The organism is Enterobacter cloacae complex sp. P16RS2 (assembly GCF_014982155.1).
In the GTDB taxonomy this organism is placed as follows: Bacteria; Pseudomonadota; Gammaproteobacteria; order Enterobacterales; family Enterobacteriaceae; genus Enterobacter; species Enterobacter cloacae_M.
The window spans coordinates 1-55,944 of sequence record NZ_JADCKW010000013.1 but is presented as its reverse complement, the minus strand read 5'-3'; the positions used below and the strand labels follow the sequence as shown (position 1 = coordinate 55,944).

The 55,944-nt window shown below is 56.6% G+C and carries 54 protein-coding genes and 4 tRNA genes (1 of these 58 only partly in view); 29 read left to right on the top strand and 29 right to left on the bottom strand.

Annotation, left to right across the window (positions count from 1 at the left end):
• The 3 genes in view from INF68_RS09280 to celB are tightly spaced (at most 3 nt apart) and all read right to left on the bottom strand, a layout consistent with a single transcriptional unit that may run on beyond the window.
• Positions 1 to 707, bottom strand: partial view of a M17 family metallopeptidase gene (locus INF68_RS09280; protein ID WP_126787099.1) — the beginning only. It extends 715 nt beyond the left edge of the window; 707 of the gene's 1,422 nt are visible here — the first part of the coding sequence; the start codon lies at positions 705 to 707; its stop codon lies beyond the left edge, outside the window.
• Positions 707 to 1,663 carry a N(4)-(beta-N-acetylglucosaminyl)-L-asparaginase gene (locus tag INF68_RS09275; protein WP_193525311.1) on the bottom strand — a complete coding sequence of 319 codons (957 nt, stop codon included), beginning with the start codon at positions 1,661 to 1,663 and terminating at the stop codon, positions 707 to 709. The genes INF68_RS09280 and INF68_RS09275 overlap by 1 nt, the downstream gene beginning before the upstream one ends.
• A gap of 3 nt (positions 1,664 to 1,666) precedes the next feature.
• A complete protein-coding gene (gene celB / locus INF68_RS09270) occupies positions 1,667 to 2,986 on the bottom strand; it encodes a PTS cellobiose transporter subunit IIC (protein WP_024907562.1) in 1,320 nt (439 codons plus the stop codon).
• Positions 2,987 to 3,132: 146 nt separating this feature from the next.
• Between celB and INF68_RS09265 the strand changes: the two genes are divergently transcribed.
• On the top strand, positions 3,133 to 3,957 hold the full coding sequence (locus INF68_RS09265) for a helix-turn-helix domain-containing protein (protein ID WP_126787071.1): 825 nt from the start codon (positions 3,133 to 3,135) through the stop codon (positions 3,955 to 3,957).
• Here the strand turns inward: INF68_RS09265 and arsC are convergent.
• Positions 3,954 to 4,310: an arsenate reductase (glutaredoxin) gene (arsC, locus tag INF68_RS09260; RefSeq protein WP_126787072.1), complete on the bottom strand. Its 357-nt coding sequence runs from the start codon at positions 4,308 to 4,310 to the stop codon at positions 3,954 to 3,956. The genes INF68_RS09265 and arsC overlap by 4 nt on opposite strands.
• Positions 4,311 to 4,328: 18 nt before the next feature.
• On the bottom strand, positions 4,329 to 5,792 hold the full coding sequence (bepA, locus tag INF68_RS09255; protein WP_023308761.1) for a beta-barrel assembly-enhancing protease: 1,464 nt from the start codon (positions 5,790 to 5,792) through the stop codon (positions 4,329 to 4,331).
• 221 nt (positions 5,793 to 6,013) lie between these two features.
• Here bepA and INF68_RS09250 point away from each other — a divergent pair, with 221 nt between their 5' ends.
• Positions 6,014 to 7,078: an AI-2E family transporter gene (locus INF68_RS09250; RefSeq protein ID WP_023308760.1), complete on the top strand. Its 1,065-nt coding sequence runs from the start codon at positions 6,014 to 6,016 to the stop codon at positions 7,076 to 7,078.
• Positions 7,079 to 7,173: 95 nt separating this feature from the next.
• Here the strand turns inward: INF68_RS09250 and bcp are convergent, their stop codons facing one another.
• Together bcp and INF68_RS09240 are read right to left on the bottom strand one after the other, a co-directional pair.
• Positions 7,174 to 7,644 carry a thioredoxin-dependent thiol peroxidase gene (bcp, locus tag INF68_RS09245; protein ID WP_023308759.1) on the bottom strand — a complete coding sequence of 157 codons (471 nt, stop codon included), beginning with the start codon at positions 7,642 to 7,644 and terminating at the stop codon, positions 7,174 to 7,176.
• Complete coding sequence (locus INF68_RS09240) at positions 7,644 to 8,213, bottom strand: glycine cleavage system transcriptional repressor (RefSeq protein ID WP_029739969.1); 570 nt, start codon at positions 8,211 to 8,213, stop codon at positions 7,644 to 7,646. Before INF68_RS09240 ends, bcp begins: the two co-directional genes overlap by 1 nt.
• A 145-nt stretch (positions 8,214 to 8,358) precedes the next feature.
• Between INF68_RS09240 and dapA the strand changes: the two genes are divergently transcribed.
• The 6 genes from dapA to ypfH all read left to right on the top strand — a co-directional run bounded on the left by dapA (position 8,359) and on the right by ypfH (position 14,816).
• Positions 8,359 to 9,237 (top strand): 4-hydroxy-tetrahydrodipicolinate synthase, encoded by an 879-nt coding sequence (dapA, locus tag INF68_RS09235; RefSeq protein WP_023308757.1) that lies wholly within the window; start codon positions 8,359 to 8,361, stop codon positions 9,235 to 9,237.
• Between the two features lie 16 nt (positions 9,238 to 9,253).
• Entirely contained in the window at positions 9,254 to 10,288 is a 1,035-nt protein-coding gene (gene bamC / locus INF68_RS09230; protein ID WP_193525310.1) for an outer membrane protein assembly factor BamC, read from the top strand.
• A gap of 109 nt (positions 10,289 to 10,397) precedes the next feature.
• Entirely contained in the window at positions 10,398 to 11,111 is a 714-nt protein-coding gene (gene purC / locus INF68_RS09225; RefSeq protein WP_032659350.1) for a phosphoribosylaminoimidazolesuccinocarboxamide synthase, read from the top strand.
• 120 nt (positions 11,112 to 11,231) lie between these two features.
• The gene (locus INF68_RS09220; protein WP_029739971.1) at positions 11,232 to 12,101 is read left to right on the top strand and encodes a neutral zinc metallopeptidase; all 870 of its coding nucleotides are present in this window, start codon (positions 11,232 to 11,234) and stop codon (positions 12,099 to 12,101) included.
• Positions 12,101 to 14,047 (top strand): tRNA(Met) cytidine acetyltransferase TmcA, encoded by a 1,947-nt coding sequence (locus tag INF68_RS09215; RefSeq protein ID WP_126787074.1) that lies wholly within the window; start codon positions 12,101 to 12,103, stop codon positions 14,045 to 14,047. The genes INF68_RS09220 and INF68_RS09215 overlap by 1 nt, the downstream gene beginning before the upstream one ends.
• 73 nt (positions 14,048 to 14,120) lie before the next feature.
• Entirely contained in the window at positions 14,121 to 14,816 is a 696-nt protein-coding gene (ypfH, locus tag INF68_RS09210; protein WP_109845423.1) for an esterase, read from the top strand.
• 38 nt (positions 14,817 to 14,854) lie between these two features.
• On the opposite strand, the gene INF68_RS09205 is transcribed toward ypfH, so the two are convergent.
• The 3 genes from INF68_RS09205 to INF68_RS09195 are packed head-to-tail and all read right to left on the bottom strand — an operon-like array spanning position 14,855 to position 16,565.
• The gene (locus INF68_RS09205; protein WP_023308751.1) at positions 14,855 to 15,052 is read right to left on the bottom strand and encodes a hypothetical protein; all 198 of its coding nucleotides are present in this window, start codon (positions 15,050 to 15,052) and stop codon (positions 14,855 to 14,857) included.
• Positions 15,053 to 15,076: 24 nt separating this feature from the next.
• Complete coding sequence (gene dapE / locus INF68_RS09200; RefSeq protein ID WP_047060712.1) at positions 15,077 to 16,204, bottom strand: succinyl-diaminopimelate desuccinylase; 1,128 nt, start codon at positions 16,202 to 16,204, stop codon at positions 15,077 to 15,079.
• Positions 16,205 to 16,214: 10 nt separating this feature from the next.
• Positions 16,215 to 16,565 carry an ArsC family reductase gene (locus INF68_RS09195; RefSeq protein WP_109845422.1) on the bottom strand — a complete coding sequence of 117 codons (351 nt, stop codon included), beginning with the start codon at positions 16,563 to 16,565 and terminating at the stop codon, positions 16,215 to 16,217.
• 387 nt (positions 16,566 to 16,952) lie between these two features.
• On the opposite strand from INF68_RS09195, the gene ypfM reads away from it, so the two are divergent.
• Positions 16,953 to 17,012, top strand: coding sequence for a protein YpfM (gene ypfM / locus INF68_RS09190; RefSeq protein ID WP_015572204.1), 60 nt, complete (start codon positions 16,953 to 16,955; stop codon positions 17,010 to 17,012).
• A 109-nt stretch (positions 17,013 to 17,121) separates the two neighbouring features.
• Here ypfM and acrD read toward each other — a convergent pair whose 3' ends face one another.
• Together acrD and narQ are read right to left on the bottom strand one after the other, a co-directional pair.
• Positions 17,122 to 20,235, bottom strand: coding sequence for a multidrug efflux RND transporter permease AcrD (acrD, locus tag INF68_RS09185; protein ID WP_126787075.1), 3,114 nt, complete (start codon positions 20,233 to 20,235; stop codon positions 17,122 to 17,124).
• A gap of 142 nt (positions 20,236 to 20,377) precedes the next feature.
• Positions 20,378 to 22,072 (bottom strand): nitrate/nitrite two-component system sensor histidine kinase NarQ, encoded by a 1,695-nt coding sequence (gene narQ / locus INF68_RS09180; protein WP_126787100.1) that lies wholly within the window; start codon positions 22,070 to 22,072, stop codon positions 20,378 to 20,380.
• Positions 22,073 to 22,224: 152 nt separating this feature from the next.
• On the opposite strand from narQ, the gene aegA reads away from it, so the two are divergent.
• The 3 genes from aegA (at position 22,225) to INF68_RS09165 (ending at position 26,006) form a co-directional block, all read left to right on the top strand.
• Positions 22,225 to 24,201, top strand: coding sequence for a formate-dependent uric acid utilization protein AegA (aegA, locus tag INF68_RS09175; protein WP_193525309.1), 1,977 nt, complete (start codon positions 22,225 to 22,227; stop codon positions 24,199 to 24,201).
• A gap of 66 nt (positions 24,202 to 24,267) precedes the next feature.
• Complete coding sequence (gene nudK / locus INF68_RS09170) at positions 24,268 to 24,861, top strand: GDP-mannose pyrophosphatase NudK (protein ID WP_023308745.1); 594 nt, start codon at positions 24,268 to 24,270, stop codon at positions 24,859 to 24,861.
• Positions 24,862 to 24,962: 101 nt separating this feature from the next.
• The gene (locus INF68_RS09165) at positions 24,963 to 26,006 is read left to right on the top strand and encodes a DUF1176 domain-containing protein (RefSeq protein WP_126787077.1); all 1,044 of its coding nucleotides are present in this window, start codon (positions 24,963 to 24,965) and stop codon (positions 26,004 to 26,006) included.
• Between the two features lie 47 nt (positions 26,007 to 26,053).
• Here the strand turns inward: INF68_RS09165 and tkt are convergent, their stop codons facing one another.
• Positions 26,054 to 28,042 (bottom strand): transketolase, encoded by a 1,989-nt coding sequence (gene tkt, locus INF68_RS09160; protein ID WP_126787078.1) that lies wholly within the window; start codon positions 28,040 to 28,042, stop codon positions 26,054 to 26,056.
• Between the two features lie 19 nt (positions 28,043 to 28,061).
• Positions 28,062 to 29,012 (bottom strand): transaldolase, encoded by a 951-nt coding sequence (gene tal / locus INF68_RS09155; RefSeq protein WP_033146157.1) that lies wholly within the window; start codon positions 29,010 to 29,012, stop codon positions 28,062 to 28,064.
• Positions 29,013 to 29,301: 289 nt separating this feature from the next.
• Between tal and maeB the strand changes: the two genes are divergently transcribed.
• Complete coding sequence (gene maeB, locus INF68_RS09150) at positions 29,302 to 31,581, top strand: NADP-dependent oxaloacetate-decarboxylating malate dehydrogenase (RefSeq protein WP_126787079.1); 2,280 nt, start codon at positions 29,302 to 29,304, stop codon at positions 31,579 to 31,581.
• Positions 31,582 to 31,636: 55 nt separating this feature from the next.
• Here maeB and hemF read toward each other — a convergent pair whose 3' ends face one another.
• The gene (hemF, locus tag INF68_RS09145) at positions 31,637 to 32,536 is read right to left on the bottom strand and encodes an oxygen-dependent coproporphyrinogen oxidase (RefSeq protein ID WP_039263704.1); all 900 of its coding nucleotides are present in this window, start codon (positions 32,534 to 32,536) and stop codon (positions 31,637 to 31,639) included.
• Entirely contained in the window at positions 32,536 to 33,411 is an 876-nt protein-coding gene (amiA, locus tag INF68_RS09140) for an N-acetylmuramoyl-L-alanine amidase AmiA (protein WP_126787080.1), read from the bottom strand. Before amiA ends, hemF begins: the two co-directional genes overlap by 1 nt.
• Positions 33,412 to 33,623: 212 nt before the next feature.
• On the opposite strand from amiA, the gene INF68_RS09135 reads away from it, so the two are divergent.
• The 10 genes from INF68_RS09135 to pdxK all read left to right on the top strand — a co-directional run bounded on the left by INF68_RS09135 (position 33,624) and on the right by pdxK (position 41,966).
• On the top strand, positions 33,624 to 34,049 hold the full coding sequence (locus tag INF68_RS09135) for a GNAT family acetyltransferase (protein ID WP_023308738.1): 426 nt from the start codon (positions 33,624 to 33,626) through the stop codon (positions 34,047 to 34,049).
• The gene (locus tag INF68_RS09130; RefSeq protein WP_126787081.1) at positions 34,036 to 34,485 is read left to right on the top strand and encodes a DUF2919 domain-containing protein; all 450 of its coding nucleotides are present in this window, start codon (positions 34,036 to 34,038) and stop codon (positions 34,483 to 34,485) included. Before INF68_RS09135 ends, INF68_RS09130 begins: the two co-directional genes overlap by 14 nt.
• Before the next feature lie 63 nt (positions 34,486 to 34,548).
• Complete coding sequence (locus INF68_RS09125; RefSeq protein ID WP_109845414.1) at positions 34,549 to 35,124, top strand: RpoE-regulated lipoprotein; 576 nt, start codon at positions 34,549 to 34,551, stop codon at positions 35,122 to 35,124.
• A 92-nt stretch (positions 35,125 to 35,216) separates the two neighbouring features.
• A complete protein-coding gene (locus tag INF68_RS09120; protein ID WP_126787082.1) occupies positions 35,217 to 36,116 on the top strand; it encodes a Dyp-type peroxidase in 900 nt (299 codons plus the stop codon).
• A gap of 172 nt (positions 36,117 to 36,288) precedes the next feature.
• The gene (locus INF68_RS09115; RefSeq protein ID WP_023308734.1) at positions 36,289 to 37,302 is read left to right on the top strand and encodes a sulfate ABC transporter substrate-binding protein; all 1,014 of its coding nucleotides are present in this window, start codon (positions 36,289 to 36,291) and stop codon (positions 37,300 to 37,302) included.
• Complete coding sequence (gene cysT / locus INF68_RS09110; protein WP_004123378.1) at positions 37,302 to 38,135, top strand: sulfate/thiosulfate ABC transporter permease CysT; 834 nt, start codon at positions 37,302 to 37,304, stop codon at positions 38,133 to 38,135. The genes INF68_RS09115 and cysT overlap by 1 nt, the downstream gene beginning before the upstream one ends.
• Complete coding sequence (cysW, locus tag INF68_RS09105; protein ID WP_193525308.1) at positions 38,135 to 39,010, top strand: sulfate/thiosulfate ABC transporter permease CysW; 876 nt, start codon at positions 38,135 to 38,137, stop codon at positions 39,008 to 39,010. The genes cysT and cysW overlap by 1 nt, the downstream gene beginning before the upstream one ends.
• Entirely contained in the window at positions 39,000 to 40,094 is a 1,095-nt protein-coding gene (gene cysA, locus INF68_RS09100) for a sulfate/thiosulfate ABC transporter ATP-binding protein CysA (protein ID WP_008501607.1), read from the top strand. Before cysW ends, cysA begins: the two co-directional genes overlap by 11 nt.
• A 118-nt stretch (positions 40,095 to 40,212) precedes the next feature.
• Complete coding sequence (cysM, locus tag INF68_RS09095; protein WP_045355358.1) at positions 40,213 to 41,124, top strand: cysteine synthase CysM; 912 nt, start codon at positions 40,213 to 40,215, stop codon at positions 41,122 to 41,124.
• A 5-nt stretch (positions 41,125 to 41,129) separates the two neighbouring features.
• Positions 41,130 to 41,966: a pyridoxine/pyridoxal/pyridoxamine kinase gene (gene pdxK / locus INF68_RS09090; protein ID WP_193525307.1), complete on the top strand. Its 837-nt coding sequence runs from the start codon at positions 41,130 to 41,132 to the stop codon at positions 41,964 to 41,966.
• 44 nt (positions 41,967 to 42,010) lie between these two features.
• Here the strand turns inward: pdxK and crr are convergent, their stop codons facing one another.
• The 5 genes from crr to cysZ all read right to left on the bottom strand — a co-directional run bounded on the left by crr (position 42,011) and on the right by cysZ (position 46,804).
• Positions 42,011 to 42,520 carry a PTS glucose transporter subunit IIA gene (gene crr / locus INF68_RS09085; protein ID WP_003861316.1) on the bottom strand — a complete coding sequence of 170 codons (510 nt, stop codon included), beginning with the start codon at positions 42,518 to 42,520 and terminating at the stop codon, positions 42,011 to 42,013.
• A gap of 40 nt (positions 42,521 to 42,560) precedes the next feature.
• Complete coding sequence (gene ptsI, locus INF68_RS09080; protein WP_023332954.1) at positions 42,561 to 44,288, bottom strand: phosphoenolpyruvate-protein phosphotransferase PtsI; 1,728 nt, start codon at positions 44,286 to 44,288, stop codon at positions 42,561 to 42,563.
• A 44-nt stretch (positions 44,289 to 44,332) separates the two neighbouring features.
• Positions 44,333 to 44,590, bottom strand: a complete 258-nt coding sequence (ptsH, locus tag INF68_RS09075) for a phosphocarrier protein Hpr (RefSeq protein WP_000487600.1) — start codon at positions 44,588 to 44,590, stop codon at positions 44,333 to 44,335.
• Between the two features lie 317 nt (positions 44,591 to 44,907).
• Entirely contained in the window at positions 44,908 to 45,879 is a 972-nt protein-coding gene (gene cysK, locus INF68_RS09070; protein ID WP_014884739.1) for a cysteine synthase A, read from the bottom strand.
• Positions 45,880 to 46,042: 163 nt separating this feature from the next.
• Entirely contained in the window at positions 46,043 to 46,804 is a 762-nt protein-coding gene (cysZ, locus tag INF68_RS09065) for a sulfate transporter CysZ (protein ID WP_193525306.1), read from the bottom strand.
• Between the two features lie 230 nt (positions 46,805 to 47,034).
• Between cysZ and zipA the strand changes: the two genes are divergently transcribed.
• The 3 genes from zipA (at position 47,035) to INF68_RS09050 (ending at position 50,320) form a co-directional block, all read left to right on the top strand.
• A complete protein-coding gene (zipA, locus tag INF68_RS09060; RefSeq protein WP_023308727.1) occupies positions 47,035 to 48,018 on the top strand; it encodes a cell division protein ZipA in 984 nt (327 codons plus the stop codon).
• Between the two features lie 69 nt (positions 48,019 to 48,087).
• Positions 48,088 to 50,103, top strand: coding sequence for an NAD-dependent DNA ligase LigA (gene ligA, locus INF68_RS09055; RefSeq protein WP_193525305.1), 2,016 nt, complete (start codon positions 48,088 to 48,090; stop codon positions 50,101 to 50,103).
• A gap of 1 nt (position 50,104) precedes the next feature.
• Positions 50,105 to 50,320, top strand: coding sequence for a DUF3820 family protein (locus tag INF68_RS09050; protein ID WP_003861328.1), 216 nt, complete (start codon positions 50,105 to 50,107; stop codon positions 50,318 to 50,320).
• On the opposite strand, the gene INF68_RS09045 is transcribed toward INF68_RS09050, so the two are convergent.
• A complete protein-coding gene (locus tag INF68_RS09045; RefSeq protein WP_109845408.1) occupies positions 50,317 to 51,312 on the bottom strand; it encodes a bile acid:sodium symporter family protein in 996 nt (331 codons plus the stop codon). The genes INF68_RS09050 and INF68_RS09045 overlap by 4 nt on opposite strands.
• 89 nt (positions 51,313 to 51,401) lie before the next feature.
• On the opposite strand from INF68_RS09045, the gene INF68_RS09040 reads away from it, so the two are divergent.
• Positions 51,402 to 52,337, top strand: a complete 936-nt coding sequence (locus tag INF68_RS09040; RefSeq protein ID WP_109845407.1) for a LysR family transcriptional regulator — start codon at positions 51,402 to 51,404, stop codon at positions 52,335 to 52,337.
• On the opposite strand, the gene INF68_RS09035 is transcribed toward INF68_RS09040, so the two are convergent.
• From INF68_RS09035 to INF68_RS09015, 5 genes are all read right to left on the bottom strand, one after another.
• Positions 52,334 to 52,675, bottom strand: a complete 342-nt coding sequence (locus tag INF68_RS09035) for a FlxA-like family protein (RefSeq protein ID WP_045355365.1) — start codon at positions 52,673 to 52,675, stop codon at positions 52,334 to 52,336. The two genes, INF68_RS09040 and INF68_RS09035, sit on opposite strands and share 4 nt — an antisense overlap.
• Positions 52,676 to 52,855: 180 nt before the next feature.
• A tRNA-Lys gene (locus tag INF68_RS09030) sits at positions 52,856 to 52,931 on the bottom strand.
• A gap of 4 nt (positions 52,932 to 52,935) precedes the next feature.
• A tRNA-Val gene (locus INF68_RS09025) sits at positions 52,936 to 53,011 on the bottom strand.
• A 29-nt stretch (positions 53,012 to 53,040) separates the two neighbouring features.
• Positions 53,041 to 53,116: transfer RNA gene (locus tag INF68_RS09020), tRNA-Val, on the bottom strand.
• A gap of 41 nt (positions 53,117 to 53,157) precedes the next feature.
• A tRNA-Val gene (locus INF68_RS09015) sits at positions 53,158 to 53,233 on the bottom strand.
• 258 nt (positions 53,234 to 53,491) lie between these two features.
• Between INF68_RS09015 and gltX the strand changes: the two genes are divergently transcribed.
• Positions 53,492 to 54,907 carry a glutamate--tRNA ligase gene (gltX, locus tag INF68_RS09010; protein WP_193525304.1) on the top strand — a complete coding sequence of 472 codons (1,416 nt, stop codon included), beginning with the start codon at positions 53,492 to 53,494 and terminating at the stop codon, positions 54,905 to 54,907.
• Between the two features lie 53 nt (positions 54,908 to 54,960).
• Here gltX and INF68_RS09005 read toward each other — a convergent pair whose 3' ends face one another.
• Positions 54,961 to 55,344: a YfeC-like transcriptional regulator gene (locus INF68_RS09005; RefSeq protein ID WP_033146144.1), complete on the bottom strand. Its 384-nt coding sequence runs from the start codon at positions 55,342 to 55,344 to the stop codon at positions 54,961 to 54,963.
• A 1-nt stretch (position 55,345) separates the two neighbouring features.
• Positions 55,346 to 55,708 carry a YfeC-like transcriptional regulator gene (locus INF68_RS09000; RefSeq protein ID WP_033146143.1) on the bottom strand — a complete coding sequence of 121 codons (363 nt, stop codon included), beginning with the start codon at positions 55,706 to 55,708 and terminating at the stop codon, positions 55,346 to 55,348.
• Between the two features lie 18 nt (positions 55,709 to 55,726).
• Between INF68_RS09000 and INF68_RS23210 the strand changes: the two genes are divergently transcribed.
• Positions 55,727 to 55,944, top strand: a 218-nt coding sequence (locus INF68_RS23210) for a hypothetical protein (protein WP_227412823.1), incomplete at its 3' end; no start/stop codon positions are given.

Genomic DNA, 55,944 nt, shown 5'->3' with positions numbered 1-55,944 from the left:
CGCACCGGGCCGTCGTTGACGCCGTCATAATGAATAGCCAGCAGGCGCGGCGGACAGGTCGCCCCTTTGCCAACGGCCTGCAGCAGCCCCAGACCCTGCTCAGCAATAGCCTTTTCGTTCAGCACTTCGCAGCGCAGGGCGGGGAACGCGGCACAGTGCCTTTGCGCCTCTTCCACCACAAACTGCGGCGTGCATTGGTCGGACGGGATATCCGCCAGACGTCGCGCCGCGACCATGCCGTAGGCGATGGCCTGCTGCTGGCGGAAGATCCCCTCCAGTTTTGCCTGCTGTTCCGGCAGGCAGAGGGCGGTGATGTGCGTAAGGCGCACCGCCGATTCATCCGTTTTCTTCAGCTTCAGGTCGCTCAGCCTGTGCGCCTGATTAAAGAGAAAGCGCAGTACCTGCGCCAGCACCACATCGTCGATATCGGTAACGTCCAGTATCAGCTCGGGACTGACGGGCGAGGCCAGCAGCGGACGCAGCGCCGTCAGCAATCCTTCGGTCAGGCTATCCTGCCAGAGGGCATCCGGCAGCAGGGTGATCCGGGCAAACGGGGCGCAGCCAAAGCGGGTGTCAGCGATGCTGGCAGACTCGCACATTTCCGCGACAAGCGCCGTTTCGGGTAAATGCGAACAGGAGGCGGACGCAATCAAATGGCTTTGCGGAGCCGCGTCAGAAAGCGCGTTGATAAACTGATACGTAATCATCATGATTCCTCAATCGGCGCGCGGATCCGCGCGGCATAGGCCTGCATCCACTCATCGTCTACGGCGTAATAATGCGTTTTCTCCCGCAGGCGTTCGGTACGAAAAACGGTGAGGGGCTGGCGAGCCGTCGCCACCACGAACGAGAACGTTTTGATGTTGGTGGCGGCCCCGAACTCGCCTCTCTTGTTCATGCACACCACGGAAAGATCGCCCGCGCGGCCAAAGCGCGACATCAGCTTGTCCTCCAGTTCGAACACCACTGAATCCGCCGCCTGCTGCGGCGTCATACCCTGCGCCATGCGGCGGACGATTTCGTAGCTGGTGCAGCCTTTCATCAGATCTTCACCGACGCCCGTGGCGGTGGCGGCGCCGGTTTCACTGTCGCAGTAAAATCCGGAACCAATAATGGGCGAATCGCCGAGTCGACCACGTTTTTTCATGAACAGGCCGCTGGTGGAGGTGGCGACGCTCATTGACCCTTGTTTATCGAGGCCGATAATGCCGACGGTGTCATGCCCGTCGTAAGGGCTTAAGCCCTTATCCAGCGTCTCGCGGCAGCGTTTGCGGTAGTGCTGCATGGCGCGCTCGGTGAGCATGGTTTTGTCGGCGAAGCCCTGGCTCAGCGCCCATTCCCGCGCGCCCTGGCCGACAAGCAGGCTGTTGTAGCGCTGGCGGCTTAACGCATACGCCACGCGCACCGGGTTGGCGATATCCACCAGATTGCCCACGGCGCCAAACGCCAGCGTATCGCCGTCCATGTAGGCGGCGTCCAGCTCCACCTCGCCATTTTCGGTGGGCAGCCCGCCGTAGCCGACGGATTTATAAAACGGAAAGTCTTCGACGGCGGCGACGGCATCCACCACCGCTGCAGAGACCGGTTTACCCGCAGCCAGCGCAGACGCAGACTCCGTAACGCCTTCAAGCGCCATTCTCCAGGTCGCGATAATTCCCCACATGCTTTACTCCTGTTTTGCAAGGGTGGTGTCGGTTTGCGTAACGGTGGCCATTTCCGCCGCGCGGTACTGTTTGTCCACGATACGCATAAAAGGCAGGTACAGCATGGCGCCAATCAGCAGGTTGATAAGCTGCATGACGCTGCCGCTCAGGTGTCCGGTAACGATAAAGCCGCTGATGACCGGCGGCAGCGTCCAGGGAATAAACACCCCGGTGGTGACGGCAACCGCGCCAATCTTCATCGCCGCATACTGCACGGTGACCAGCACCAGCGGCACCAGGTTGAACGGGATGAGCATGATCGGGTTCATGATCACCGGCAGGCCAAACAGGATCGGTTCGTTGATGTTAAACACCGATGCCCCGGCGCCGAGGCGCGCCACTTCACGCATGTTTTTGCTGCGGGCGAAAATCAGCATCGCAATCACCAGCGACAGCGTGGCCCCCGCGCCGCCCATCCAGATCATGTCAAAAAACTGTTCAGTAATAATGTGCGGCGGCGTCGTGCCTGCCTGAATCGCGGCGATGTTGTCGGTCTGGTTCTCCATCCACAGTGGGCGAATGATGCCGTTGATCATCGAGCCGGAGTTAATGCCTACTGACCACAGAATGGTGATGCTGAACACCGTCATCAGCGCGCCAAAGTAAGAGGTGCCGTAGTGGCGCACCGGCGTGGCAACCACTTCGTAAATAAACTGGTGGATGGTGTTGTAGTGGGTGTTTTCAAACACGATGCGGATACCCAGTACCAGAATCATCACCAGCAGGGCCGGGATCAGCGCGGCGAACGACTCCTGCACCGCCGGAGGCACGCCGTCCGGCATTTTGATCACCAGCTTTTTGCGCTTGAGCCAGCAGAACAGCTCCGTCCACAGCAGGGAACCGATCATCGCCACGAACAGCCCTTTGCTGCCAATCCACTCCACCGGAATGACGGTAATACCGCCGTTTTCTGCCACTTTGATAAAGGGCGTCAGGATGAGAAAGGCGACCAGCGCCAGGATACCGCAGGAGATGCGGTCTTCACCGTAGTGTTCAGCCAGGCGGAAGGCCACCAGGAAGCTGATGAACAGCGACATGGTGGAGAACACTGCGTTGAACGGGATTTCTATTATGGCGCTCCAGCTCTCACCAAAGGCCTGAGACATAAACTGCTGATAGGCTTGATTCGGGAACGACGAGATCACCAGCAGAATAGAGCCGACGATGATAAACGGCATGAAGGATACGTAGGCGCCGCGAATGGCCCCGAGATGACGCTGCTGGGCCGTTTTGGCCGCCAGCGGCATCAGTTTTGCTTCAAGAAATCCCAGAACATTGTTCATTGTGAACTCCGTACAAGATTGAGGGGTGTTGTTTGTGTTATGTCTGGGGATTATCAGTGAAGCGCGGCGTGCGAAAGGTGAAATCGGTCACAAAGCAATCGCTGGTGTAATATAAATCTCATAAGATTAGTTTTGAGGATCCTGCGATGGAAATTAAACTGCATGCTAATGCAACCACGACGCCGCGCATCCGTCGCTATCTTCAGCAGTCAGATAAAAGCGACAGAGAGCTTGCTACCGAGCTGGGTATTTCGGTCACTACCGTCAGGCGCTGGCGCAACCGAGAGCAGGTTTCGGATAACCATACGACGCCAAAAGTGATACACAAAGCATTGAGACAGGAGCAGATTGCGCTGGTCAATGCCCTGCGGGATATCACTGGCGCCCCGCTGGACGAACTGCTGCAGATGGTCAATAGCGGACTCGGGATCGCCGTGTCCCGCGCGACCCTGAATCGCTATCTGAAACCGGCTCCGGTAAAGCAGAAGGGCGCGACGTTGCAGGGAAAAAAGGCGCTGAAGGCAGGCATCGTGCCGCAAAAACTCCTGTTACATCATCAGCCTCTGTCGCTGCATATGGACGATGGCGGAGAACAGCATCTGCTGTGGGCGCGTGAACCCGTGAGCGGCTGGTGCTATGCCCGGCTGTACGCGGGCATTTCTCCGCAGCTGCTGACCCACTGGGCGAACGACGCGCTGGCAGCCTGTCCGGCTGATATTCAATCTGTTGAGACTTTTGGTTTTGAGGTGAAGCTTGGGGAGCGTAATACCACCGTGACAGCGCATCCGCAGCAGTACCGTGCCGTTCAGGTCGATCTACCGCTATGTGAAATCATCCCGCGTCTGAGCAGTGAACCGGCAGGCGAGCTGTTGATCCAGCTGTGCGAATTTTACAACCGCGGAAAAGCGCAGAAAAAGCTGGGAGAGAGTACGCCGCAGGCCTTTCTGGAAGCGCTGCGGCATAAGAACTAGAGGATCTCGAGCACGTCTTCCGGCGGGCGTCCAATGCGCGCCTGGCCGTTCGATACCACAATCGGGCGCTCAATCAGCTTTGGATTTTCAACCATCGCCTGGATCAGCTCAGCCTCGGTGAGGCGGCTGTCATCCAGGTTAAGCGACTTATACAGATCTTCTTTCTGGCGCATCAGCTCTCTTGCACTGCCCATTCCCAGCATGTGCAGCAGCTGGCGGAGGGTTTGCGCGTCAGGTGGGGTGTCGAGGTACAGCACCACTTCCGGCTCAACGCCGTTAGACTTCAGCAGGCTCAGGGTATCGCGGCTCTTGGAGCAGCGAGGGTTGTGATAAATTTTTACGGCGTCTGTCATGACGTGAATTCTCCTTTATTACATCTTCTCGTACGGCTTAAAGCGCTGCTGCAGGCCGCGCAGCTGATCGATACGCGCGTCGTAACGGGCCTGCTGGAGGCTGCCGAGCTTGACCTGCGAGCTGGCGCTGCTGAGCGCGGAAATCGCCTGATCGAGGCGGCCCACCAGGGCAAAACCTTCGGCACGCGCCGCCAGCTCCTGATCGCGATTGCCAAGCTGCGCTTGCGCCTGAGCGAGCAGATCCCAGCCGTTTTGATCGTCTTTATTATTAAAGGTGTAGCGGTTCAGAATGGTCGCCGCTTCGCCAGGCTGGCCGCCCTGTAAGTAAGCGTTCGCCAGGTTAAGCTGCAGCACCGGGTTGGTACGGACGTCTTTCGCCCCCTTCAGACGGTTAATCGCATCGGCCGTTTTCTTCTGGCCCAGATCGATATCCGTCGACAGATCGAGGTACCACGGGTTGTTCGGGTCGGCAGCCAGAAGCGGTTGCAGCGCTTTACGCGCCTCGTCGTATTTGCTGGCTTCCATCGCCTGGAGCGCCTGACCATACTGCGCGGCGTTTTTCTCACGCACGTTGCCTTTCGCCAGGGTATCCAGCAGGTCGCTGGTGAGCTGGTTACGCCCGGAGTTGTACATCCCAAGCGTTCTCACTTTCGCCATGTAGAAATCCTGTGATGACTGGACCACGACCGGACGCATCTGGTTGGCACGGTTACGGGCGTCCGACAGGCGGCTTTCCGGCAGCGGGTGGGTCAACAGAATTTCCGGCGGACGGGAAGAGTAACGCGCCTGATCGAGCAGTTTTTCCAGGAAGCTCGGCATGGCCTGGGGGTCAAAGCCTGAACGCTGCAGCACCTGAATCCCGATGCGGTCCGCTTCCTGTTCATTTTGCTGGGTAAAGCTGATCATTCCCTGACGCGTTCCCGCCAGCGTACCGGTCAGGGCCGCCATCCCGGCCTGCGGGCTGGCCATCGCCAGCAGAATAGAGCCCAGCGCGCCCACCCAGGTGAGGGGGGCGTTACGTTTCTGGTCTTCCATGGCGCGCGCCAGGTGGCGCTGGGTGACGTGCGAAATTTCGTGCGCCATCACCGAGGCCAGCTGGCTTTCGTTGTCAGAGTAACGGAATAACGCCGAATGCAGCACCACGTTACCGCCAAAGAAGGCGAAGGCGTTGATTTCGTCATTATTGATTAAATAGAAGTGGAAGGGCGTTTTTACCGAGTCGGCGTGCGAAACCAGACGCATCCCCAGCCCGTTAATGTACTGTACCAGCAAAGGGTCGTTAATCAGCGGGGCGCTGCCGCGCAGCTGGCGAACATAGTAATCCCCCATTTGCATCTCTTGCCCAATAGAGAGCGTGCTTCCTGCTGTGGTGCCCATGTCCGGCAATGAATCGGACGAGTCAGCAAAAGCGGGCAACACCTGACCGACCGTCACCGCGGCAATCAGTGTTGCAACCAGTGTTTTTCTCAACTGCCTGAACATAACCACTGTCCTGTATGTTGGATGTGCTAATTTGACCGATGAACCGGCATAACGTTCATCTCTGCTGCTCTGCGAGTGTAGCCGTGTTGCAGCATGAAGAAAATCCCATTCATCAGGCTTTTGCGGATTGCGATCGGGATACAAAAAGCGAAAGTCTTTTTGGTGACTGTTAGATACAATTCACCGTCTCACTCCCGCCATTCGATTCAGGGAAGGGTTGTATGCTCGAAATGTTAATGCAGTGGTACCGGCGTCGGTTCAGCGACCCGGAAGCCATTGCTTTGTTGGTTATTCTGGTTGCCGGGTTCGGTATTCTGTTCTTCTTCAGCGGCCTGCTCGCACCCCTGCTGGTGGCGATTGTGCTGGCGTACCTGCTGGAGTGGCCAACGGTGCGCCTGGAGCACATCGGCTGTTCCCGGCGCTGGGCGACCAGCATCGTACTGGTGCTGTTTGTCGGCATCCTGCTGCTAATGGCCTTTGTGGTGATGCCGGTTGCCTGGCAGCAGGGAATTAACCTGATCCGCGACATGCCCGGTATGCTGAACAAGCTGTCTGATTTCGCCGCCACGCTGCCGCGCCGTTACCCGGCCCTGATGGATGCCGGGATTATCGACGCGATGGCCGAAAATATGCGCGCCCGCATCATGACGATGGGCGATTCGGTGGTGAAGTACTCTCTGGCCTCGCTGGTCGGTCTGCTCACGCTGGCGGTTTACCTTGTGCTCGTGCCGCTGATGGTCTTCTTCCTGGTGAAAGATAAAGATCAGATGCTCAACGCCGTACGCCGTATTCTGCCGCGTAACCGCGGGCTGGCGGGGCAGGTCTGGGAAGAGATGAACCAGCAGATCACCAACTATATTCGCGGCAAGGTGCTGGAGATGATTGTCGTGGGGGTAGCCACCTGGATTGGCTTCCTGATTTTCGGGCTGAACTACTCGCTGCTGCTGGCGGTGCTGGTGGGGCTGTCGGTCCTGATTCCGTACATCGGCGCGTTTGTGGTGACCATTCCGGTTGTTGGCGTCGCGCTGTTCCAGTTTGGGCTGGGGACGGAGTTCTGGAGCTGCTTTGCGGTGTACCTGATTATTCAGGGCCTGGACGGTAACCTGCTGGTGCCGGTGCTGTTCTCCGAAGCGGTGAACCTGCATCCGCTGGTGATTATCTTATCCGTGGTGATTTTCGGCGGGCTGTGGGGATTCTGGGGCGTGTTCTTTGCGATTCCGCTGGCGACGCTGATTAAAGCCGTGGTCCACGCGTGGCCGGATGTGCCGGCGGTGGAAGAGAAGTAGTTTTTGTGCAGCCCGATGCTCTCACTTCGACCCTCTCCTGTGGGAGAGGGGGAAAACACTAAAAACGGCAACCTGGGTTGCCGTTTTGCTGTTTATCAGGCGTTCTCTTTCAGCCAGTTCAAGACCACGTCGTGGTGGTTGCTGGTTTTAAAGTCGTCAAACACATGTTCAACTTTACCGTCAGCGTCAATCAGGAAGCTGATGCGGTGAATGCCGTCGTAGGTTTTACCCATAAACGTCTTCTCGCCCCAGACGCCGAACTGCTCGCATACCTGATGGTCTTCATCAGAAAGCAGCGTGAAGTTCAGCAGCTCTTTTTCAGCAAATCGTGACAGCTTTTCTGGTTTATCCGTGCTGATACCCAGCACTTCCACGCCGACTTTTTTCAAGTCGTCCATGTTGTCGCGTAAGCCGCAGGCCTGTACGGTGCAGCCGGGGGTCATGGCTTTCGGGTAGAAATAGACCAGAACACGCTGTCCCTGGAAGTCGGTCAAATTTACTTGCTCGCCGTCTTGATCCGGTAAGCTAAATTTCGGTGCGATGTCACCGGCTTTCAGTGGGTTCATTACTCAACTCCATCCTGTTCGTGCTGCGAATAATTGACGACGCTTATACTGCCCTGCGCGTTTAATTCTGTACAGAGGGCTTTGAACGCTTGCTCGATATTTGACGCATCCTGTGAGGCAGGGCTGTGCGCGGTAATTTGAATAAACAGCACCGGAAGACCCTGGTCATCGCTTGTCTGCGTACGGGAAACCAGTTCGGCAATATTCATCTGGTGACTGTCAAAAAGCGCCGTGAAACGCTCAATCAGATGCGGAGAATCAGGCACTTCAACCTGTACCCAGACGGTAGAAGGCAGTGCCGGACGCGGACGCGCGGTGGTGCGCTTCATGACAATCAGCAAATCCAGTTCGGCCCCTTTCAGCGGCAGGGTCGATTCAATCAACGTAATGGCGTTCCATGTCCCGGAAAGCAACATAATAAATGTGAACTCTTCGCCAAGCATCGCCAGACGGCTGTCTTCGATATTACAGCCGCAGCTGCTTACGTGACGGGTGATGGTGTTCACGATACCCGGCCTGTCGGCACCCAGCGCAGTGATAACCAGGTAATGTTGTGATGAGGTTGTCAAACCTGTTCTTCCTTTGCATGGTTAAGTCTTCCTAAGGAAAGCATAAAAAAAACATGCATACAACCGCCTGAGAGCCTCAGGTCGCTTGCTTTTATTACAGTTCCAAACGTAACATTGAGGCTCTTGTTCGCACAGAGGATGGCTCATGTTCACGGGAAGTATTGTCGCGCTTGTTACACCGATGGATGAAAAAGGTAATGTCTGCCGGTCAAGCATGAAGAAGCTCATTGATTACCATGTCGCCAACGGAACCTCGGCGATCGTTTCGGTAGGGACTACCGGTGAATCCGCAACGCTGAGCCACGACGAGCACGGCGATGTGGTAATGCTGACCCTGGAACTGGCTGACGGACGTATTCCGGTCATCGCGGGGACAGGGGCTAATGCAACCGCAGAAGCTATCAGCCTGACCAAACGTTTTAACGACAGCGGCATCGTTGGCTGTCTGACGGTGACCCCTTATTACAACCGTCCTACTCAGGAAGGTTTGTTCCAGCACTTCAAAGCCATCGCTGAACATACTGACTTGCCACAAATTCTGTATAATGTGCCATCCCGTACCGGTTGCGATATGCTGCCGGAAACCGTTGGTCGTCTCTCGGAAGTAAAAAATATTATCGGTATTAAAGAGGCAACAGGGAACTTAAGCCGCGTTCATCAGATCAAAGAGCTGGTTTCAGACGACTTTATCCTGTTGAGTGGTGATGATGCGACCGCGCTGGACTTTATGCAGCTCGGTGGTCATGGCGTGATCTCCGTAACGGCAAACGTTGCGGCGCGCGATATGGCAGAAATGTGCAAACTGGCCGCAGCCGGTCACTTTGATGAAGCGCGTGTCATTAATCAGCGTCTGATGCCGCTGCACAATAAATTATTTGTCGAACCCAATCCGATCCCAGTGAAATGGGCATGTAAGGAGTTGGGACTTGTAGCATCCGACACGCTGCGTCTGCCAATGACACCGATTACCGACCACGGTCGTGACATCGTCAGGGCGGCGCTGAAGCATGCCGGTTTGCTGTAGAGTTTAGGGAGAGTTGATGGATTATTCAGTACAGAAGTCGCGCCTGGCGAAGGTTGCGAGTGTTTCGCTTGTTATGCTGCTCGCTGCCTGTAGTTCAGATTCGCGCTACAAGCGCCAGGTGAGCGGTGATGAATCCTATCTGGATGCGACCCCGCTTGCTGAACTTCACGCACCGGCTGGTATGATCCTGCCGATTCAGAACGGCGATTATAATATTCCCGTGACCAACGGCAGCGGCCCGGTCGGTAAAGCGCTTGATATTCGTCCGCCAGCACAGCCTCTGGCACTGGTCAACGGGGCGCGTACCCAGTTCACCGGTGATACGGCGTCTCTGATGGTTGAGAGCGCGCGCGGTAGCTCGCTGTGGCCGCAGGTTGTCAGCGTCATTCAGTCGAAGAACTACACCATCGATAAACGCGATGACGCCAGCCAGACGTTAACCACCGACTGGATCGAATGGAACCGTCTGGATGAAGACCATCAGTACCGCGGTCGCTATCAAGTCTCCGTTAAACCACAGGGTTACCAGCAGGCGGTTAACGTTAAGCTGTTGAACCTGGAACAGGCGGGTAAACCGGTTGCGGATGCCGCGTCCCTGCAGCGTTACAGCACCGAAATGCTGAACGTGATTGCCGCGGGTCTGGATAAGACCGCTACCGATGCCGCCAACGCCGCGCAGAGCCGCAACGGCGCGACCTTCGATGTACAAAGCGGTGCGGATGATACCGGCCTGCCAATGCTGGTGGTGCGTGCACCGTTTAACCAGACCTGGCAGCGTCTGCCAGCGACGCTGGAAAAAGTGGGCATGAAAGTGACCGACAGCACGCGTTCGACCGGCAGCATGACGGCAACGTATAAGCCGCTCTCCGACAGCGCATGGCAGGAACTGGGCGCGAAAGATCCTCAGCTTGCCTCCGGTGACTACAAGATTCAGGTAGGCGACCTTGATAACCGCAGCAGTCTGCAGTTTATCGATCCAAAAGGTCACACGCTGACCCAGTCGCAGAACGATGCGCTGGTCGCTGTCTTCCAGGCAGCATTCAGCAAATAAACACGAGGGCTGGTGAATCCAGCCCTTTTTATTTTAGTGCCACGCAAACGTGTGCGTGGCATAATATCCCCAGTTTTGAACACAAATCATCACACCAGGAGTAATGAAGATGCAGAAGCAAGCTGAGTTGTATCGTGGCAAAGCGAAGACCGTATACAGCACGGAAAACCCGGATCTGTTGGTGCTCGAGTTCCGCAATGATACGTCAGCAGGGGATGGCGCACGCATTGAGCAGTTCGATCGTAAAGGCATGGTGAACAACAAGTTCAACCACTTCATTATGACCAAACTGGCCGAAGCGGGCATCCCGACCCAGATGGAAGCGTTGCTGTCCGATACGGAATGTCTGGTGAAAAAACTGGATATGGTTCCGGTTGAGTGCGTTATTCGTAACCGTGCGGCGGGCTCCCTGGTGAAGCGTCTGGGCATTGAAGAAGGTATCGAACTGAATCCACCGCTGTTCGACCTGTTCCTGAAAAACGATGCCATGCACGACCCGATGGTCAACGAATCCTACTGCGAAACCTTCGGCTGGGTGAACCAGGAGAACCTGGCGCGCATGAAAGAGCTGACCTACAAAGCCAACGACGTGCTGAAAAAGCTGTTTGATGACGCGGGCCTGATCCTGGTTGACTTCAAGCTGGAGTTTGGTCTGTTCAAAGGCGAAGTGGTGCTGGGCGATGAGTTCTCACCGGACGGTAGCCGCCTGTGGGATAAAGAAACCCTGGATAAAATGGACAAAGACCGTTTCCGTCAGAGCCTGGGTGGTCTGATTGAAGCGTACGAAGCGGTTGCTCACCGTTTAGGCGTTAAGCTCGACTAACTTCCTCACTTGCCAAAGGATGTTTGCATCCTTTGGCGTCTTACCTTTGTTTCCTATGGTAATCTTGCCGTTAACCGCCTACGATCATAGCTATTATAAATGGAATAGTTCGAGGTGGTTATGCGCTGGCAAGGGCGTCGTGAAAGTGACAATGTAGAAGACAGACGCAGTGATGGCGGCGGCGGTCCTTCAATGGGTGGGCCAGGCTTCCGGTTACCCAGCGGCAAGGGCGGTATCATCCTGCTGATTGTGGTTTTAGTCGCGGGTTACTACGGCGTTGACCTCACCGGGTTGATGACCGGTCAGCCGCTGCAGCAGCAGGAGCATTCTCAGCGCTCCATCAGCCCGAATGAAGATGAAGCGGCCAAATTTACCTCCGTTATTCTCGCCACAACAGAAGACACCTGGAGTCAGCTGTTTGAGAAGATGGGGCGTACCTACCAGCAGCCGAAGCTGGTGATGTACCGGGGGGCAACCCGCACCGGATGCGGTACCGGGCAATCTGTGATGGGGCCGTTCTACTGCCCGGCAGACGGCACCGTCTATATCGATCTCTCTTTTTACGATGACATGAAACGCAAGCTTGGCGCTGACGGTGATTTTGCCCAGGGCTACGTGATCGCGCATGAAGTCGGCCATCACGTGCAAAAGCTGCTGGGGATTGAGCCAAAAGTGCGCCAGCTCCAGCAAAATGCGTCTCAGGCGGAAGTGAACCGCCTTTCCGTGAAAATGGAGCTGCAGGCAGACTGCTTTGCGGGCGTCTGGGGCCACAGCATGCAGCAGCAGGGCGTGCTGGAATCCGGCGATCTTGAGGAGGCGTTAAATGCCGCTCAGGCTATCGGTGACGACCGTCTTCAGCAGCAGAGCCAGGGGCGCGTCGTGCCGGACAGCTTCACTCACGGAACCTCACAGCAGCGCTATAGCTGGTTTAAACGCGGCTTCGATAGCGGCGATCCGGCGCAGTGTAATACCTTCGGCAAAGCGATGTAATGCTGCAGTTTGAGCAGCTGATAAGCGAGCTTGAGCGCACCGGCCATCGTCGGCTGGTGGTGCTCAGCGGCGAGGCGCAGTGGACGTTAACCCAGGCGCTGGCCCTGCGTGACGCCTTGCCCGGAGACTGGGTAAGGCTTGACGAACATCCTTCAAAAGCCATCAGCGGTCTGCTGGGACGCGAGTTCCGGCACGCTGTTTTTGACGCCAGCGTCGGGTTTGATGTCGCCGCGTTTGCCGCCCTGAGCGGAACGCTAAGCGCCGGAAGCCTTCTGGTGCTGCGGGTTCCGCCGCTCGACGCGTGGTCCGGGTTGCCAGACAGCGATTCACTGCGCTGGAGCGACAGCGCCGAAGCGATAGCCACGCCGCATTTTGTCCACCATTTCTGCCGGACGATTGCCGCCGATCCCGACGCGATTGTCTGGCTTCAGGGCTGCGCGTTATCCCTTCCGCCTTTACCCGACGCGCCAGACTGGCAGCCTGCCAGCGGCGCCCCGCAGCGCGAGCAGGCTGAGATCCTGGATGTGCTGCTGGGGATGCCGGAGGGCATCGTGGCCGTCACCGCCGCGCGCGGGCGCGGAAAATCAGCCCTGGCGGGAATGCTGCTGAACCGCATTGCGGGCAGCGCCGTGGTTACCGCACCGTCGAAGGGGGCGACGGATATCATCGCCCGCTTCGCCGGAGAGCGTTTTCATTTTATGGCCCCGGACGCGCTGCTTGCCTCTTCATGCCAGGCTGACTGGCTGATTGTCGATGAAGCCGCTGCTATCCCCGGACCTCTGCTGGAAAAGCTGGCTGTCCGTTTCCCTCGGGTGCTGTTGACCACCACGGTGCAGGGATATGAAGGGACGGGCCGGGGATTCTTGCTTAAATTTTGCGGTCGGTTTGCCGGGCTGCAGCGCTACAGCCTATCTACACCGGTGCGCTGGGCGGCGGGCTGTCCGCTTGAGCGGGTTGTCGCCAGTGCGCTGCTGTTTGACGATACGCTGATTGACCGCCGCCCGGAGGGAGAGGTGCGTCTAACGTCTCTGACGCCGACGGCCTGGGAACGCCGCCCGGCGCTTGCAGCGAGCGTATACGAGCTCCTCTGCGCGGCGCATTATCGCACCTCGCCGCTCGATTTACGCCGCATGATGGACGCGCCCGGGCAGTGGTTTGCCGTTGCCGAAACGGACCCGGATATCGCCGGGGCGCTCTGGCTGGTGGAGGAGGGCGGGCTCTCCCCTGAGCTTAGCCGCGCCGTGTGGGCAGGATACCGGCGTCCGCGCGGTAACCTGGTGGCGCAGTCTCTGGCGGCGCACGGCGGCTCTCCGCTGGCGGCGACGCTCAGAGGACGACGGGTCACCCGCATTGCCGTACATCCTCACCGTCAGCGGGAAGGGATTGGCCAGGCACTTGTTCGCAGCGCCAGCGGCGAAGATTATCTGTCGGTGAGCTTCGGCTATACCGATGAGCTTTGGCGTTTCTGGCAGCAATGCGGGTTTGTGCTGGTGCGGATGGGCAGCCATCGTGAAGCCAGCAGCGGATGCTACACCGCGATGGCGTTGCGGCCGCAGAGCGAGGCCGGGCGTCAGCTGTGCGAGCAGGCGCAGCGGCGTCTGAAGCGCGATGCGCGGGTATTATCGGCCTGGAACGGTGAAAAGATCCCCGTGGAAGACGGCTGGGAAGCTACCCTTAATAATGACGACTGGCTGGAGCTGGCGGGGTTTGCTTTTGCGCATCGGGCGTTTTCAACCTCGGTTGCCGCACTGACGCGGCTGTTGTTAACAGTGGACATGCCGCTTCCGGCCCTGCGTGGGAAAATGGAAGGGAAAGTGGAAGACGTCGGGCGAAAAGCGTTGCTGGCAACGTTGCGGAGTGAAACTGCGCAAGCGATTGAAAGCCTTGACTATTCGCGCTGCCAGCAGTTGAAAGAAGAGATTTTGCAATGGCAATTTTTTCAATGACTTCTTCAGTAAAGTGGCATGGTCATTCACGTCGGGAGGCGTAGAATCCAGGTCATCTATTAAGGAGACCACCATGAAACACGACCATTTTGTTGTTCAAAGCCCTGACAAACCGGCTAAACAGTTACTGCTTCTGTTTCATGGCGTAGGCGATAATGCCGTCAATATGGGTCAGATTGGCAGCTGGTTTGCGCCCGTTTTTCCGGAGGCATTGATTGTCAGCATCGGTGGCGTAGAGCCATGTGGTCCGAACGGACGCCAGTGGTTCTCTGTTCAGGGCGTGACGGAAGAGAACCGTCAGGCTCGCATCGACGCCATCATGCCCAGCTTTATCGACATCGTCCGCTACTGGCAGCAGCAGAGCGGCGTGGGTGCCGACGCGACCGCGCTGATTGGCTTCTCGCAGGGGTCAATCATGTCGCTGGAAAGCGTAAAAGCGCAGCCGGGTCTGGCGTCACGCGTCATCGCGTTTAACGGCCGCTTTGCGACGTTACCGACAAGCGCGACCACGCAGACCACGATCCACCTGATCCACGGTGGTGAAGACCGGGTGATTGAGCTCTCGCATGCGGTTGCCGCCCAGGAAGCGCTGATTCGCGAAGGTGGGGACGTGACGCTGGATATCGTTGACGATCTGGGCCACGCGATTGACGACCGTAGCATGCAGTTCGCGCTCGATCGTTTGCGCTATACCGTACCGAAGCACTACTTTGATGAAGCGCTCAGCGGCGGTAAGCCGGATAACGATGATATTGTGGAGTTTATGTGAGGTTTCCCCCTCTCCCGGGGAGAGGGGAAACTTAACGATTACTTCTTCTGGTCCTTGTTCGGCCAGTCGTCGTCATCGTCCCACTTGTCGTTAAAATCACGGTGCGGGGGAAGATCCGGTTTGTTGGCGAGAAATTTTTTATGGTCAACGCGCTTAAGATCTTTAATCACGTTCAGCAGTACGCCAACCAGAAAAACTAACACCAGAATCCACCAGTACTTTGAAAGCCAATCCATTCGCTATTCCTCTCAGAGCGTTCGTCAGGCGACGAGTTGCTCCATAATACGTTGATACATACGGGCCAGCAGTTGCAAATCTGCCGCATTGACACACTCATTGATTTTATGAATGGTTGCGTTCACTGGACCCAGTTCGACAACCTGGGCGCCCATACGGGCGATAAAGCGTCCGTCTGAGGTGCCACCCGTTGTCAGCAGCTGTGGCTTAATTTCATTATAGTGCTCGATGGCGTTCACCACCGCATCCACCAGTTTGCCACGCTGCGTCAGGAACGGCTGGCCGGAAAGCCACCACTCCACGGTGTAGCGCAGGTGATATTTTTCCAGCAGTGCGACGACGCGCGCCTTGATCATCTCATCGGTCAGTTCGGTGCTGAAGCGGAAGTTAAACTGGACGAAGTAATCACCCGGGATCACGTTGTTGCTGCCGGTCCCGGCCTTGACGTTCGCAATCTGCATGCTGGTCGGCGGGAAGAATTCGTTGCCTTTATCCCACTCGATGCCCACCAGCTCGCTCAGCATCGGCGCAGCGCGATGAACCGGGTTATCGGCCAGATGCGGATAAGCAACGTGCCCCTGAACGCCGTGAATGGTCAGGTTACAGGTCAGCGAGCCGCGGCGCCCGTTTTTGACGACATCGCCCACCACTTCGGTACTGGACGGCTCACCAACCAGACAGTAGTCGAGACGCTCGTTACGCGCCATCAGCGCTTCAACGACCTTCACTGTACCGTTATGGGCGCTGGCTTCTTCGTCGGAGGTGATTAAAAACGCCAGACGGTTTTTGTGGTTTGGATGCTGAGCCACAAAGCGTTCTGCCGCCACGACCATCGCCGCCAGCGAGCCTTTCATGTCTGCCGCGCCGCGACCAAACAGCATGCCGTCGCGGATGGTCGGTTCAAACGGCGGGTTGATCCAGCGATCCGCGTCACCGGCGGGAACGACGTCAGTATGCCCGGCAAAGGCCAGCGTTTCACCCTGGCCGCGCCACGCCCAGAAGTTCTGGGTATCGCCAAAATCCATGCGTTCAACGGTAAAACCGATGGCACGCAGGCGCTCAATCATAAGTGCCTGACAACCTGCGTCGTCCGGGCTAAGGGAAGGACGGCGAATAAGCTGCTGAGTCAGCTCAATGACCGGGCATGACATAAACTACACCTCAACGAAAAAAGTCGGAATAAAGGGTTTCACTGAAACCCAGCAGCATAGGCTGCCCTGGCGCGCAGAGCAATGGGCGTTTGATAATTGCCGGCATCTCGAGCATCAGTTTTGCCGCGCTGTCGGCGTCGTTGATGCTGGCGCGCAGAGATTCGTCCAGCTTGCGCCAGGTGGTGCCGCGCGTGTTCAGCAGTGCTTCCCACCCCAGCTCGCCGATTGCGCTATGCAGAAATTCTGCATCAAGCCCGTCGGCACGGTAATCGTGGAAGCGATACTCTACGCCGTTTGTTTCCAGCCAGCGGCGGGCTTTTTTGATGGTGTCACAATTTTTAATGCCGTACATCACAACCATGGTGAATCCTTTTGACCTAATGATGATTAAATGTTCAGTAAATTCGAAAATATATCCTTAAGTAGAATATAACACATTCAGGAATCGTCTGGATTTACGCTTCTTCTTAATTCAACTCACATCTGTACGCTGAATATTCTTTCACCCTTTAAGCATAGATGTCCATAAAGTTTAAATTTCGAATAAACTCAGCGGGTAAAATAAAACTCACCCGTTCGGAGGGTTATTTCAAAATATTGCCAGCCGTCACAAAAAATTGAGGCCTCTCCGTTCATATTTATCATAAATCCCCGCAGGACGTGGGGTACAATCACAGCAATTGGTTAAATAGTCTTCACAATGATGGTCCGTTTTTGTAGAATGCGCATAATAATAAGAGAGGTTGTTATGATTGAACGTGAACTGGGGAACTGGAAAGATTTTATCGAAGGCATGCTTCGTAAATGACATTCAGTAAGAATTGCAAGAGCACTAAAATAAGTAAAATAACCATAGTGTGAATTAATCACACAATAAAAAGGCGGCCGATAAAGCCGCCTTTTTTTATTTCAATCACTTACTCAGCGCGTTCCTTTAACGGGAAGCGGCGACGCACCAGCACAAAGAACAGCGGCACGAAGTAAATGGCCAGAACGGTGGCCGAAATCATGCCGCCCATCACCCCCGTTCCGACGGCATGCTGGCTGCTGGAGCCTGCACCCGTACTGGTTGCCATCGGCAGTACGCCAAAGACGAACGCCAGCGACGTCATCAGGATGGGACGTAAGCGCTGACGGCAGGCGTGCAGCGTGGCGGCCATCAGCTCGTGGCCTTTGGCATTCATCTCGTTGGCAAATTCAACGATCAGAATGGCGTTTTTCGCCGATAGCCCAATTACGGTGAGCAGACCCACCTGGAAATAAACGTCGTTCTCGAGGCCGCGCATCCAGGTCGCCAGCAGCGCACCGACAACCCCAAGGGGCACCACCAGCATGACCGAGAACGGGACCGACCAGCTCTCATACAGTGCGGCAAGGCAGAGGAAGACCACCAGCAGAGAGAGCGCGTAAAGCGCAGGGGCCTGCGCTCCGGAGAGACGCTCCTGGTAGGACATGGCCGTCCACTCCAGACCAAAACCGGCGGGCAGCTGCTGGACCAGTTTTTCCATGGTATCCATAGCGGTACCGGTACTGACGCCCGGCGCAGCTTCCCCGACGATTTCAACCGCAGAGTAGCCGTTATAGCGCTCCAGACGCGGCGAACCGCTCTCCCAGTGCGAGGTGGCAAACGCGGAGAACGGCACCATGCCGCCAGCGTTATTCCTGACAAACCAGCGGTTTATATCATCCGGCAGCATGCGGAACGGCGCGGCGGACTGGACATACACTTTTTTCACGCGGCCGCGATCCATAAAGTCATTCACATAGCTTGAGCCCCACGCCGTTTGCAGGGTGTCGTTGATATCGTTGATCGAGACGCCCAGCGCCTGCGCCTTACGCTGATCGATATCCACCTGCAGCTGCGGGCTGTCGTCAAGACCGTTGTGGCGAACGCGGGTCAGGTCAGGATCGTTGCCCGCCAGCGCTAACAGCTTATCGCGTGCCGCCATCAGCGCCGTGTGGCCCGCACCGGCGTGATCCTGCAGCTCCATATCAAACCCGGCAGAACTGCCCAGGCCGCTTATCGCCGGCGGGCTGCTGGCGAAGACGCGCGCCTCTTTAATATGCGCAAAGGCTTTTGTCGCACGTTCAATGATGGCGAATGACGTTCCGGTTTTGGTATCGCGCTCGTCCCAGTCCTTCAGACGGACGAACATGCGGGCGACGTTCTGCCCGTTTCCGCCCGGGCCAGAGCCCACGGTGGAGAAGACCGACACAACGTTATCTTTCTCTTTGGTGAAGAAGTACTGCTCCACTTTCTGGACCACTTTCAGCGTCTGCTGCTGCGTTGCGCCGCTCGGGAGCTGAACCGAGGTGGTGAACATGCCCCGGTCTTCCATCGGCAGGAACGAGGTGGGCAGGTGCAGGAACAGCCAGACCATGCCGCCCAGCAGCACAACATAAATCATCATCCAGCGCAGGCTGCGGTGAAGCACTCGCCCAACGGCAGATTCATACCGCGCGGCGTTGCGGTTGAACATCCGGTTAAACCAGCCGAAGAACCCTTTTTGGCCGTGATGCTCCCCTTTGTGCAGCGGCTTCAGGATTGTGGCGCAGAGCGCGGGGGTGAGGATCAATGCGACCAGCACGGAGAGCACCATTGCCGAGACGATGGTTATCGAGAACTGGCGGTAGATCGCCCCGGTTGTGCCGCCAAAGAAGGCCATCGGGATAAAGACGGCCGACAGCACCATTGCAATACCGACTAACGCCCCCTGAATTTGCCCCATGGATTTGCGCGTCGCCTGGCGCGGAGAGAGCCCTTCTTCGCTCATGATGCGCTCGACGTTTTCAACCACCACGATGGCATCATCCACCAGAAGGCCAATCGCCAGCACCATCGCAAACATCGTCAGGGTGTTAATGCTGTACCCGAACGCGTAAAGCACCGCAAAGGTCCCCAGCAGCACCACGGGAACGGCAATGGTTGGGATCAGCGTCGCACGGAAATTTTGCAGGAACAGGTACATCACCAGGAACACCAGCGCGATGGCTTCCAGCAGGGTCTTCACCACGTCCTCGATCGACGCTTTAACGAAGGAGGTGGTTTCATAGGCGACTTTATACTCCAGCCCGTGCGGGAAATACTGCGACAGCTCGTCCAGACGGTCTAACACCAGTTTTGCCGTCGCCATTTCGTTCGCGCCGGATGCCAGTTTAATTCCCAGACCGGAGGCCTGATTGCCGTTAAAGCGGCTCAGGTAGTCGTATTTCTCCGCCCCCATTTCCACCGTGGCGACATCGCCGAGACGCACTTCCGACCCGTCCTGATTCACGCGCAGGGTGATGTTGCGAAACTGGTCTGGCGTCTGCAGCAGGGATTGTGAATTAATGGTGGCGTTCAGGGCCTGTTTATCGACGGACGGCGTTCCCCCCAGCTGCCCCACCGCAATCTGGGCGTTCTGGGCCTTGATGGCATTCGTCACGTCGGTTGCCGTCATCTGGACGCTGTTCAGCTTGTTGGGGTCGAGCCAGATGCGCATGGAGTATTGTGAGCCGTAGGCGTCGATATCCCCGACGCCGTTGATACGGCTGATGGGATCCTGAATATTACTGGCGACGTAGTCCGCAATGTCCTGTTTATCCATCGAGCCATCTGTCGAGACAAAGGCGATGGTCAATATGTTGGTATCGCCGGTTTTACGCACTGTCACGCCCTGGTTTTGCACCGCCTGGGGCAGCTTGCGCATGGCCGACTGCAGCTGGTTTTGCACCTGCTGTACAGCTTCGTCCGGGTCGGTGCCCGCCTTAAAGCTCAGGGTCACCGTCGCCTGGCCCGTGGCGCTACTTTGCGAGGACATGTACATCAGGTTATCCAGACCCGTCATGTTCTGCTCGATAACCTGCGTCACGGTGTTTTCCAGCGTTTGTGCGGAAGCGCCGGGGTAGTTTGCCGTTACGCGCACGTTAGGCGGTGCCAGATCGGGGTATTGCTCAACAGGCAGTGAAGTAATCGCCAGGACACCTGTCAGACACAACAGGATGGCAAGCACCCAGGCAAAAATGGGGCGATCGATGAAAAAATTCGCCATGAAAGAGTGACCTCGTTTTGCTGCACGTCATTATTGTTTATTGCCCGCATAACTTTAGCGGTAAGGCCCAGGCCAAACGTGGAGAAATAAAGGAGATAATGTAAATTATCATGCGCTTTTTCCCGCGCGTCCTCCTTTACCGTTATTTACCCGTTAACGGCGCGGGCGCCGGGAACGTCACGTTGACCAGCGTGCCGCCGTTTTGCGGCTGCGAGAAGTGCAGCATCCCGCCGAGCCGCTGCGCGCGTTCGCGCATAATGTTCAGGCCGTAGTGTCCCGGCGGCTCGCTGGCTTCGCCAATCCCGATGCCGTTGTCACGAATGCTGACGCTGTGCGTACCGTCCACGGCGGTCACGCAGCTGACGGTGATCTCGCTGGCCTGCGCGTGCTTAATGGCGTTCAGCACGGCCTCACGCACGATCTGCAGCAAATGCACCTGCTTTTGCGCATCCAGCGCCAGCGAGGAGAGACGGCAGTCGAGATGCAGCTTCGCCTGCGTCTGGCTCTGAAGGACGTCGAGAGACTCCTGCAGCGCCGCGGGTAAGTTCGCGTGGTTCAGCGTCAGGCGGAAGGTGGTGAGCAGCTCGCGAAGCTGCTGCCAGGCATTGTTCAGCTCGCGGGAGAAGTCGGTGATGATGGTCTGCGCCGGGATATTTTCCTCGGGCACTGCGCGTTTGAGCAGCGCAAGCTGAATGCGCAGATACGACAGGACCTGCGCCAGCGAATCGTGCAGCTCGCGGGCAATGGTGGCGCGCTCTTCCATCAGCAGCAGCTGCTGGTAATGTTTTTGCGCCTGGTTAAAGTACAGCCCGCGCCCGAGCATGGTCGCCACGCTTCTCATCAGCGGAAGGGGAACGCTGTCCGTCTCGCTTTGCCAGCGCAGCTCGCCATAAAGGGTGTCCTGCATCAGTACCGGCAGGTGCTGCAGAGGAATGCCATGTGACTCCGTCCCTTCAGACAGCCGCCAGTCGTCGCTGGTGCGCAGTTCGAGATAATTCATCTGCGTATAGTCATGGACTATCTGCAGGATATGCCGGAAGCAGTGGCTGTCTATCTGGCCGGTATTCAGCGCCTGAGAGCATTTGAACAGCATGTCGAGCTGCTGGTGGGCTTCATGCAAATGCCGCGTCTTTTCCGCGACCGAGGCTTCGAGCGAACGGTAGAGCGTAGCCAGCTCGGCGGACATGTGGTTGAAGGCGCGGGAGAGTTGGCCCAGCTCGTTCGGCAGGGCGGTATCGGGCGCCGGGGTTGCAAATTCCCCTCGCTCAACCCGTTCGCTGGCCGCCACCAGATTGTTAAGCGGCAACACCACCTGGCGACGGATGCGTCGCAGGGTAAATAGCGTCAGGAGCAGGATCCCGAGGGCACCCGCCAGCGAGAGCAGGGTCACCGTCTGAATTTTATGTTCGGTGTAGTGCTGGAGGGCGAGCACAAAGGCATCAATGCGGCCGACAAAATCCTCAATGTGGGTTTGATACCACGCGCTGTCGCCGCGGGCGATGCGCGCATCCATCTCCAGCCAGGCCACGTGCAGCTGCTGGTAGCGCGCTTTAACATTGTCCGGGACGTACCAGCGGTTCAGCTTCTGCAGGGCAGGCGCGCTCAGCGTCCGTTGCCAGCTGTCGCGATGCGCGGCAAGGGCAGGGCTGTTGCGCTGCATCTCGTAGCCCAGACGATAGCTCTGCATGCGCAGTGAACCCGCGATATTAATGGCTTCGGCGTCACGCTGGCTGCTGGCAAGCGTCAGCAGCGCGACGGTGCTGGTCAGCACGGATAAGGCAATTATCGAAAAGAAAGCCCGGGCAAGGCTTCCGGAAACGGGTCGTTTGACGGTCACAGAACGGCTCTCTGAATAAAATTGATCTGCTACAGGTTCACTGTAAATAATTCGGCATTCCGGGCATTTGAACATTGCCCGATCGCGCCGTGATGCGTAAATACCATATTCATATAAAGAATAAGGTTATTGAACCAAAAACAGGTGTGGTTATGAATCGTTTTATTATGGCTAACAGCCAGCAGTGCATCGGGTGTCGCGCCTGCGAAGTGGCCTGCGTGATGGCGCACAACGATGAGCAGCACGTCCTGAGCGAGCGCCATTTTCACCCCCGCATTACGGTCCTGAGGTCCGGCGAGAAGAGTAGCCCCGTCACCTGCCATCACTGTGAAAATGCGCCCTGCGCGCAAAGCTGTCCGAACGGCGCCATCAGCAAATGCGATGACAGCGTACAGGTGAATCAACAAAAATGCATCGGCTGTAAGGCCTGCGCGGTGGCCTGCCCGTTTGGCACGATGGAGATTATCGTCACCCCGCTCGACAGCGGCGGCGTGAAGGCCTCGGCGAATAAATGCGATCTCTGTCTGACGCGGCCACGCGGCCCGGCCTGTATCGAAAATTGCCCGGCAGACGTTCTCTCCCTCGCGACGCCTGCTGTCCTTGATAATCTGGCGAAATCGCGCCGCCAGCGCACGGCCTGCCTGGAGGCGCAGCCCTGGCATGCGGAGGCCGTCAGAGAAGACGCTTCGCGCACCAAACTGCAGCAGATGCAAACAACCCCGCCACGCGGCGAGCCCGATAAACTCGCTGCCGCAGAGCGCGTGGGCCATTTTAACGAAATTTACCTGCCGTTTCGGGCCGAACAGGCCGCCCGCGAGGCGTCGCGCTGCCTGAAATGCGGCGAGCACAGCATTTGCGAATGGACCTGCCCGCTGCATAACCACATCCCGCAGTGGATCGAGCGCCTCAACGCGGGGGATATCGCCGGCGCGGTCGAGCTTTCTCATCAGACCAACTGTTTACCTGAAATTACCGGCCGCGTCTGTCCGCAGGACCGATTATGCGAGGGTACCTGCACAATACGTGAAGAGGCGGGATCCGTGACCATCGGTAACATCGAGCGCTATATCTCCGATCGGGCGCTGGCGATGGGCTGGCGGCCGGATATGTCCGCCGTCACGCCGACAGGTAAACGTGTCGCGATCGTCGGCGCCGGGCCCGCCGGGCTGGCGTGCGCCGACGTGCTGGCGCGCAGCGGAGCGAGTGTGACGGTCTATGACCGGCATCCGGAAATTGGCGGATTGCTGACCTTTGGCATCCCGGCATTCAAGCTGGACAAATCGCTGCTCGCGCGGCGCAGAGAGATATTTACCGCGATGGGGATCCGCTTCGAGCTGAACTGCGAGGTGGGTCAGGACGTGTCGATGTCGCAGTTAAAGCAGGATTACGACGCCCTGTTTATTGGCGTGGGAACCTACCGCTCGATGAAGGCGGGTATCCCGCACGAGGACGCGCCTGGGGTCTATGACGCGCTGCCTTTCCTGGTGGGCAACACGCGGCACGTTATGGGGCTGGAGGCGACGGCCAGCGAACCGTTCATCGACACCCATGGCTTAAACGTGGTGGTGCTTGGCGGCGGCGATACCGCGATGGACTGCGTCCGCACCGCGTTACGCCACGGCGCGGCGAAGGTAACCTGCGCCTATCGTCGGGATGAGGCCAATATGCCGGGCTCGAAGAAAGAGGTGAAGAATGCCCGAGAAGAGGGCTCGGCGTTTGAATTTAACGTTCAGCCGGTTGAGCTGACGCTGGATCCGAACGGTAAGGTCAACGGTATCCGGATGCTACGTACCGAGCTCGGTGAACCGGACGCGCAGGGACGGCGTCGACCGGTTCCGGTAGCGGGCAGCGAGTTCGTGATGGCGGCAGATGCGGTCATCATGGCGTTTGGTTTTAACCCGCATGCGATGCCGTGGCTGCAGGCGCAGGGTGTCGAAACGGATGACCGGGGGCGGATCGTTGCTTCGGTTGAGAGCCGCTACCGTTATCAGACGACTAACCCACAGATCTTCGCCGGAGGCGATGCGGTACGCGGTGCGGATCTTGTGGTGACCGCCATGGCGGAAGGACGTCATGCGGCGCAGGGGATACTCGACTGGCTTGGAGTTAACGCGCCAAAACATCATTAAACCGGCGGGCGACAAAGCGGGATTCACGGCGTAGTATAGGACGACTCATTGTGTTGTGGAGCCCGTATGACTCTGAAAATTGACGTTATCAAAGACAAAATTCTCTCTGAAAACTACTTTGTTCTGCGTAACATCACCTATGACCTTACGCGTAACAACGGTGAGGTGATACGCCACAAACGAGAGGTCTACGACCGCGGCAACGGGGCAACCATTCTGCTCTATAACCGTGAAAAGCAGAGCGTGGTGTTGATCCGTCAGTTCAGGGTGGCGACATGGGTTAATGGCAACCCTGACGGACGTCTGATTGAAACCTGCGCGGGCCTGCTCGATGATGATGAGCCGGAAGTTTGTATCCGCAAAGAGGCCGTGGAAGAAACCGGCTTCGAAGTGGGCGAGGTCAAAAAGGTCTTCGAGCTGTTTATGTCGCCGGGCGGCGTAACGGAAATTGTGCATTTCTTCATCGCGGAATACAGCGACGCGCAGCGCACTCACCGCGGCGGTGGCGTGGAGGATGAAGATATCGAAGTGCTGGAGCTTCCTTTTGCCCGGGCGCTGGAGATGATGCGTTCAGGCGAAATCAGGGATGGTAAAGCGGTGATATTACTGCAGTATTTACAGACAACCGGGCTAATGAACACCACTTTCGAACGGATATAGCCTGTTTTTCGGGTATATCTGATAAATCCGATTGAGCAACCCCGGCGGGAGCACGAAGATACTGCCCAGTTAAGCGTTTTCGTTCCGGGATTGTGTCATTCATGCGCTACAGCGTCTTTTTGTTTTACCTGTTTTGTGTGCTCCTCGCGCCGCAGGTGCGGGCTGCACCTGCCCAGCAAGCCTTCTCCGACTGGCAGGTAACCTGCAATAACCAGAATTTTTGCCTCGCACGCAATACCGGTGAACACCGTGGTCTGGTCATGACGCTCACCCGTAGCGCCGGGGCGAAAACGGACGCCACGCTGCGTATCGATCTCGGCGGTCTTGATGCGCCCTCGGTCAAAGAGCCAGAGATTGCCCCCCGGCTGCTGCTGGATAACGTTCCCCTGAAGCTGGACAAACAGCGCTGGCAGCTCACGCCCTGGCATCTTAAAACGGACGATGCGGCTACCATCACCGCCTTTCTGAAAAACATCCAGGAAGGGAAGGCCCTGACCCTGCGCGACGGTAAGCAGGTTATTTCACTGAGCGGTCTGAAAGCCGCGCTGCTGTTCATTGATGCGCAGCAAAAGCGCGTCGGCAGCGAAACCGCGTGGATCAAGAAAGGTGACGATCCGCCGTTAAGCGTTCCGCCTGCTCCAGCCCTTAAAAAGGTGGCGGTCGTCAACCCGACACCGACGCCGCTCTCCCACGCCGAACTGAACGATCTGCTGGATTATGGCACCGGGCGGATGAACACCAGCCAGTGCTCGCTGGATCCTAACCGCCGGGAAGTGCGCGTCACCGCGTTAACCGATGACAAAGCGCTGCTGATCGTTAGCTGCGAGGCGGGGGCCTATAACACGGTCGATCTGGCGTGGCTGGTATCGCGTAAAAAACCGTTCACCGCGCGCAGCGTCAGGCTGCGTCTGCCGTTTACGCCGTCAGGCGACGGGAGCGAAATGGAGTTGATGAACGCCAGCTTCGATGAAAAGACGCGCGAGCTGACAACGCTCGCGCTGGGGCGCGGTTTGGGTGATTGCGGGATCCAGACGCGCTGGCGTTTTGACGGCCAGCGCTTCCGCCTGGTGCGCTACGCCGAGGAGCCCAGCTGCGACAACTGGAACGGGCCAGATGCCTGGCCCACGCTATGGATCACGCGCTAGTTTTATGCCGGGTAAGGCGTAGCCGCCCCCCGGCAACGCAGACCGCACTAGATCACGCTCAGCGCCTTCTCCACCACGTTCTCAACGGTAAAGCCGAAGTACGGGAACAGCTTATCGGCAGGGGCGGATTCACCGTAACCCCGCATGCCAACAATCGCCCCTTTGAGCCCGACATACTTGTACCAGTAGTCGGCAATACCGGCTTCCACCGCTACGCGAGCCGCGACGCTGGACGGCAGGACCGATTCACGGTACGCCTCGTCCTGGGCATCAAAAATATCCGTTGAGGGCAGGGACACCACGCGCACCGCGTGTCCTTCGGCAGTCAGTTTCTCCGCCGCTTTCACCGTAATTTCCACCTCGGAGCCGGTCGCAATCAGGATCACGTCCGGCTTGCCGCCGCTGTCCTTCAGGATGTAGCCGCCGCGGGCGATGTTCTTCACCTGCTCCGGGGTTCGCTCAATCTGCGACAGGTTCTGGCGTGACAGAATCAGTGCCGTTGGGCCATTGTGGCGTTCTACCGCCAGCTTCCAGCCCACCGCCGCTTCGACCTGATCGCACGGACGCCAGGTGCTGAAGTTCGGCGTCAGACGCAGGCTTGCCAGCTGTTCCACAGCCTGGTGCGTAGGCCCGTCTTCCCCGAGCCCGATGGAGTCGTGGGTGTAGACCATAATCTGCCGCGCCTTCATTAAGGCCGCCATGCGCGCCGCGTTACGGGCGTACTCGACAAACATCAGGAAGGTGGCGGTATACGGCACAAACCCGCCGTGATGGGCGATGCCGTTGGCAATGGCGGTCATCCCGAACTCGCGCACGCCGTAGTGGATGTAGTTCCCGGCGATGTCCTCTTTCAGCGATTTTGAGCCCGACCAGATGGTCAGGTTACTCGGTGCCAGGTCCGCCGAGCCGCCGAGCAGTTCGGGCAGAAGAGGGCCGATTGCGTTCAGGGTATTTTGCGACGCCTTGCGGGTGGCGATTTTCGCCGGGTTGGACTGCAGGTTTTCAATCAGCGCCTGGGTTTTATCGTCCCAGTCCTCCGGCAGGCCGCCGCTCATGCGGCGGGAAAACTCGGCAGCGAGATCCGGGTGCGCTTTTTTGTAGGCGGTAAACTTCTCGTTCCAGGCCTGCTGGGCCTTTTCACCCGCCTCACGGGCATCCCAGGCTCTGTAGATCTCTTTCGGGATCTCAAACGGCGGATATTTCCAGCCCAGCTTTTGCCGGGTCAGCGCGACTTCCTCCTCGCCCAGCGCCGCGCCGTGCGACTCCTCTTTGCCCGCCTTGTTCGGCGAGCCGAAGCCGATGACCGTGCGGCAGATAATCAGGGACGGTTTATCCTTCACGCTCTGCGCTTCCTGAATCGCTTTTTTCACCGCCTCAGGGTCGTGGCCATCGATCTCGTGCACCACGTGCCAGTGATAGGCTTCAAAGCGTTTTGCCGTGTCGTCGGTAAACCAGCCTTCGGTCTCCCCGTCGATGGAGATGCCGTTGTGATCGTAGAAGCCAATCAGCTTGCCGAGCCCCAGCGTGCCCGCCAGGGAGCAGACCTCATGGGAAATCCCCTCCATCAGGCAGCCGTCACCCATAAACACGTAGGTATAGTGGTCGACAATTTCGTGGTCCGGCTGGTTAAACTGCGCCGCCAGCGTGCGTTCGGCAATTGCCAGCCCAACCGCATTGGCCAGCCCCTGACCGAGCGGCCCGGTGGTGGTCTCCACCCCTGGCGTATAGCCAATCTCAGGGTGCCCCGGCGTTTTGGAGTGCAGCTGGCGGAAGTTTTTCAGCTCCTCAAGCGGCAGATCGTAACCGGAAAGGTGCAGCAGGCTGTAGAGCAGCATTGAGGCGTGACCGTTGGAGAGAATAAAGCGGTCGCGATCGTACCAGGTCGGGTCATTGGGGTTGTGCTTCAGAAAGTCGTTCCACAGCACTTCGGCAATATCAGCCATGCCCATCGGCGCGCCGGGGTGGCCGGAATTGGCTTTTTGCACGGCATCCATGCTGAGGGCGCGAATGGCATTGGCTAGCTCTTTACGGGACATAGTTCACTCCGTGGCAAGGTTAAAGTTTGGCGGCGAGAAGGTCTTCAAGTTTGCGCTGGTCGACGGCGAACTGGCGGATGCCGTCCGCCAGTTTTTCCACGGCCATGGCGTCCTGATTGTGCTCCCAGCGGAATTCCGCTTCGGTCATGGCTTTCGGTTTTGGCAGAACGGTGGAGGTCGGCACCAGCTTGCGGATCACCGTTTCTTCTTTGTCCTGTAGCTCCTGAAGCAGGTTAGGGGAGATGGTCAGACGGTCGCAGCCTGCCAGGGCGAGGATCTGCTCGGTACGGCGGAAGCTGGCCCCCATCACGATGGTTTCGTAGCGGTGCTGTTTGTAGTAGTCGTAGATATTACGGACCGATTTCACGCCCGGATCCTCATCCACCACGTACGGATCCATCGGCTGTTTCGCCTGATACCAGTCGTAGATGCGCCCGACAAACGGCGAGACGAGGAACACACCCGCCTCTGCGCAGGCGCGCGCCTGGGCAAACGAGAACAGCAGCGTCAGGTTGCAGTGGATGCCTTCTTTCTCCAGCACCTCTGCCGCGCGGATGCCTTCCCAGGTGGAGGCCAGCTTGATCAGAATGCGTGATTTATCGATCCCCTGCTCCTCGTAAAGTTCCACCAGGCGACGCGCCTTATTAATGCTCTTTTCTTTATCGAACGAGAGGCGGGCGTCGACTTCGGTCGAGACGCGGCCCGGGATGCTTTTAAGAATTTCCGCACCAAAATTAACCGCCAGCTTATCGCTGGCTTCGGCGACCTGCTGCTCCTGCGTTTTCCCGCGCTGTTTACCGTAGGCAATGGCGTCATCAATCAGATGGCTAAAATGGGCAAGCCCTGCCGCTTTGAGCAGTAGCGAAGGGTTGGTGGTCGCGTCCTCCGGCTGATAGTGGCGAATCGACTCGATATCGCCGCTGTCTGCAACCACGGTGGTGAATTTTTTGATGCCGTCTAGCTGGTTCATAAATAATTACTCCTTGGAAATAAAAGAGTTAGATGAGTGCGTTAGTTCACACTTCTGAAAAAATCATGATGGACTTAACAAAAAAGCATAGCAGACGGGGGAGGCATTGCTTTTGAGACGGGTAACATGGCTGTTATAAATTGATAACAATTTTTAATGTGTGATGGTGAGAGTTTGGCTGCCTTCAAAGTTTAGGAGGCGGCCTGAGGCGATACTAGGCGGCACACCAGGGTGTGCATCAGGATCGCTTACGTCACCCTTTTGACCGATACGTGAAAGGAAAAATAAGATGGATGAGCAGTTGAAACAGAGTGCCCTCGATTTTCACGAGTTTCCTGTCCCGGGGAAAATCCAGGTCTCCCCAACCAAGCCGCTGGCAACCCAGCGCGATCTGGCGCTGGCCTATTCGCCGGGCGTGGCTGCACCGTGTCTGGAAATCGAAAAAGACCCGCTGGCGGCCTACAAATACACCGCGCGTGGCAACCTTGTCGCCGTGATCTCTAACGGCACGGCGGTGCTGGGGCTGGGCAACATCGGCGCGCTGGCCGGTAAGCCGGTGATGGAAGGGAAGGGGGTACTGTTCAAGAAATTCGCCGGTATCGACGTGTTCGATATAGAGGTGGATGAACTCGATCCTGACAAATTCATCAACGTGGTGGCCGCGCTGGAGCCGACCTTCGGCGGGATCAACCTGGAAGACATCAAAGCGCCGGAATGTTTCTATATCGAGCAGAAGCTGCGCGAGCGTATGAACATTCCCGTGTTCCACGATGACCAGCACGGGACCGCGATTATCAGCACCGCCGCGATTCTCAACGGCCTGCGCGTGGTAGAGAAAAATCTCTCCGACGTGCGCATGGTGGTCTCTGGCGCAGGCGCCGCGGCCATCGCCTGTATGAACCTGCTGGTGGCGCTGGGTATGCAGAAACACAACATTGTGGTCTGCGACTCCAAGGGCGTTATCTATAAAGACCGCGAGCCGAACATGGCGGAAACCAAAGCGGCGTACGCGGTCGACGACGACGGTAAACGCACCCTGGACGACGTGATTGACGGCGCAGATATCTTCCTCGGCTGCTCCGGTCCGAAAGTACTGACCCAGGAGATGGTGAAGAAGATGGCGCGTGCGCCAATGATCCTGGCCCTGGCGAACCCTGAGCCGGAAATCCTGCCGCCGCTGGCGAAAGCGGTGCGTGAAGACGCCATTATCTGTACCGGCCGTTCGGACTACCCGAACCAGGTCAACAACGTGCTCTGCTTCCCGTTCATCTTCCGCGGCGCGCTGGACGTCGGCGCAACGGCGATCAACGAAGAGATGAAGCTTGCCGCCGTTCACGCCATCGCGGAGCTGGCGCACGCCGAGCAGAGCGAAGTGGTTGCGTCTGCGTATGGCGATCAGGATCTGAGCTTCGGCCCGGACTACATCATTCCAAAACCGTTCGACCCGCGTCTGATTGTTAAAATTGCGCCAGCCGTTGCCAAAGCGGCGATGGACTCCGGCGTGGCGACGCGTCCGATCCACGATTTCGACGCGTACATCGATAAGCTCACCGAGTTCGTCTATAAAACGAACCTCTTCATGAAGCCGATCTTCTCTCAGGCGCGCGCCGACGCGAAGCGCGTGGTGCTGGCGGAAGGGGAAGAGGCGCGCGTGCTGCACGCCACCCAGGAGCTGATCACCTTAGGCCTGGCGAAACCGATCCTGATTGGTCGTCCGAGCGTGATTGAGATGCGTATCCAGAAGCTGGGCCTGCAGATTAAGCCGGGCGTCGACTTCGAGATCGTTAACAACGAATCCGATCCGCGCTTCAAAGAGTACTGGAGCGAATACTACGCGATCATGAAGCGCCGGGGGATCACCCAGGAGCAGGCGCAGAAAGCCGTCATCAGCAACACGACGGTGATCGGCTCGATCATGGTTCATCGCGGCGAGGCGGATGCGCTGATCTGCGGCACCATCGGCGACTACCACGAGCACTTTAGCGTGGTGCAGGAGATTTTCGGCTATCGCGACGGCGTCCATACCGCCGGGGCGATGAACGCGCTGCTGCTGCCAAGCGGCAACACTTTTATTGCGGATACTTACGTTAACGACGATCCGACCCCGGACGAGCTGGCGGAGATCACCGTGATGGCCGCCGAGACCGTGCGTCGCTTTGGTATCGAGCCGAAGGTGGCGCTGCTGTCGCACTCTAACTTTGGTTCGTCTAAATCCGCGGCGGCCTGCAAAATGCGTCAGACGCTGGAGCTGGTGCGCGAGCGTGCGCCGGAGCTGATGATTGACGGGGAAATGCACGGCGATGCCGCGCTGGTGGAAAGCATCCGTAACGAACGTATGCCGGACAGCCCGCTGAAGGGATCGGCCAACATACTGATTATGCCGAACGTGGAAGCGGCGCGTATCAGCTATAACCTGCTGCGCGTCTCCAGCTCTGAAGGGGTGACCGTAGGGCCGGTACTGATGGGCGTGGCGAAACCGGTGCATGTGTTAACGCCGATTGCCTCCGTGCGCCGTATCGTGAATATGGTGGCGCTGGCGGTGGTTGAGGCGCAGACGCAGCCGCTGTAATTTTTACCCTCACCTAACCCTCTCCCAAAGGGAGAGGGCCGGGGTGAGGGGAGGGTTACACCCAGTCCCGAACCTGAATAAACTCACGCAAGGCAGCCTCCGGGCTGCCTTCTTTTGGTTCGTAACAGTACTCCCAGCGCACCAGCGGCGGCATCGACATCAGAATCGACTCCGTGCGCCCGCCGGTCTGCAGGCCGAACAGCGTCCCGCGATCCCATACCAGGTTGAACTCCACGTAGCGCCCGCGGCGGTAAAGCTGGAACTCGCGCTCGCGCACGCCGTAATCGGTATTTTTACGACGCTCGACAATCGGCAGATAGGCGTCGGTGTAGCCTTCGCCTACCGCGCGCATAAAGCTGAACGCGGTATCAAAATCAGGCGCGTTGAGATCGTCAAAGAACAGCCCGCCGATGCCGCGCTGCTCGTCGCGGTGCTTCAGGTAAAAGTAGTCATCGCACCACTTTTTGAATTTCGGGTAGACGTCTTCGCCAAACGGCAGGCAAAGGTCCCGCGCGGTGGTGTGCCAGTGCACGGCATCCTCTTCGAAGCCGTAGTAGGGCGTTAAATCGAAACCGCCGCCGAACCACCAGACAGGGTCGGCGCCCGGTTTTTCCGCAATGAAAAAGCGCACGTTGGCGTGGCTGGTGGGCACGAACGGGTTGTGCGGGTGCACTACCAGCGAAACGCCCATCGCCTCGAAGCTGCGGCCCGCCAGCTCAGGACGATGCGCCGTCGCAGACGCGGGCATGGCGTCGCCGTGAACGTGGGAAAAATTCACGCCTGCCTGTTCGAAGATGCCGCCGTTACGCAGAACCCGGCTGCGCCCGCCGCCACCGGCCTCACGCTGCCAGTTATCTTCCTGAAATTCACCGCCGTCTGCGGCGGCCAGTTTCTGGCAGATCTCATCCTGCAGCTGCAGCAGGAAGGTTTTTACCAGTTGAGCATCGGGTTTCATCAACGTTTCCTGGAGTGCGCTTTTTGGTTATCGAACCAGTTGAAGTAACTGATAATGCCGGAGGCGATGGCGTTGGCGATCTTCTGACGAAACGCCGTGGTGCCGAGGAGCCGCTCTTCTTCCGGGTTGGTAATAAAGGACGTTTCCACCAGCACGGACGGGATGGACGGCGATTTCAGGACCACGAACGCCGCCTGCTCGGTGCCTTTGCTGTGCAGACGATGCACCGGCTTAATCTTCTTCAGAATATGCGAGCCGAGCGTCAGGCTGTTTTTGATCGTATCCGTCTGCACGAGGTCGAACAGCACCTGCTGTAGCAGGTGATCTTTGTCAGTGGCTTTTTTCCCGGCGACTTCATCCGCGCGGTTTTCGCGGTCGGAGAGGTATTTTGCCATGGCGCTACTGGCGCCACGGTTGGAAAGCGCAAACACCGAGGCGCCGGCCGCGGAAGGGTTGGTAAAGCCGTCGGCGTGGATCGACATAAACAGATCCGCACCGTGCTGGTGGGCGATCTCTACGCGGTCATACAGCGGAATAAAGGTGTCGCCAGAGCGCGTCAAACGGGCGTCAATGCCGTTGCTGCGTAAAATTGCGCGCACATTTTTTGCAATTGCCAGCACGACGTGTTTTTCTTTTGACCCGTTTTTGCCGATGGCGCCGGTATCAATACCGCCGTGGCCCGGGTCGAGCATCACCAGGCGCTTCGCGCCCGGCTTTTTGGTTTTCGGTTTGCTGTGTCCGTTACTGGTTTTGAGCGTGCTCTCGTCTTTCGCATGAGCCTGCTTTGCGATGCCCGTTAACGTTAAGGCCGCCAGCCCCGCTTTGAGAACCTGACGACGCGATGTGAGTGCTTTTAATGGTTTGAATGTGCTCATGCGGCCTGAATACTAAAAAATGGGGTCCTGGTGTTATATCGTATCGTGTTTCCAGTTACGACAGTCCATGTTGAGAATTGTTTTACTTTTCATTTCAATACGTGACAAAGTGACATTATGCCAAATTTTGGCGAGATTTTCCCCGGTTATTGGCGAAAGGCGAGCTTCGCGCCATAATCACTGTTTTTAAACCCGAAAAGGCGGTTAATACCATGGAGATACGCGTTTTTCGCCAGGAAGATTTCGAAGAGGTGATCACCCTTTGGGAGCGCTGCGATCTGCTGCGTCCGTGGAACGATCCGGAAATGGATATCGAACGTAAGGTGAATCACGACGTCAGTCTGTTTCTGGTCGCGGAAGTCAACGGCGAGGTTGTGGGGACGGTCATGGGCGGTTATGACGGCCACCGCGGCTCGGCCTATTATCTGGGCGTCCACCCCGAATACCGTGGCCGCGGCATCGCCAATGCGCTGCTGAACCGGCTCGAGAAGAAGCTGATCGCCCGTGGCTGCCCGAAAATCCAGATCATGGTGCGGGAAGATAACGACGTGGTGCTGGGCATGTATGAGCGTCTGGGCTACGAGCATTCTGACGTGCTGAGTTTAGGAAAGCGTCTGATCGAAGATGAAGAGTACTGAGATCCATCCGGCAGACTTTGACGCGCAGGGCCGCGTCAGGCTGCCCTTTTTATTCTGGTGCGTTCTGCTGCTTCAGGCCCGAACCTGGGTGCTGTTTGTGATGGCCGCCGCGTCGCGCGGGCAGGGCGACACGCTGCTGAATCTCTTTTATCCCGATCATGACGCCTTCTGGCTCGGCTTGCTGCCGGGCATACCGGCGGTGGTCGCTTTTTTATGCAGCGGACGGCGGCATTTGATACCACGCTTTTGGGGCGCGCTTCGCTGGCTGCTGATCCTCGCCCAGATTGCGCTGCTCTTCTGGCAGCCGGTACTCTGGTGGTACGGTGAACCGCTGACGGGTACCGGCGTTGCGCTGGTGGTTGCCGATATTGTGGCCCTGCTGTGGCTGCTGACCAACCCGCGTCTTCGCGCCTGTTTTGCGCATCAGGATGATTAATCCGGCACTTTTTGCCGATGTCGCACTCCAACAAGCGTTGATTTAACAAGAAAGGACGTTTCAATGAAATCGCTGCGTTTACTTTTATGCGCTCTCCCGCTGGCGTTGACCGGCTGTTCGACGCTCTCCTCCATTAACTGGTCCGCCGCGTATCCGTGGAACTGGTTTGGCTCATCAACGGAAGTGACCGAGCAGGGCGTGGGGAAAATTACCGCCGCGACGGCGCTGGATCAGGACGCTATTCAGGATGCGCTCAGCGGCGATTACCGCCTGCGCAGCGGCATGAAAACGGAGAATGGCAATATTGTTCGCTATTACGAAGCGCTGAAGGGTGACAAGCTTGCGCTGGTGATTAACGGTGACAAAGGCACCGTAAACCGTATCGCTGTGATGGATGAAGATATTCCGACGGCGAGCGGTGTAAAGGTGGGTACGCCGTTTAGCGAGCTTTATAAGCAGGCTTTTGGCAACTGCACCAGCGTGCCGTCTGACGACAAGGTCGCGGTGGAATGTAAGGCTGAAGGCAGCCAGCACATCAGCTATGTCTTCACCGGAACCTGGAGCGGTCCGGAAGGTCTGATGCCGTCTGACGACACGCTCAAGAGCTGGAAAGTGAGCAAAATACTCTGGAAGCAGTAATTTGCGCCTGAACAAACCGCCTCGCTGAAATCTGGGTATAATAGCCGCCATCAATGCCACGCTGACGTGGCATCTTTATTTCAGGAGGAGCGATGTCTCAGGTTCAGAGTGGCATTTTGCCAGAACATTGCCGCGCGGCGATTTGGATTGAAGCCAATGTTAAAGGGGACGTGGATGCCCTGCGTGCGGCCAGTAAAGCGTTTGTTGATAAGCTGGCCACCTTCCAGGCCAAATTCCCGGAAGCCCACCTCGGCGCCGTTGTTGCCTTTGGCAATAACGTCTGGCGTCAGCTGAGCGGTGGCGAAGGGGCGGAAGAGCTGAAAGACTTCATCCCTTACGGCAAAGGCCTGGCTCCGGCAACCCAGTACGACGTGCTGATCCACATTCTCTCCCTGCGTCACGACGTGAACTTTTCCGTTGCCCAGGCGGCAGTAGCGGCCTTTGGCGACAGCATTGAGGTGCAGGAAGAGGTTCACGGCTTCCGCTGGGTAGAAGAGCGCGATCTGAGCGGCTTCGTCGACGGCACCGAAAACCCGGCGGGTGAAGAGACGCGTCGCGACGTGGCGGTGATCAAAGACGGCGTGGACGTGGGCGGCAGCTACGTGTTCGTGCAGCGCTGGGAGCACAACCTCAAGCAGCTTAACCGCATGAGCGTGCACGACCAGGAGATGATGATTGGCCGCACTAAAGAAGCCAACGAAGAGATCGACGGCGACGACCGTCCAGTAACCTCTCACCTGTCCCGCGTTGATCTCAAAGAAGACGGAAAAGGGCTGAAGATTGTTCGCCAGAGTCTGCCTTACGGCACGGCAAGCGGCACGCACGGCCTCTACTTCTGCGCGTACTGCGCGCGCCTCTATAACATCGAGCAGCAGCTGCTGAGCATGTTCGGCGATACCGACGGCAAGCGCGACGCCATGCTGCGCTTCACCAAACCGGTGACCGGCGGCTATTACTTTGCGCCGTCCGTTGAGCGTCTGCTGGCGCTGTAATGTCCTTTCTCCCTCTCCCTGCGGGAGAGGGCTGGGGTGAAGGCATCAGGCCTCACCCTTATTCCCTTTTCTGCTTCTAAATCACCAAACGGTATATAAAACCGTTACTCCTTTCATCCCCGTTATAAATATTATGACTATAAGATAGTCATCACATTTATAAGGGTGCGCAATGGCCGTTACTGTACTGAAAAAAGGAACTCTGGCGCTGGCAGGTTTACTGCTGGTGGCACAGGCGCAGGCGACTGAACTGTTAAACAGTTCGTATGACGTCTCCCGCGAGCTGTTTGCCGCCCTTAATCCCCCGTTTGAACAGCAGTGGGCGAAAGACAATAACGGCGACAAGCTGACCATCAAGCAGTCCCACGCCGGATCGTCCAAGCAGGCGCTGGCGATTTTGCAGGGCCTGAAAGCGGATGTGGTGACCTACAACCAGGTGACTGACGTGCAGATCCTGCATGACAAAGGCAAGCTCATCCCGGCGGACTGGCAGAGTCGTCTGCCGAACAACAGCTCCCCGTTCTATTCCACCATGGGCTTCCTGGTGCGTAAGGGCAACCCGAAGAATATCCACGACTGGAGCGACCTGGTGCGTTCCGACGTGAAGCTGATTTTCCCGAATCCAAAAACCTCCGGTAACGCTCGCTACACCTATTTAGCCGCGTGGGGCGCGGCCGACAAGGCTGACGGTAATGATAAAGCCAAAACCGAGCAGTTCATGACCCAGTTCCTGAAAAACGTCGAAGTGTTTGATACCGGCGGCCGCGGGGCGACAACGACCTTCGCGGAGCGCGGTCTCGGCGACGTGCTGATCAGCTTTGAATCGGAAGTGAATAACATCCGCAAACAGTACGAAGCGCAGGGCTTCGAGGTCGTTATCCCGAAAACCAACATCCTGGCCGAGTTCCCGGTGGCGTGGGTGGATAAAAACGTGCAGGCAAACGGTACCGAGAAAGCGGCAAAAGCCTATCTCAACTACCTGTACAGCCCGCAGGCGCAGACCATCATTACCGATTACTACTACCGCGTGAACAACCCGGACGTAATGAACAAGCTGAAAGATAAGTTCCCGCAGACCGATTTGTTCCGCGTCGAAGATCATTTCGGCTCCTGGCCTGATGTGATGAAAACGCATTTTGCCAGCGGCGGTGAGTTAGACAAACTGCTGGCGGCGGGGCATAAGTAATGTTTGCAGTTTCGACAAAACGCGTGCTGCCGGGCTTTACCTTAAGCCTCGGGACAAGCCTGCTGTTCGTCTGCCTGATCCTGCTGTTGCCGCTCAGCGCGCTGGTGATGCAGCTTGCTCAGATGAGCTGGGCGCAGTACTGGGACGTGGTCACCAACCCGCAGGTGGTGGCGGCCTACAAGGTGACGCTGCTGTCGGCGTTTGTTGCCTCCATTTTTAACGGCGTGTTTGGCCTGCTGATGGCGTGGATCTTAACCCGCTATCGCTTCCCGGGCCGCACGCTGCTTGACGCCCTGATGGATCTGCCGTTTGCGCTGCCGACGGCGGTGGCGGGCTTAACCCTCGCGTCGCTCTTCTCTGTAAACGGGCTGTACGGCGAGTGGCTGGCGAAATTTGATATCAAAGTGACCTACACCTGGCTCGGTATCGCGGTGGCGATGGCCTTCACCAGCATCCCGTTTGTGGTCCGTACCGTGCAACCGGTGCTGGAAGAGTTGGGTCCGGAATACGAAGAAGCGGCGGAAACGCTGGGCGCCACGCGTTGGCAGAGCTTCCGCAAGGTGGTTCTGCCGGAGCTCTCTCCGGCGCTGATGGCGGGCGTCGCGCTGTCGTTTACCCGCAGCCTCGGTGAGTTCGGCGCGGTGATTTTTATCGCCGGGAACATCGCCTGGAAAACAGAAGTCACATCGCTGATGATTTTCATCCGTTTGCAGGAGTTTGATTATCCGGCGGCGAGCGCGATTGCCTCGGTGATCCTGGCAGCCTCGCTGCTGCTGCTGTACTCGATTAACACTCTGCAAAGTCGCTTTGGTCGACGTGTGGTAGGTCACTGATGGCGGAAGTTACGCAATTGAAGCGATACGATGCACCCCGCATCAACTGGGGTAAATGGTTTCTGATTGGGGCGGGCGTACTGGTTTCCGCCCTCATTCTCGTCGTGCCGACGATTTATATCTTCGTTCAGGCGTTCAGCAAGGGCCTTATGCCCGCGCTGGAAAACCTGGCGAACCCGGATATGCTGCATGCCATCTGGCTGACCGTGCTGATTGCGCTGATCACCGTGCCGGTGAACCTCGCGTTCGGGACCCTGCTGGCCTGGCTGGTGACCCGCTTTAACTTCCCGGGACGTCAGCTGCTGCTGACCCTGCTGGACATTCCTTTCGCCGTATCGCCGGTGGTGGCGGGTCTGGTGTACCTGCTCTTTTACGGCTCCAACGGTCCGTTGGGCGGCTGGCTGGATGAGCATAACCTGCAGATCATGTTTGCCTGGCCGGGCATGGTGCTGGTCACCATCTTCGTGACCTGTCCGTTTGTGGTGCGTGAGCTGGTGCCGGTGATGTTAAGCCAGGGGAGCAACGAAGACGAAGCGGCGGTGCTGCTGGGCGCGTCTGGGTGGCAGATGTTCCGTCGCGTGACGCTGCCAAATATCCGCTGGGCGCTGCTTTACGGCGTGGTGCTGACCAACGCCCGCGCGATTGGTGAGTTTGGTGCCGTGTCCGTCGTCTCCGGCTCCATCCGGGGTGAAACCCTGTCGCTGCCGCTCCAGATTGAGCTGCTGCAGCAGGACTACAACACCATCGGCTCGTTTACTGCCGCAGCGTTGCTGACGCTGATGGCCATCTTGACCCTGTTTTTGAAGAGTGTGGTGCAGTGGCGTTTAGAAAATCAGGAAAAACGTCAGCATCAGGAGGGAAATCATGAGCATTGAGATTGCCAATATTAAGAAGTCTTTTGGTCGCACCCAGGTGCTGAATGATATCTCGCTGGATATCCCTTCCGGACAAATGGTGGCGCTGCTGGGGCCGTCCGGCTCGGGCAAAACCACGCTGCTGCGTATTATCGCCGGGCTTGAGCATCAGACCAGCGGGCACATCCGCTTCCACGGCACCGACGTGAGCCGCCTGCACGCCCGCGATCGTAAAGTAGGATTTGTATTCCAGCATTACGCGCTGTTCCGCCACATGACCGTGTTCGACAACATCGCGTTTGGCCTGACCGTGCTGCCGCGTCGCGAGCGCCCGGATGCGGCAACCATTAAGGCCAAAGTGACAAAACTGCTGGAGATGGTGCAGCTGGCTCACCTGGCGGACCGTTTCCCGGCCCAGCTGTCCGGCGGGCAGAAACAGCGCGTGGCGCTGGCGCGCGCGCTGGCCGTTGAGCCGCAAATTCTGCTGCTGGATGAACCCTTCGGCGCGCTGGATGCGCAGGTGCGTAAAGAGCTGCGTCGCTGGCTGCGTCAGCTGCATGAGGAGCTGAAATTCACCAGCGTCTTCGTGACCCACGACCAGGAAGAGGCGATGGAGGTCGCGGATCGCGTGGTGGTCATGAGCCAGGGCAACATTGAGCAGGTTGACGAGCCGGAGCAGCTCTGGCGCGAGCCGGCGACCCGCTTCGTGCTGGAGTTTATGGGCGAGGTAAACCGTCTTCAGGGTACTATTCGCGGCGGACAGTTCCATGTTGGCGCGCACCGCTGGCCGCTGGGCTATACCTCCGCGCATCAGGGGCCGGTCGATCTGTTCCTGCGTCCGTGGGAAGTGGACGTGAGCCGCCGAACCAGCCTGGATTCACCGCTGCCGGTGCAGGTGCTGGAAGCTAGCCCTAAAGGTCACTACACCCAATTGGTGGTACAGCCGCTGGGCTGGTATACCGAGCCGCTGACCGTGGTCATGCGCGACGACGTGCCGCCGCACCGGGGTGAGCGCCTGTTTGTCGGGCTGCAGCATGCCCGGATTTATCACGGGAAGGAGCGCATCGAGACGCGCGAGGATATTGCTCTGGCGGAGTCAGCCTGATAGGTTATTAGGATGTTTATCGCCCGGTGGCGCTGCGCTGACCGGGCCTACAGTTATCACTGCGTCTTGTAGGCCGGGATCGCTGCGCGCGCCCCGGCTTTTTTATTGAGTAAAAATCGTGAATACACTCGAACACACCATCGGCAACACTCCTCTGGTCAAACTTCAGCGCATGGGGCCGGACAACGGCAGCGAAATCTGGGTCAAACTCGAAGGCAACAACCCGGCGGGGTCGGTGAAAGACCGAGCGGCGCTGTCGATGATTGTCCAGGCCGAAAAACGCGGAGAAATTAAGCCAGGCGACGTGCTGATAGAGGCCACCAGCGGCAATACCGGTATCGCCCTGGCGATGATTGCGGCGCTGAAAGGCTACCGCATGAAGCTGCTGATGCCGGACAACATGAGCCAGGAGCGCCGCGCCGCGATGCGTGCCTACGGGGCCGAGCTGATTCTGGTGACCAAAGAGCAGGGAATGGAAGGCGCACGCGACTTAGCGCTGGAGATGGCCGGGCGCGGTGAAGGTAAACTGCTGGATCAGTTCAACAATCCGGACAACCCGTACGCGCACTACACCACCACCGGCCCGGAAATCTGGCAGCAAACCGACGGGCGTATCACCCATTTTGTCTCCAGCATGGGCACCACCGGCACCATTACCGGGGTATCGCGTTTTCTGCGCGAGCAGGAAAAAGCCGTCACCATCGTTGGCCTCCAGCCGGAAGAGGGGAGCAGCATTCCGGGCATTCGCCGCTGGCCGGCGGAGTATATGCCCGGCATCTTTAATGCGCAGCTTGTGGACCAGGTGCTGGATCTTCACCAGCGCGAGGCGGAAAATACCATGCGTGAGCTGGCCGTGCGCGAAGGTATCTTCTGCGGCGTCAGCTCGGGCGGCGCGGTAGCGGGTGCGATTCGGGTAGCGCAGGCAAACCCGGGGGCGGTAGTGGTGGCGATTATTTGCGATCGCGGCGATCGCTATCTGTCTACCGGCGTCTTTGGTGAAGAGAGTTATTCGCAGGGGGCGGGGATTTAAGCGTCATGGAGATGATTCTATTCCGGGATAATACCCGAGCGCAGCAAACCGATATTGTCGCGGTGCAGTCGCAGGTGGTTTACGGCAGCGTGGGGAACAGCATTGCGGTACCGAATATTCGTACCCACAGGCTGAACGTTACCGCCGTGCCGACGGTACTGTTTAGCAACACGCCGCACTACGACACGTTTTATGGTGGAGTGATCCCCGACGAGTGGTTCAGCGGCTATCTTAAGGCACTGGAAGAGCGTGAGATCCTGCGCGAGCTTAAGGCGGTCACCACCGGCTATATGGGCAGCGCCAGCCAGATCGTCCTGCTGTCTCAATGGCTGAAGGCGGTCAAAGCGCAGCATCCTGACCTGCTGGTGCTGGTCGACCCGGTTATCGGCGATATCGACAGCGGTATGTACGTGAAGCCAGAGATCCCGCAGGCGTATCGGGAACACCTGCTGCCGCTGGCGCAGGGGATCACGCCAAACGTCTATGAGCTGGAAGTGTTAAGCGGCAAACCGTGCCGTACGCCGGAAAGCGCCATCGCTGCGGCGCAGGGACTGCTCTCCGACAGCCTGAAATGGGTGGCGATCACCAGCGCGCCGGTGGCCGATGACCCGGAAAACATCCACGTAGTGCTGGTGACGAATGAAGGCGTGACCGTCAGCGCGCATCCGCGCGTAGAAACCGATCTGAAAGGGACGGGCGACCTGTTCTGTTCAGAACTGGTGAGCGGAATTGTTGAGGGGAAAACCGTTGCCGACGCCATTCGCATGGCCGGCGATCGGGTGACTGATGTGATGCTCTATACCCAGTCGAAAGGCTACGACGAGCTTATCCTACCGGCATAAACAAAAATGGCGCCCGAAGGCGCCATTTTTCTGTGCGGCAAGAATTACTTCTTGATGCGGATAACCGGGGTTTCACCCACGGTGACGCTGCCAGACAGTTTGATCAGTTCTTTGATTTCGTCCATGTTGGAGATAACAACCGGCGTCAGGGTAGACTTGGCTTTTTCTTCCAACAGTGGCAGATCGAATTCAATTACCGGGTCGCCAACTTTAACACGCTGGCCTTCTTCCGCGATACGTTTGAAGCCTTCGCCTTTCAGTTCAACGGTGTCGATACCGAAGTGAACGAACAGTTCGATACCGCTATCAGATTCGATAGAGAACGCATGGTTGGTTTCAAAAATTTTACCGATGGTGCCGTCAACTGGAGCAACCATTTTGTTGCCAGTTGGTTTGATAGCAATGCCATCACCAACGATTTTCTCAGCAAACACTACATCCGGCACGTCTTCGATGTTGACGATCTCGCCGGAGAGCGGAGCAACAATCTCAATAGTTCCGGAGTCTTTCTTATCATCAGAAACCAGAGATTTCAGTTTATCGAACAAACCCATGATCTTCTCCTAAGCAGTAATTTGGGCCGCATCTCGTGGATTAGCAGATTGTTTTTTCTTCAATGAACTTGTTAACCAGCGTCATTAACTCGTCCGTTGTCGGTTGAGCAAGAGCCTGCTCTGCTAACACCTTCGCATCTTCGAAGTTCGTGTTACGGATAATCTTCTTAATGCGCGGGATGGAAATGGCGCTCATAGAGAATTCGTCCAGACCCATACCCAGCAACAGAAGTGTAGCACGTTCGTCGCCTGCAAGCTCACCACACATGCCAGTCCATTTACCTTCTGCATGAGAAGCATCAATAACTTGCTTGATCAAGTTCAGTACGGACGGTGACATTGGCTGGTAGAGATGTGAAATCATATCATTACCACGGTCAACTGCCAGGGTGTACTGCGTTAAATCATTGGTGCCGATACTAAAGAAATCAACTTCTTTGGCTAAATGACGCGCAATGGTCGCCGCCGCAGGTGTTTCCACCATTACGCCGATCTCGATTGACTCGTCAAACGCTTTACCTTCGTCGCGCAGTTCCTGTTTGTAGATTTCGATCTCTTTCTTCAGTGCACGCACTTCTTCAACAGAGATGATCATCGGGAACATGATGCGCAGTTTACCGAAAGCAGAGGCACGCAGGATCGCGCGAACCTGGTCACGCAGGATCTCTTTACGATCCATCGCGATACGGATTGCACGCCAGCCCAGGAACGGGTTCTCTTCTTTCGGGAAGTTCATGTACGGCAGCTCTTTGTCGCCACCGATGTCCATGGTACGGACGATAACCGCCTGAGAGCCACACGCTTCAGCCACGGCTTTATAGGCAGCAAACTGCTCTTCTTCTGTTGGCAGCGCGTCGCGGTCCATGAACAGGAATTCTGTACGATAGAGACCTACGCCTTCCGCACCGTTGCGCTCAGCGCCATCAACGTCGCGGACGGTACCGATGTTTGCGCACACTTCTACCTGATGGCCGTCCAGGGTGATGGCTGGCAGGTCTTTCAGCTTAGCAAGTTCCGCTTTTTCAGTCGCAACCTGCTCCTGAACCGCGCGCAGTTTATCGATCTCTTCATTAGTTGGGTTGACGTAAACCAGATTGTTTACGGCATCCAGAATCAGATAGTCGCCGTTTTTCACCTGAGAGGTGACGCTACCGGTACCCACGATGGCAGGCAGTTCCAGAGAGCGCGCCATGATAGAGGTGTGGGAGGTACGGCCACCCGCGTCGGTGATGAAACCGAGGACCTTTTTCAGGTTCAGCTGTGCGGTTTCAGACGGGGTGAGGTCAGCGGCAACCAGGATGACTTCATCCTGAATCGCGCTCAGATCGATGATGGCCAGACCCAGGATGTTGCGCAGCAGGCGCTTACCGATGTCACGTACGTCAGCCGCACGCTCTTTCAGGTATTCATCATCCAGTTCTTCCAGGGCAGTTGCCTGACCTTCAATAACTTCATGCGCAGCCGCGTCGGCCGTCATGCCTTTATCTTTAATCAGGGCTATGATTTCCTGCTCCAGCTCCTCATCTTCGAGCAGCATGATGTGCCCTTCGAAGATGGCTTCTTTTTCTTCACCGAAAGTTTCGCCAGCTTTAGTTTTGATTGCTTCCAGTTGCGCAGATGCCTTGGCACGACCGCTCAGAAAACGTTCAACTTCCTGATCAACCTTGTCGGCAGAAATTTTTTTCCGGTCGATGACGATCTCGTCTTCTTTCAGCAGCAGTGCTTTGCCGAAAGCGATACCCGGGGATGCTAAAATGCCTGAAATCATAACCCTACCTTACTTGTGACTGATATTTAAAAGAACCCGGAAACTTACTCGAGCTCAGCCATCAGTTTTACCAGATGCTCAACTGCTTTCTGCTCGTCTTCACCTTCTGCAGAGATGGTGACAACGGTGCCCTGAGTCAGGCCCAGAGTCTGCAGTTTGAACAGGCTTTTTGCGCTCGCGCTTTTGCCGTTGGAAGTCACAGTGATTTCAGAAGTGAAGCCTTTTGCTTCTTTAACAAACTGAGCAGCAGGGCGGGTGTGCAGACCGTTCGGAGCGGTAATGGTAACTTCTTGCTGGAACATTGTATTTCCCCAACTTATAGGTTTAGTGTTGTGGAACTAAAGTCTAGCCTGGCGACTGAACTTTAGCCTGTATTGTAAGCGCTGACGTTTCGATCGTCATTAAACATTATGCAGCGAAAGCAAGACTTGAACCAAATCATAAAATCGATTCAGCAAGGCTATTTCATTCACCGATTAATTTCACGCATCAAAATAATTGCTGGTTTAAATACCAGACCCAACGGGGTGAAGCAATGCCAGGAGGGGCAAAAGTTTGAAGCAGGCCACAAAAAAGCACCTGAAAAGGTGCTTTTTTACGCGTTATTAACATGCTGGCACTACTGTTGCAGCTCTTTTTCGGTAAACAGATCGGCAAACAGTGCGGTGCTCAAGTAACGCTCGCCCGAAGAAGGAAGGATAACCACAATATTCTTATTGGTAAAGGCTTCGTCTTCCTGCAGCTTGAGCGCTGCCGCAACGGCCGCACCGGAAGAGATACCCGCCAGAATGCCTTCTTCATCCATCAGGCGACGCGCGGTAGAAATGGCTTCTTCGTTAGTGATAGTCACCACTTTATCGATTAGCTTCAGATCCAGGTTGCCCGGAATGAAGCCTGCGCCAATACCCTGAATTTTATGTGGGCCTGGTTTAAGCTCTTCACCCGCCAGTGCCTGGGTGATAACCGGTGAGTCAGTTGGCTCAACGGCAACGGTGATCAGGTCTTTTTTACCCTTTGTGCCTTTAATATAGCGTGACACGCCGGTCAGCGTACCGCCGGTACCCACGCCGGAGATAAAGACGTCAACCTGGCCGTCGGTATCTTCCCAGATTTCCGGACCGGTGGTCTTCTCGTGAATTTCCGGGTTAGCCGGGTTGCTGAACTGCTGCAGCAGCAGATATTTCGCCGGATCGCTGGCCACAATCTCTTCAGCTTTCTGAATGGCGCCCTTCATGCCCTTCGCGCCTTCGGTCAGCACCAGGTTCGCGCCCAGCGCTTTAAGCAGCTTACGACGCTCGATGCTCATGGTTTCTGGCATAGTCAGCGTCAGCTTGTAGCCGCGTGCGGCAGCCACATAGGCCAGAGCGATACCGGTGTTACCACTGGTCGGTTCCACCAGCTCAACGCCAGGCTTCAGTACGCCACGTTTTTCAGCATCCCAAATCATGTTTGCACCGATACGGCATTTTACGCTGAAGCTCGGGTTACGTGATTCGACCTTCGCCAGAATGCGTCCATTACCGATACGGTTCAGTCGAACCAGGGGCGTATGACCGATAGTCAGCGAGTTGTCTTCATAAATCTTACTCATGGCCTGTCCTTAACTGTATGAAATTGGGATACCGACCCAGCATACCTGTTGAGCAGGTAGGGGGAAGTAAGGAATTCGCATATCTATATACTGCAAGGAAATAATGGGGATCAGTATGGAATAAGGGGCGGCATAAGCCACCCCTGCTTTACACATTTTTGCATTATTTCCATAACGCGTGCTTAGCACGGTAGCAGTCGACCCACATCGCCGTCGCGCCGCAGACGGCGACGGGCATGATGAAGAGATTCAGGAAGGGAATCATGGTGAACAGGCTGGTCAGCGCGCCAAACTGCATATTGGCGACCTTCTGACTGCGCAGGGCAGTGCGCATCTCTTTAAACGGCACCTTGTGGTTATCGAACGGATAGTCGCAGTACTGGATGGCCAGCATCCAGGCGCTGAACAGGAACCACAGCACCGGCGCCACCGTCTGGCCGATGCCTGGCACAAAGTAGAGGATAAGCAGCACAATCGCGCGGGGCAGGTACCAGGCAAACTTCTGCCACTCGCGCTTCATGATGCGTGGCAGGTCTTTCATGATCCCCAGCACGCCCGTGTCCGGCGGCGTCGCACCGGTAAGCCGCGCTTCAAGCTGTTCCGCCAGCAGACCGTTAAACGGCGCGGCTATCCAGTTGGCAATCGTCGAAAAGAAGTACCCAAACACCAGCAGCATGGAGATCACCGCTACCGGCCAGAGCAGGTAGTTAAGCCACTGCAGCCAGTCCGGCACGTAACTCATCAGCGACGGGATCCAGCTCTCCAGCTTTGTGAACAGCCACCAGAACGCGCCGCCCATCAGAATAATGTTGATCAACAGCGGCAGAATCACGAAGCGTCGAATCCCCGGCAGGGAGACCAGTTTCCAGCCCTGAGAAAAATACCAGACGCCGCTGCGCGGGGGAGAAGAAGATGTTGAAACCATAGCCAGGCTGTACTCCTTTTTACACAACCAGTGGAATTGCCCGCCTATATTATCCACTTACGGAGCAATGACCAGTTCGGAAATGTTCGAAAAACCAGCAAAAAGCACGATTTCCTTCATCTTTATGCTGTGAATGCTCTGCACACACTTGCACTTGACGTAAACGGCAAATACTCTTAGTGAGTAAATGTTTGCCGTGGTGGCAAGGTGTTAGAACAACAGAGAATATAATGATGCAGGATTTGCGTCTGATATTAATCATTGTTGGCGCGATCGCCATAATCGCTTTACTGGTACATGGTTTCTGGACCAGCCGTAAAGAGCGTTCCTCGATGTTCCGCGATCGCCCACTGAAGCGCATGAAGTCCAGTCGTGACGACGATGACAGTGAAGATGACATCGACGGCAGCGATGACGACGGCGTGGGTGAAGTTCGTGTTCATCGGGTCAATACTGCGCCCGGCGCAGGCCATGGGGAGCATGAAGCGCCTCGTCCTTCGCAGCACCAGTATCAACCGCCGTATGCTTCTGCACAGCCGCGCCAGCCAGCGCCGCAGCCTGTGGAAGAACCGGTGCGCCAGCCGCCGCAACAGCCTGTTTATCAGCAGCCTGCTGCGCCACAGCCGGTTCAACAGCAGCCGGTGCAGCAGCCCGTGCAGCAACAGCCTGCTCAGCCGGTACAACAACCGCAGCAGCCTGTTCACGTACAGCCTGCGCCTCAGCCTGCTCCGGCCCCGCACGTTGAGCCAGAGCCCGTTGTAGAGCCTGAGCCGGTTGTTGAAAAACCACAGCGTAAAGAAGCGGTGATCATCATGAACGTGGCCGCGCATCACGGCAGCCATCTTAACGGTGACGTGCTGCTCAACAGTATTCAACAGGCAGGATTCAAGTTTGGTGATATGAACATTTTCCATCGCCATCTAAGCCCTGACGGTAGCGGCCCGGCGCTGTTCAGCCTGGCCAACATGGTTAACCCCGGCACCTTTGATCCGGAAATGACCGGTGATTTCGTGACCCCGGGCGTCACTATCTTTATGCAGGTGCCTTCTTACGGCGACGAACTGCAAAACTTTAAGCTGATGCTGCAGTCCGCTCAGCACATCGCTGACGAAGTCGGTGGTGTGGTGCTCGACGATCAGCGTCGAATGATGACTCCGCAGAAGCTGCGCGAGTATCAGGACCGCATCCGCGAAGTTAAGGAAGCTAACGCGTAATAGTCGCGCTTACTTCAACTCCTCCTCAACCCCCGCCTGTCGGGGGTTTTTTCTCATTGATGGTGCGATATGGACTCAATCGAACAACAACTCACTGAACTGCGAACCACGCTTCGCCATCATGAATATCTCTATCATGTTATGGACGCGCCGGAAGTCCCGGATGCGGAATATGACCGCCTGATGCGCGAGCTGCGCGAGTTAGAGGCGCAACATCCAGAGCTCATCACGCCGGATTCCCCCACCCAGCGCGTCGGCGCTGAGCCGCTGGGGGCATTCGGTCAAGTACGTCATGAAATGCCAATGTTGTCATTGGATAATGTGTTTGATGAAGATAGTTTTTTGGCGTTTAGTAAACGTGTTCAAAATAGGATTAGAAAAGTCGATGCAATCACGTATTGCTGTGAATTGAAGTTTGATGGGCTCGCTGTGAATCTACTGTATGTCAATGGTAGGTTGAGGCATGCTGCAACTCGGGGAGATGGTACTATTGGTGAGGATATAACTAGTAACATTAAAACGATTAAAGCTATTCCATTAGTTCTTCTTGGAAAAGATGTTCCGTCGCGTATTGAAGTTCGCGGTGAAGTTTTCATCACTCAAAAAAATTTTGAGGAAATGAATAACGAAGCTCGCCGCAAAGGGCAGAAAGTATTTGCTAATCCTCGTAACGCTGCAGCAGGGTCGCTTAGACAGCTAGATCCTAAAGTTACTGCCAAGCGCTCGTTAACTTTCTGTTGTTATGGTACTGGAGTAATAGAAGGAATTGAATTTCCAGGGACGCATATCGAAAGATTACAGAAGCTACGCGAAATGGGATTCCCAATAAGCAATCACACAACCTTATGTCACAGCCCATATGAAGTGATTGACTTCTATAGGGAAATATCTACCAAGCGTGATAAGTTAGGTTTTGACATTGATGGGCTTGTAGTAAAGGTAAACTCGATTCCACTGCAGGAAACATTAGGATTTGTTGCAAAATCGCCACGATGGGCTACTGCTTTCAAATTTCCTGCTCAGGAACAGATCACACGACTTCGAGATGTTGAATTTCAAGTGGGGCGTACTGGCGCAATAACCCCAGTTGCAAAGCTTGCAGAAGTTAAGGTTGCAGGTGTTCTAGTAAAAAATGCAACACTTCATAATGAAGATGAAATAAAAAGATTGGGCATAAAGATTAACGACAGAGTTATCGTTAGAAGAGCTGGCGATGTGATTCCACAAATAGTCGGCGTAGTTGAGTCTATGCGACCGGATGATGTTAAGCCAATTATTTTTCCAAAGGTTTGTCCCGTCTGCGGTTCAGAAATTGAACGCATTCAAGGTGAAGCAGTGGCCCGCTGTACGGGCGGCTTAATCTGTGGTGCGCAGCGTAAAGAGTCGCTGAAGCACTTCGTCTCCCGTCGGGCGATGGACGTCGACGGCATGGGCGACAAGATTATCGATCAGCTGGTCGAGAAAGAGTATGTCCACACGCCAGCGGACCTCTTCAGGTTGACCGCTGGTAAACTGACAGGCCTGGATCGCATGGGGCCAAAGTCAGCCCAGAATGTGGTTAACGCGCTGGAAGCCGCAAAAGAAACGACCTTTGCCCGCTTCCTTTACGCGCTGGGCATTCGTGAAGTGGGTGAGGCGACGGCGGCGGGTCTGGCGGCGTACTTTGGTACGCTGGAGGCGCTGGAAAAGGCTAGCATCGACGAGCTGCAGAAAGTCCCTGACGTTGGCATTGTGGTCGCCACGCACGTCTTTAACTTCTTCGCCGAAGAGAGCAACCGTGAAGTCATCGGCAAGCTGCTGGAGGAGGGCATTAAGTGGCCCGCGCCGGTAGTGGTTAACGCCGAAGAGATCGACAGCCCGTTCGCCGGTAAAACGGTAGTCCTGACCGGCAGCCTGAGCCAGCTTTCACGCGACGATGCGAAAGCGCGCCTTGTGGCGCTGGGGGCCAAAGTGGCGGGCAGCGTGTCGAAGAAAACCGACCTGGTGATCGCCGGGGAAGCGGCGGGATCGAAGCTGGCGAAAGCCCAGGAGCTCGGCATTGAGGTTATCGACGAAGCGGAAATGATGCGTCTGTTAGGAGAGTAACGTGGAGAAAGAACAGCTCGTTGAAATAGCCAATACGGAGATGCCGTTCGGTAAATACAAGGGCCGCAGGCTGATTGATTTGCCGGAGGAGTATCTGCTGTGGTTTGCCCGTAAGGATGAATTCCCGGCAGGGCGGCTGGGCGAGCTGATGGCTATCACGTTACTGATCAAAACCGAGGGGCTGACCCAGCTGGTTCAGCCCCTGAAACGTCCTTAAGCCTTCGCGGCGCGGGTCTCTTCCTGCGCCAGCTTTTCGGTCTGGCGCTTGTAGCGACGCGCCAGCACCGCGCAGACCATCAGCTGGATCTGGTGGAAAATCATCAGCGGCAGCACCATCATCCCAATCACCGAGGTCGGGAAAAGAATATTGGCCATCGGGATACCGTTCGCCAGGCTCTTTTTGGAACCGCAGAAGACAATGGTGATTTCATCCGCTTTGCTGAAGCCGCACCTGCGTGCCACAAAGACGTTTACCGCAATCACAATCGCCAGCAGGACGAGGCTGACCACCACGATAAACAGCAGCGAGCCTGCGCCGACCTTATGCCAGATCCCGTTCACGACCGCTTCGCTGAAGGCGGAATAGACCACCAGCAGAATCGACGACTGGTCGGTTTTTGAGATCCATTTCTTGTGCTTTGCCACGAACGCCCCGGTCCATGGACGCGAGAGATGGCCGAGGACAAACGGCAACAGCAGCTGCAGGCAGATTTTTCCAACCTGCTCGAGATTGCCTTCCGCGCCGTGCATGTTCATCAGCAGGCCCACCAGCAGCGGGGAAACGAAAATCCCTAACAGGCTGGATGCCGATGCCGAGCAAACCGCGGCCGCAACGTTTCCTCCCGCGAGAGAGGTAAAGGCAATGGCGGACTGCACGGTAGCCGGCAGAATACAGAGATACAGGAAACCGGTGTAGAGCGCCGGGTCGACGTTAACCGGCGCCCACCAGGCAAACAGCACGCCGAGGATTGGGAACAGAATGAACGTGCTGCACATCACCCAGAGATGCAGCCGCCAGTGGCTACCGCCGGCAATAATGGCTTCGCGCGAGAGTTTTGCACCGTGCATAAAGAACAGCAGCGCGATGGCGGCCGTCGTCAGCCCTTCAAAAAACGGGACGAAGCCCCCGCGGGCGGGGAAAAACGAGGCCAGTAAAACGGTAACCACCAGGGTAAGCGTGAACGGATCAAGAATACGAAATAGTTTCATAATGACTCCTGAAATCAGATGTCGCTATTGTGCTTTTTTCTATTTGAGAAATAAAATTGATTTATTGCATCCATTCATGAATGAAACAGATGAATTATTCCCTACGTCAGCTTCGTATTTTCGTCACCGTCGCTCACGCCCGCAGCTTTAGCCGGGCAGGCGAGAAGATTGGCCTCAGCCAGTCGGCGGTCAGCCACAGCGTGAAAGAGCTGGAGAATCAGACCGGGGTGAAGTTGCTGGACCGCACCACGCGCGAAGTGGTGCTGACCGAAGCGGGGCAGCAGCTGGCCCTGCGCCTCGAACGGCTGCTGGATGAGCTGAACAGCACGCTCAGAGACGTGGGGAGGCTGGGGCAGCAGCTTTCGGGGACCGTGCGCGTCGCGGCCAGTCAGACAATCTCTGCGCACCTTATCCCTCAGTGTATTGCCGAGGGAAGCCACCGCTATCCGGACATTGATTTTGTCCTGCATGACAGGCCGCAACAGTGGGTGCTGGAAAGCATCCGCCAGGGCGATGTGGATTTTGGTATTGTGATCGATCCCGGCCAGGCGAGCGATCTGGCGTGTGAAAGCGTACTTTCCGAGCCATTCTTGCTGCTCTGCCGTGACGACGACCCGCTGGTCACGTTGCCGGAAGTCAGCTGGCAGTCCCTGACGGGCGCGAACCTGGTTTTACAGGATTATGCCTCGGGCAGTCGTCCGCTGATTGATTCCGCGCTGGTGAATCAGGGCGTAAAGGCAACGATCGTGCAGGAGATTGGTCACCCGGCGACGCTGTTTCCCATGGTGGAAGCCGGCATTGGCATCAGCGTGTTGCCCGCCCTGGCGCTTCCCCTGCCGCAGGGAAGCCGGCTGGCCGTCAGGCGATTAACGCCCGTTGTTGAGCGAAAGCTGATGCTGGTGCGGCGAAAAAATCGCTCACTCTCGGGGGCGGCGCAGGCTATCTGGGAAGTGGTGCGTATCCAGGCACAACGATTAACCGAAGCCCGCATACGCGACCCACTGTTTAACGCATCAGAAGATTAGATGTAGATATCAATCTGGTTATTGTCTGAAGGGTTATTCACACCTTCCACTTTGCCCAGCTTTTGATCCTGCTTCTTTTGGGCCTCTTCTGCCTGCTGGCGCTGCAGTGAGGCGAGCTGCGCCTGAAGCACTTTGATCTGGGTCTGAATAAGTTCCTGCTGCTTCTTCTTCTCATCAGCGCTGCCGGTGCTGTTCGCCAGCTCTTTTAACTGCTGAGTCAGCTTTTTGATCTTGTCAATAATACTGCTGATCTGGGAAGCGATGTCGTTGCTGCCAGAAGCTCCACTCCCACCGCTGCTGGTTTGAATCATTTGGGTTGAAGCTTGAATGGTCGTCATAGTATTTCCTCGCGTTATAAAACAGAGGTATCGGCACCAACGGGATTAGCTTGAGCAAAACTGCCATATCTGGCAGGGAGTAACATCGATACGCAATCAGTATTAATGATGCGTTACTGGAGGTCGAAAGTAGACAAACTGCGGATAGCAAAAAAGCGCCTTTAGGGCGCTTTTTTACACTGGTGGGTCGTGCAGGATTCGAACCTGCGACCAATTGATTAAAAGTCAACTGCTCTACCAACTGAGCTAACGACCCGAAATGGTGGGCGATGACGGGCTCGAACCGCCGACCCCCTCCGTGTAAAGGAGATGCTCTACCAACTGAGCTAATCGCCCATTTCGGAACTACTGCGATAAGGTGAGAATGGTGGGCGATGACGGGCTCGAACCGCCGACCCCCTCCGTGTAAAGGAGATGCTCTACCAACTGAGCTAATCGCCCAATCTCAATTCTTATCTACACTGCGAGTCTACCGAAGTAGATGGTGGGTGATGACGGGCTCGAACCGCCGACCCCCTCCGTGTAAAGGAGATGCTCTACCAACTGAGCTAATCACCCCCGCTGTGTGGAGTCGCATTATAGGGAGAGTTGAAAATGAGTCAACGCATTTTCTAAAGTTTTTATTCGTTCGTCGTAAAATTAAACAAAACGATCGTGAAACGGGCAATGGCGCATGATTTCTAAACAAAAATCGCAAACTCGGTCACGATAAAGGGATCAACATTGAGGAATCCCCCCACAGTGATAGAATATTGCCCATCGTTTTTTCCCCAGGATTTGCCGATTGCCGGCATCTTTATAACGTAAGGCCATTTCATGAAAATCAAAACTCGCTTCGCGCCGAGCCCGACAGGCTATCTGCACGTCGGTGGTGCACGTACCGCTCTCTATTCCTGGCTTTTCGCACGCCACAACAAAGGTGAGTTCGTGCTGCGTATTGAAGACACCGATCTTGAGCGCTCCACGCCAGAAGCAATTGAAGCCATTATGGATGGGATGAACTGGCTGAACCTGGAATGGGACGAAGGTCCCTATTTCCAGACCAAACGCTTTGACCGCTATAACGCCGTCATTGATGAGATGCTGGTCGCGGGCACGGCGTATAAATGCTACTGCTCCAAAGAGCGTTTGGATGCGCTGCGCGAAGAGCAGATGGCGAACGGTGAAAAGCCGCGTTATGACGGCCGCTGCCGCCACGACCATAGCGAGCATGCTGCGGATGAGCCTTGTGTGGTGCGTTTTGCTAACCCGCAAGAGGGCTCGGTGATCTTTGACGACCAGATCCGTGGCCCCATTGAATTCAGCAACCAGGAGCTGGACGATCTGATCATCCGTCGTACCGACGGTTCTCCAACCTATAACTTCTGCGTCGTGGTTGACGACTGGGATATGGAAATTACCCACGTTGTCCGTGGTGAAGACCATATCAACAATACGCCACGTCAGATCAACATCCTGAAAGCGCTGAACGCCCCTGTGCCTGTCTATGCGCACGTCTCCATGATCAACGGTGATGACGGGAAAAAACTGTCTAAACGTCACGGCGCGGTAAGCGTTATGCAATATCGCGACGACGGCTATCTGCCGGAAGCGCTGCTGAACTATCTGGTGCGTCTGGGCTGGGCTCACGGTGACCAGGAGATCTTCAGCCGTGAAGAGATGATCAAACTGTTCTCTCTAAGCTCTGTAAGCAAATCAGCGAGCGCCTTTAATACCGACAAGCTCCTGTGGCTGAACCATCACTACATCAACACCATGCAGCCAGAATATGTGGCAACGTATCTGCAGTGGCATATTGAGCAGGCAAATATTGATACCCGCACTGGCCCTGAGCTGGCGAACCTGGTGAAACTCCTCGGCGAGCGCTGCAAAACTCTGAAAGAGATTGCCGAAAGCTGCCGCTACTTCTATGAAGAGTTTGAAGAGTTCGACGCGGACGCCGCGAAGAAGCACCTCCGTCCGGTTGCGCGTCAGCCGCTGGAAGTGGTGCGCGACAAGCTTGCGGCCCTTACCGAGTGGACCGCTGAGAATGTGCATCACGCCATTCAGGCGACAGCAGACGAACTGGAAGTCGGTATGGGTAAAGTCGGCATGCCACTGCGCGTTGCGGTGACCGGGGCGGGTCAGTCTCCGGCGCTGGATGTGACGGTTCACGCCATCGGCAAGTCACGCAGCGTGGCGCGTATTAACAAGGCGCTGGACTTTATCGCTGAACGTGAAAATCAGCAGTAATTAGGCCCCAGATAAAAAAAACGGCAGGGTAACCTGCCGTTTTTTTATGCCTCTTATTCCGTGAGACCGAGTCGCGTAAGAAAGCCGTGTATGCCTTCGCGTTTCAATAAGGCGTCCAGACGCCTCTGCTCTGGCTGAGTCATACTCTCCAGCGTCTCAATAATGCCCGGAGACAGGTTTGAAGAGGGTTCACTGTATGAAGCGGTGACCTCAGCGAGATGGTAAACCGCCTGACGGTTACGGATCGCAGGGAGGCTCATAATATGTTCCTTCACGCGCGCATCAATATGAATGAGCCGCGCGCGACCACCCTTCACGCCGTTGAGGCCTTCGGTTTTCCATCCCTGCTGGCGTATCCAGCGATTAACCGTTTGTCTGGCAACGCCCAAACTCTCCGCCAGCTCTTCCGTGGTCATTTTGCTGCGTAATTTTTTCATATCAGTTCTGATCGCGAATCCCTAAACGTTGCAACAAGCCGGTAATCCCTTCCCGCATTAACAGCGATGTCATCTGCTTTTGCTCTTCCGGCGTCATTTCATTGGCCAGCGTCAGGAGCAGCGTGTGAAGCGAACTATCATGACTGACACCTTCTGGCAGTTCGGACGTTTCAGTTGCCCGACGTGCGCTGCGGATAAAGTCACGGACTTTTTCGTTCACATGTACCAGGCGAGCTTTCCCGCCCTGGACGCCTGGTTTTGGTGATGTAATCCAACCCTCTTTGCGTACCCATTTATTGATGGTCTGGCGGCTATAGCCAGTGAGGAGGGCTAACTCTTCTGGCGTCATTCGTTCCTTGATCATGCAATTTCCTGAATATCAGTGGGGTTAATTAACGGCTCATTTTATAGCACCGTTTTACGTGAAAACGTGACAGGCTTAACTCCTGGCTGCGAGCAGGCTCGCAAAGTGATTCATTTGCATGATTTTTCGGCGATTGAATGGCTGGGATTGATTTTGCCGTTGACACCCCGCGGCGGAATTCATATTATGCCGCCCGTCAACATGACAGCTTTACGATGGGGCTATAGCTCAGCTGG

What these genes read in the sequence shown, in the direction of transcription:
- ypfH (WP_109845423.1), top strand. Translation starts at nt 14,121, where the DNA reads ATGAAACACGACCATTTTGTTGTTCAAAGCCCTGACAAACCGGCTAAA.
- cysK (WP_014884739.1), bottom strand. Translation starts at nt 45,879, where the DNA reads ATGAGTAAGATTTATGAAGACAACTCGCTGACTATCGGTCATACGCCC.
- bepA (WP_023308761.1), bottom strand. Translation starts at nt 5,792, where the DNA reads ATGTTCAGGCAGTTGAGAAAAACACTGGTTGCAACACTGATTGCCGCG.
- acrD (WP_126787075.1), bottom strand. Translation starts at nt 20,235, where the DNA reads ATGGCGAATTTTTTCATCGATCGCCCCATTTTTGCCTGGGTGCTTGCC.
- gltX (WP_193525304.1), top strand. Translation starts at nt 53,492, where the DNA reads ATGAAAATCAAAACTCGCTTCGCGCCGAGCCCGACAGGCTATCTGCAC.
- amiA (WP_126787080.1), bottom strand. Translation starts at nt 33,411, where the DNA reads ATGAGCACATTCAAACCATTAAAAGCACTCACATCGCGTCGTCAGGTT.
- cysW (WP_193525308.1), top strand. Translation starts at nt 38,135, where the DNA reads ATGGCGGAAGTTACGCAATTGAAGCGATACGATGCACCCCGCATCAAC.
- INF68_RS09275 (WP_193525311.1), bottom strand. Translation starts at nt 1,663, where the DNA reads ATGTGGGGAATTATCGCGACCTGGAGAATGGCGCTTGAAGGCGTTACG.
- ligA (WP_193525305.1), top strand. Translation starts at nt 48,088, where the DNA reads ATGGACTCAATCGAACAACAACTCACTGAACTGCGAACCACGCTTCGC.
- dapE (WP_047060712.1), bottom strand. Translation starts at nt 16,204, where the DNA reads ATGTCATGCCCGGTCATTGAGCTGACTCAGCAGCTTATTCGCCGTCCT.
- ptsH (WP_000487600.1), bottom strand. Translation starts at nt 44,590, where the DNA reads ATGTTCCAGCAAGAAGTTACCATTACCGCTCCGAACGGTCTGCACACC.
- pdxK (WP_193525307.1), top strand. Translation starts at nt 41,130, where the DNA reads ATGGAGATGATTCTATTCCGGGATAATACCCGAGCGCAGCAAACCGAT.
- INF68_RS09250 (WP_023308760.1), top strand. Translation starts at nt 6,014, where the DNA reads ATGCTCGAAATGTTAATGCAGTGGTACCGGCGTCGGTTCAGCGACCCG.
- celB (WP_024907562.1), bottom strand. Translation starts at nt 2,986, where the DNA reads ATGAACAATGTTCTGGGATTTCTTGAAGCAAAACTGATGCCGCTGGCG.
- INF68_RS09265 (WP_126787071.1), top strand. Translation starts at nt 3,133, where the DNA reads ATGGAAATTAAACTGCATGCTAATGCAACCACGACGCCGCGCATCCGT.
- INF68_RS09165 (WP_126787077.1), top strand. Translation starts at nt 24,963, where the DNA reads ATGCGCTACAGCGTCTTTTTGTTTTACCTGTTTTGTGTGCTCCTCGCG.
- cysA (WP_008501607.1), top strand. Translation starts at nt 39,000, where the DNA reads ATGAGCATTGAGATTGCCAATATTAAGAAGTCTTTTGGTCGCACCCAG.
- bamC (WP_193525310.1), top strand. Translation starts at nt 9,254, where the DNA reads ATGGATTATTCAGTACAGAAGTCGCGCCTGGCGAAGGTTGCGAGTGTT.
- zipA (WP_023308727.1), top strand. Translation starts at nt 47,035, where the DNA reads ATGATGCAGGATTTGCGTCTGATATTAATCATTGTTGGCGCGATCGCC.
- INF68_RS09125 (WP_109845414.1), top strand. Translation starts at nt 34,549, where the DNA reads ATGAAATCGCTGCGTTTACTTTTATGCGCTCTCCCGCTGGCGTTGACC.
- INF68_RS09195 (WP_109845422.1), bottom strand. Translation starts at nt 16,565, where the DNA reads ATGGTTGTGATGTACGGCATTAAAAATTGTGACACCATCAAAAAAGCC.
- INF68_RS09120 (WP_126787082.1), top strand. Translation starts at nt 35,217, where the DNA reads ATGTCTCAGGTTCAGAGTGGCATTTTGCCAGAACATTGCCGCGCGGCG.
- bcp (WP_023308759.1), bottom strand. Translation starts at nt 7,644, where the DNA reads ATGAACCCACTGAAAGCCGGTGACATCGCACCGAAATTTAGCTTACCG.
- purC (WP_032659350.1), top strand. Translation starts at nt 10,398, where the DNA reads ATGCAGAAGCAAGCTGAGTTGTATCGTGGCAAAGCGAAGACCGTATAC.
- dapA (WP_023308757.1), top strand. Translation starts at nt 8,359, where the DNA reads ATGTTCACGGGAAGTATTGTCGCGCTTGTTACACCGATGGATGAAAAA.
- INF68_RS09220 (WP_029739971.1), top strand. Translation starts at nt 11,232, where the DNA reads ATGCGCTGGCAAGGGCGTCGTGAAAGTGACAATGTAGAAGACAGACGC.
- INF68_RS09130 (WP_126787081.1), top strand. Translation starts at nt 34,036, where the DNA reads ATGAAGAGTACTGAGATCCATCCGGCAGACTTTGACGCGCAGGGCCGC.
- tal (WP_033146157.1), bottom strand. Translation starts at nt 29,012, where the DNA reads ATGAACCAGCTAGACGGCATCAAAAAATTCACCACCGTGGTTGCAGAC.
- INF68_RS09135 (WP_023308738.1), top strand. Translation starts at nt 33,624, where the DNA reads ATGGAGATACGCGTTTTTCGCCAGGAAGATTTCGAAGAGGTGATCACC.
- hemF (WP_039263704.1), bottom strand. Translation starts at nt 32,536, where the DNA reads ATGAAACCCGATGCTCAACTGGTAAAAACCTTCCTGCTGCAGCTGCAG.
- arsC (WP_126787072.1), bottom strand. Translation starts at nt 4,310, where the DNA reads ATGACAGACGCCGTAAAAATTTATCACAACCCTCGCTGCTCCAAGAGC.
- nudK (WP_023308745.1), top strand. Translation starts at nt 24,268, where the DNA reads ATGACTCTGAAAATTGACGTTATCAAAGACAAAATTCTCTCTGAAAAC.
- cysZ (WP_193525306.1), bottom strand. Translation starts at nt 46,804, where the DNA reads ATGGTTTCAACATCTTCTTCTCCCCCGCGCAGCGGCGTCTGGTATTTT.
- maeB (WP_126787079.1), top strand. Translation starts at nt 29,302, where the DNA reads ATGGATGAGCAGTTGAAACAGAGTGCCCTCGATTTTCACGAGTTTCCT.
- INF68_RS09215 (WP_126787074.1), top strand. Translation starts at nt 12,101, where the DNA reads ATGCTGCAGTTTGAGCAGCTGATAAGCGAGCTTGAGCGCACCGGCCAT.
- INF68_RS09115 (WP_023308734.1), top strand. Translation starts at nt 36,289, where the DNA reads ATGGCCGTTACTGTACTGAAAAAAGGAACTCTGGCGCTGGCAGGTTTA.
- INF68_RS09005 (WP_033146144.1), bottom strand. Translation starts at nt 55,344, where the DNA reads ATGAAAAAATTACGCAGCAAAATGACCACGGAAGAGCTGGCGGAGAGT.
- tkt (WP_126787078.1), bottom strand. Translation starts at nt 28,042, where the DNA reads ATGTCCCGTAAAGAGCTAGCCAATGCCATTCGCGCCCTCAGCATGGAT.
- INF68_RS09045 (WP_109845408.1), bottom strand. Translation starts at nt 51,312, where the DNA reads ATGAAACTATTTCGTATTCTTGATCCGTTCACGCTTACCCTGGTGGTT.
- ptsI (WP_023332954.1), bottom strand. Translation starts at nt 44,288, where the DNA reads ATGATTTCAGGCATTTTAGCATCCCCGGGTATCGCTTTCGGCAAAGCA.
- INF68_RS09035 (WP_045355365.1), bottom strand. Translation starts at nt 52,675, where the DNA reads ATGACGACCATTCAAGCTTCAACCCAAATGATTCAAACCAGCAGCGGT.
- crr (WP_003861316.1), bottom strand. Translation starts at nt 42,520, where the DNA reads ATGGGTTTGTTCGATAAACTGAAATCTCTGGTTTCTGATGATAAGAAA.
- cysT (WP_004123378.1), top strand. Translation starts at nt 37,302, where the DNA reads ATGTTTGCAGTTTCGACAAAACGCGTGCTGCCGGGCTTTACCTTAAGC.
- INF68_RS09040 (WP_109845407.1), top strand. Translation starts at nt 51,402, where the DNA reads ATGAATTATTCCCTACGTCAGCTTCGTATTTTCGTCACCGTCGCTCAC.
- INF68_RS09205 (WP_023308751.1), bottom strand. Translation starts at nt 15,052, where the DNA reads ATGGATTGGCTTTCAAAGTACTGGTGGATTCTGGTGTTAGTTTTTCTG.
- INF68_RS09000 (WP_033146143.1), bottom strand. Translation starts at nt 55,708, where the DNA reads ATGATCAAGGAACGAATGACGCCAGAAGAGTTAGCCCTCCTCACTGGC.
- aegA (WP_193525309.1), top strand. Translation starts at nt 22,225, where the DNA reads ATGAATCGTTTTATTATGGCTAACAGCCAGCAGTGCATCGGGTGTCGC.